35 protein-coding genes and 1 pseudogene are annotated in these 46,445 nt (G+C 60.5%); 28 read left to right on the forward strand and 8 right to left on the reverse strand.

What is annotated here, in order from left to right; all coding sequences use genetic code 11:
* From SOP85_RS24625 to SOP85_RS24640, 4 genes are all read right to left on the reverse strand, one after another.
* On the reverse strand, positions 1-2,634 hold a 2,634-nt coding region (locus SOP85_RS24625; protein ID WP_323628514.1), incomplete at its 3' end, for a DUF6531 domain-containing protein.
* A 5-nt stretch (positions 2,635-2,639) separates the two neighbouring features.
* Positions 2,640-3,107, reverse strand: a complete 468-nt coding sequence (locus SOP85_RS24630) for a DUF1795 domain-containing protein (protein WP_323628515.1) — start codon at positions 3,105-3,107, stop codon at positions 2,640-2,642.
* 36 nt (positions 3,108-3,143) lie between these two features.
* On the reverse strand, positions 3,144-3,731 hold the full coding sequence (locus tag SOP85_RS24635; RefSeq protein WP_323628516.1) for a hypothetical protein: 588 nt from the start codon (positions 3,729-3,731) through the stop codon (positions 3,144-3,146).
* Positions 3,732-3,743: 12 nt separating this feature from the next.
* Positions 3,744-5,597 carry a type VI secretion system Vgr family protein gene (locus tag SOP85_RS24640; RefSeq protein WP_323628517.1) on the reverse strand — a complete coding sequence of 618 codons (1,854 nt, stop codon included), beginning with the start codon at positions 5,595-5,597 and terminating at the stop codon, positions 3,744-3,746.
* 632 nt (positions 5,598-6,229) lie between these two features.
* Here SOP85_RS24640 and SOP85_RS24645 point away from each other — a divergent pair.
* The 7 genes from SOP85_RS24645 to SOP85_RS24675 all read left to right on the forward strand — a co-directional run bounded on the left by SOP85_RS24645 (position 6,230) and on the right by SOP85_RS24675 (position 11,664).
* The gene (locus SOP85_RS24645) at positions 6,230-7,561 is read left to right on the forward strand and encodes an HNH/ENDO VII family nuclease (RefSeq protein WP_323628518.1); all 1,332 of its coding nucleotides are present in this window, start codon (positions 6,230-6,232) and stop codon (positions 7,559-7,561) included.
* Positions 7,562-7,566: 5 nt separating this feature from the next.
* On the forward strand, positions 7,567-8,022 hold the full coding sequence (locus SOP85_RS24650) for an SMI1/KNR4 family protein (RefSeq protein ID WP_408596957.1): 456 nt from the start codon (positions 7,567-7,569) through the stop codon (positions 8,020-8,022).
* Positions 8,023-8,553: 531 nt separating this feature from the next.
* Positions 8,554-9,681, forward strand: coding sequence for an ADP-ribosylarginine hydrolase Tri1 (gene tri1 / locus SOP85_RS24655; RefSeq protein WP_323628521.1), 1,128 nt, complete (start codon positions 8,554-8,556; stop codon positions 9,679-9,681).
* A 42-nt stretch (positions 9,682-9,723) separates the two neighbouring features.
* Positions 9,724-9,987 (forward strand): hypothetical protein, encoded by a 264-nt coding sequence (locus tag SOP85_RS24660; RefSeq protein ID WP_274077521.1) that lies wholly within the window; start codon positions 9,724-9,726, stop codon positions 9,985-9,987.
* 68 nt (positions 9,988-10,055) lie between these two features.
* The gene (locus SOP85_RS24665) at positions 10,056-10,964 is read left to right on the forward strand and encodes an immunity protein Tsi6 family protein (RefSeq protein WP_323628522.1); all 909 of its coding nucleotides are present in this window, start codon (positions 10,056-10,058) and stop codon (positions 10,962-10,964) included.
* Positions 10,965-11,003: 39 nt separating this feature from the next.
* Positions 11,004-11,351, forward strand: coding sequence for a hypothetical protein (locus SOP85_RS24670; protein ID WP_274077522.1), 348 nt, complete (start codon positions 11,004-11,006; stop codon positions 11,349-11,351).
* 34 nt (positions 11,352-11,385) lie between these two features.
* Entirely contained in the window at positions 11,386-11,664 is a 279-nt protein-coding gene (locus tag SOP85_RS24675) for a DUF6966 domain-containing protein (protein ID WP_323608976.1), read from the forward strand.
* 35 nt (positions 11,665-11,699) lie between these two features.
* On the opposite strand, the pseudogene SOP85_RS24680 reads toward SOP85_RS24675, so the two are convergent.
* Positions 11,700-13,845, reverse strand: a pseudogene (locus tag SOP85_RS24680) (M48 family metalloprotease).
* Positions 13,846-14,540: 695 nt separating this feature from the next.
* On the opposite strand from SOP85_RS24680, the gene SOP85_RS24685 reads away from it, so the two are divergent.
* The 15 genes from SOP85_RS24685 to tssA all read left to right on the forward strand — a co-directional run bounded on the left by SOP85_RS24685 (position 14,541) and on the right by tssA (position 35,374).
* Positions 14,541-15,293, forward strand: a complete 753-nt coding sequence (locus SOP85_RS24685; RefSeq protein WP_323608974.1) for a hypothetical protein — start codon at positions 14,541-14,543, stop codon at positions 15,291-15,293.
* A gap of 68 nt (positions 15,294-15,361) precedes the next feature.
* Complete coding sequence (gene tssB, locus SOP85_RS24690) at positions 15,362-15,895, forward strand: type VI secretion system contractile sheath small subunit (RefSeq protein ID WP_046820303.1); 534 nt, start codon at positions 15,362-15,364, stop codon at positions 15,893-15,895.
* Between the two features lie 10 nt (positions 15,896-15,905).
* Complete coding sequence (gene tssC / locus SOP85_RS24695; protein ID WP_323628524.1) at positions 15,906-17,408, forward strand: type VI secretion system contractile sheath large subunit; 1,503 nt, start codon at positions 15,906-15,908, stop codon at positions 17,406-17,408.
* 25 nt (positions 17,409-17,433) lie between these two features.
* A complete protein-coding gene (gene tssE / locus SOP85_RS24700) occupies positions 17,434-17,916 on the forward strand; it encodes a type VI secretion system baseplate subunit TssE (protein ID WP_323628525.1) in 483 nt (160 codons plus the stop codon).
* Positions 17,916-19,748: a type VI secretion system baseplate subunit TssF gene (gene tssF / locus SOP85_RS24705; RefSeq protein ID WP_323628526.1), complete on the forward strand. Its 1,833-nt coding sequence runs from the start codon at positions 17,916-17,918 to the stop codon at positions 19,746-19,748. The genes tssE and tssF overlap by 1 nt, the downstream gene beginning before the upstream one ends.
* Positions 19,712-20,773 carry a type VI secretion system baseplate subunit TssG gene (gene tssG, locus SOP85_RS24710; RefSeq protein ID WP_323628527.1) on the forward strand — a complete coding sequence of 354 codons (1,062 nt, stop codon included), beginning with the start codon at positions 19,712-19,714 and terminating at the stop codon, positions 20,771-20,773. The genes tssF and tssG overlap by 37 nt, the downstream gene beginning before the upstream one ends.
* Positions 20,770-23,361 (forward strand): type VI secretion system ATPase TssH, encoded by a 2,592-nt coding sequence (gene tssH, locus SOP85_RS24715; protein ID WP_323628528.1) that lies wholly within the window; start codon positions 20,770-20,772, stop codon positions 23,359-23,361. The genes tssG and tssH overlap by 4 nt, the downstream gene beginning before the upstream one ends.
* A gap of 23 nt (positions 23,362-23,384) precedes the next feature.
* Positions 23,385-24,140, forward strand: coding sequence for a type VI secretion system lipoprotein TssJ (gene tssJ / locus SOP85_RS24720; RefSeq protein WP_274077530.1), 756 nt, complete (start codon positions 23,385-23,387; stop codon positions 24,138-24,140).
* Complete coding sequence (tssK, locus tag SOP85_RS24725; RefSeq protein ID WP_274077531.1) at positions 24,137-25,480, forward strand: type VI secretion system baseplate subunit TssK; 1,344 nt, start codon at positions 24,137-24,139, stop codon at positions 25,478-25,480. Before tssJ ends, tssK begins: the two co-directional genes overlap by 4 nt.
* Positions 25,477-26,190: a type IVB secretion system protein IcmH/DotU gene (icmH, locus tag SOP85_RS24730; RefSeq protein WP_323628529.1), complete on the forward strand. Its 714-nt coding sequence runs from the start codon at positions 25,477-25,479 to the stop codon at positions 26,188-26,190. Before tssK ends, icmH begins: the two co-directional genes overlap by 4 nt.
* 30 nt (positions 26,191-26,220) lie before the next feature.
* Positions 26,221-30,090, forward strand: coding sequence for a type VI secretion protein IcmF/TssM N-terminal domain-containing protein (locus SOP85_RS24735; protein ID WP_323628530.1), 3,870 nt, complete (start codon positions 26,221-26,223; stop codon positions 30,088-30,090).
* A 31-nt stretch (positions 30,091-30,121) separates the two neighbouring features.
* Positions 30,122-31,048, forward strand: a complete 927-nt coding sequence (tagF, locus tag SOP85_RS24740; protein WP_323628531.1) for a type VI secretion system-associated protein TagF — start codon at positions 30,122-30,124, stop codon at positions 31,046-31,048.
* Positions 31,045-33,519: a type VI secretion system membrane subunit TssM gene (gene tssM / locus SOP85_RS24745; protein ID WP_323628532.1), complete on the forward strand. Its 2,475-nt coding sequence runs from the start codon at positions 31,045-31,047 to the stop codon at positions 33,517-33,519. The genes tagF and tssM overlap by 4 nt, the downstream gene beginning before the upstream one ends.
* A 152-nt stretch (positions 33,520-33,671) precedes the next feature.
* Positions 33,672-34,190 (forward strand): Hcp family type VI secretion system effector, encoded by a 519-nt coding sequence (locus tag SOP85_RS24750; RefSeq protein ID WP_077183092.1) that lies wholly within the window; start codon positions 33,672-33,674, stop codon positions 34,188-34,190.
* A gap of 95 nt (positions 34,191-34,285) precedes the next feature.
* Positions 34,286-35,374 (forward strand): type VI secretion system protein TssA, encoded by a 1,089-nt coding sequence (tssA, locus tag SOP85_RS24755; RefSeq protein ID WP_323628534.1) that lies wholly within the window; start codon positions 34,286-34,288, stop codon positions 35,372-35,374.
* A 214-nt stretch (positions 35,375-35,588) separates the two neighbouring features.
* Here tssA and SOP85_RS24760 read toward each other — a convergent pair whose 3' ends face one another.
* The 3 genes from SOP85_RS24760 to SOP85_RS24770 are packed head-to-tail and all read right to left on the reverse strand — an operon-like array spanning position 35,589 to position 38,829.
* Positions 35,589-36,935 carry a glutamine synthetase family protein gene (locus tag SOP85_RS24760; protein WP_274077537.1) on the reverse strand — a complete coding sequence of 449 codons (1,347 nt, stop codon included), beginning with the start codon at positions 36,933-36,935 and terminating at the stop codon, positions 35,589-35,591.
* A gap of 24 nt (positions 36,936-36,959) precedes the next feature.
* Positions 36,960-37,514, reverse strand: coding sequence for a helix-turn-helix domain-containing protein (locus tag SOP85_RS24765; RefSeq protein ID WP_166620560.1), 555 nt, complete (start codon positions 37,512-37,514; stop codon positions 36,960-36,962).
* Positions 37,515-37,539: 25 nt separating this feature from the next.
* Positions 37,540-38,829 (reverse strand): NAD(P)/FAD-dependent oxidoreductase, encoded by a 1,290-nt coding sequence (locus tag SOP85_RS24770; protein WP_323628535.1) that lies wholly within the window; start codon positions 38,827-38,829, stop codon positions 37,540-37,542.
* 581 nt (positions 38,830-39,410) lie between these two features.
* Here SOP85_RS24770 and purU point away from each other — a divergent pair.
* From purU to SOP85_RS24800, 6 genes are read left to right on the forward strand one after another with little or no spacing between them, the layout of a single operon-like run.
* Positions 39,411-40,277 carry a formyltetrahydrofolate deformylase gene (gene purU, locus SOP85_RS24775; RefSeq protein WP_274077539.1) on the forward strand — a complete coding sequence of 289 codons (867 nt, stop codon included), beginning with the start codon at positions 39,411-39,413 and terminating at the stop codon, positions 40,275-40,277.
* A complete protein-coding gene (gene folD / locus SOP85_RS24780) occupies positions 40,274-41,170 on the forward strand; it encodes a bifunctional methylenetetrahydrofolate dehydrogenase/methenyltetrahydrofolate cyclohydrolase FolD (protein ID WP_274077540.1) in 897 nt (298 codons plus the stop codon). Before purU ends, folD begins: the two co-directional genes overlap by 4 nt.
* Positions 41,152-42,393, forward strand: a complete 1,242-nt coding sequence (locus tag SOP85_RS24785; RefSeq protein ID WP_323628537.1) for an FAD-dependent oxidoreductase — start codon at positions 41,152-41,154, stop codon at positions 42,391-42,393. Before folD ends, SOP85_RS24785 begins: the two co-directional genes overlap by 19 nt.
* 13 nt (positions 42,394-42,406) lie before the next feature.
* Positions 42,407-42,706 carry a sarcosine oxidase subunit delta gene (locus tag SOP85_RS24790; protein WP_274077542.1) on the forward strand — a complete coding sequence of 100 codons (300 nt, stop codon included), beginning with the start codon at positions 42,407-42,409 and terminating at the stop codon, positions 42,704-42,706.
* Entirely contained in the window at positions 42,703-45,600 is a 2,898-nt protein-coding gene (locus SOP85_RS24795) for a 2Fe-2S iron-sulfur cluster-binding protein (protein ID WP_323628538.1), read from the forward strand. Before SOP85_RS24790 ends, SOP85_RS24795 begins: the two co-directional genes overlap by 4 nt.
* A 3-nt stretch (positions 45,601-45,603) precedes the next feature.
* Positions 45,604-46,182 carry a sarcosine oxidase subunit gamma gene (locus tag SOP85_RS24800; RefSeq protein ID WP_323628539.1) on the forward strand — a complete coding sequence of 193 codons (579 nt, stop codon included), beginning with the start codon at positions 45,604-45,606 and terminating at the stop codon, positions 46,180-46,182.
* The last annotated feature ends 263 nt before the right edge of the window (positions 46,183-46,445 follow it).

Consider the following 46,445-nt stretch of genomic DNA (forward strand, 5'->3'; position numbering starts at 1 on the left):
TTCGTAGGACAAGGCGCCTTGCGCCGTGGTCTCCTGGATCAGGCGACCAAGCAGGTCGTAGGAAAATTCGAGGGTTTCATCACTGACACCCATCTGCTTACCCTGCGCGGTCGGCAGGCGCTGGATCGACAGCAGACGATCGCCGTCGTCGTACACATAATCCTGACGGGCATCGGCATTGAGTTTGGCCATTAGCCGACCAATGCTGTCGCGTTCGAATTCGGTGCGACGTTGTGGTCGCTCGCCGCGTTCACCGTAGCCGGTTTCGTCGACCTGGGTCAGATGCCCGCCCAGGTTGTAACTGAAACGCCGGGTCAGGTTGTCGATGCGCTTTTCTTCGATCAGACGGTCGGATGCATCGTAGGCGAACTGGTACGCCGCGTTGTTTTCGTTGATCAGCGCGGTCAGGCGAATCGCCGGGTCGTATTCGTAGCGGATGCGCTGGCCCTTGGCGTCCTGGCGACTGCTCGGCAGGCCCCGGGCGGTGCGCAGCAGTCGAGTGGTCTGGCCCTTGCCGTCGGTGTGCGTCAGCACCTGGCCGAGAGCGTTGTAGGTGAACGACTCGGCGCTGCCATCCGGATGATGGATGCGCAGCACTTCGCCGTCCGGCTTGCGCTCCAGCGTGGTGGTCTGGCCCAGCGCGTCGGTGACGGCGACCAGATGGTGGCGCTCGTCGAAGCGGTAGGTGGTGTTTTTACCGGAGCAATCCTGGAAGCGTTCGACCTGGGCCAGGGAGTTCCACCACAGGTATTTGGACTTGCCGGTTGCATCGATGATGGTGTGTGGCAGGCCGTCGTCGCCATTGAGGTATTCGGTGACATGCCCGAGGGCGTCTACTTCGGCGATGAGGTTGCCCATGTCGTCGTAGCGGGCTTGCCAGGTGCTGCCGTCGGGGTAGTCCACCTGCGTGACCAGCGGGGTCAGGTGGTGATAGCGGTATTTGATCGAACGCCCGAGCGGGTCGGTCTCTTCGAGCAGGCGCGAGTATTCGTCGTACTTGAGGGTGATCCTGTTGCCGTCAGGTAACGTCAGGCCGGTCATGTTGCCCTTGTCATCGATGTCGATGACGTAGTGCTCGCCACCGAAGTCGCGACTGGCGATCACGCGGTGATCGGTGTTGTAGTGAATCTCGGCTTCGCGCCCGAGCACGTCGGTGACTCGTGTGGTGCGCGCCTTGATGTCGTAGCGGAAGTGGAAACGTTCGCCATCGCTGGTCCAGTGCTCCACTACCCGGTGCTGGCCGTCGATGGATTCCCAGCGGTAGTTGCAGGTCAGGCCCAGGGCGTTGCTGTGGCTGGCCATTACCCCGTCGATGTAGCTGAAGCGGCGCACGGAATCGCCGTTGCGGTTGATCACCTCGGCGAGTTGGCCATTGTCGTCATAGCGATACTGCACCAGGGTTTCAACGGCTTCGTTGTCGACCACGCGCCTGACGTCGGTCAGGCGGCCCAGCGGGTTTTCGTAATGCAGGTGCACGCGCACGCCACCGGTGGCGCTGATGTCGGTGAGCGAACCCTGGGCGGTGCGGGTGAAATGCAGGAAGTGGCCCAGGGCGTTTTCGATGCGTTGCAGCGGCACGGGGTTGTTGTCGTCCGCGACTTCGCCGAAGTAGAAAAAGGTGTTGTCGAGGGTTTGCAGCAGGTAGTGGCCGCCTTCGGTGCAGACCAGATAGACCTGTTCATGGGGGTTGTAGATGCGCTCCCCCGGTTGCACGTCCACGAATGGAACGCTGCGCCCCTGATTGTCGGTGAGATAAACGAAGGCGCCACTGCGACGCAGGCTTTGCTCCCAGGGCAGGACCCAGCCCTTGCCGAGCACGCTGTCGACGCTCAGGTCGCTGGCATAAAACCGCGACCATTGGATCGGCATCAGGCCCGGCAAACTGAAGTCGGTTTCGTCGGTTATGACCTTGCGGCCGGTGGTGGCGTCGACGGGGTTGCCGATCAGGCCACCCACCGCTCGCTCGATGGCCGGCCCCACGACATAACGTGAGGCCACCTCACCGGCGACAAACCCGGCGGTGAATTTCAGTGCGCAAGGCATGATGGCTTTCATGCCGGCCTGGGTCCCGGCCTTGATCAATTGGGCGATACCACCCGCTGCGCCGGCGACCGCCATGAGGATGTCGACCGTGGTCCGCAACCAACCCGGGATCTCGTCGTCCACCGGCAGGTAGCGATGGGTACCGCCACCGATGAAGACATTGTCCGAACCGCTGGAGAGTGTCGCGCCGCAAGTCATCTTGTCGCCCTTGCGGGCGGCCGCCGTGCCGTTGATGAAGACGTTGGTCGAGCCTTCGGCGACCTTCACCGGGCCGGGATGCTTGTCGCAGGCTCCCGTGCTTTTTTCGACATGGGCGGCCTTGCGGCTATTGATGAACACGTTGGGCGACGCGGTGACGATGGTCCCCGCGGGTGAAGAAAACATACTGCCGATTTTCTCCCCGGCCGCGGTGAGCAGGCTACCTCCGACGCCTGCGACCAAACCCGCCAACAAAGCCACGCCAAACCCACAGGTGAACGTCGCGATCGCCACCGTGGCGACCAGCGCAATGCCTAGCGCTGCGCCGATGAGAAACCCACCCAGGGCGCTGGTGTGCGACAGTTCATCGCCAAACCTTGCGGCTTCAAACATGACCGTTACTCCTGTGTGCTGGAGTCGGTCTTGGTGCCGCCGGGCTGGCGAGGCTGAAAGCTGGCCAGCAGGTCATTCCAGTTCTGATTCTGCTCGCTGCTGAAATCAGCCTGGGCTGTGGTGGAAAAAATCAGCGCGCGTCCAGACTCGATCAGGAACGCCGCCTGGCGCTGATAGAAAGGTCGGCCATCGGTCATGTAATACGCATCGATCTGCACGCCGTCGATCGGTGCCGAGGTCGACAGCGCAACGGCCTTCTTGCCCAACAGCGTATAGCCGCGCAGCTTGGACGCGAGCATCTTGACCTGACGCTCGACGTAGGCCTTGAGCGCCTCACCGGGCAGCAATGTGTCTCGGGAAACGGTGATGCTCAACGGTGCCGGAATGCTTGCCCCCAGCACGAACATGTTCACCGTGCGGTCCTGGAACCCTTGCGGCAGCGCGATGCTGCCTTCCTGCAACTCATAATCCATTCTGGGTAACTTCCTTGAATCAAAAAAATGTGGCGTTCAGCGCACGGCAAGGCCGTCGAGCATGCCGTCAAAATCAACCAGCCAGAGACTGAGCGCGGGCCGGGCCGGATCGATCTCGCAAGCGATACTCAGCCACTGCCCATCGTCACGCCCGGCGACGGGCACCAGCGCACCCACCAGGCGCGCATGTCGATCGGCATGACCGCACTTGAAATGCAGATCCACCGATTTCGCTGCATTGCCGGCCACGCTGACATCGCGCTGACGGATGATGCGCACGTCCGGATGCTCCCGGCGAAACGCCTGCACCGAGGCCTCGAAAAGCTGCTCCAGCGTCTGTCCCTGCTGCACATCACGACGCTTGATCGTCAGGCTGATCGGCTCACCCTGGTGCTCGAGGGTGGTCTGGACCTCACGGAAATCGAAGCCCGCCGGAAAAGCCAGGTTGAAACCCCCGAAGGAGAAACTGCTGGGCGTGTCTTGCAGCGCCAACACAGGCTCGGGCTCGAGTTCCGGCTCGGGCTCAGGCTGCACGAGGAGCGCGTTCTGTTGAGCCAGGCGTTCGGCTTCCTCCCGCGCAATACGCTTTTCGGAAATGCGATCGTAGAGACTGACCCTGGTCATGACACCGTTACCTCAGTCATTGACCCTGACCTCGGAACCGGTGATCTGGGTCGTGCCGGTGCTGGTGGTGGTGATCGCCTTGCCTTTGATCTCGATGCCATCCGGCGTGAGGGTGATGCTGCTGTCCCCCACCTGGAGAATGATGTGCTGGTTGGCGCTGACCTGAATGAACTGGTTGTCGACCTGAATCGTCAGCGAGCCTTCCTGGATATTCATCACCGTGTCTTTCTTGATGGTTTCGGTGTGCGTGCCACCGACCGTGATCGTGCGGTTGCTGCCGACACTGTGGGTCTCGTCGACCTCGATCTCGGTGTCCATGTTGCGCTCGGCATGCATGATGATCTGCTCGGCGCCGGACTTGTCTTCGAAGCGGAAGAAGTTCGCCGTACCGCCGTCGCCCTTCATCGACCGCGTCAGGAACCCGCTCTGGGTCTTGTTTGCCGGCAACGACCACGGCGGGGTGTTCTGGCTGTTGTAGAGGCTGCCCATGACCAATGGGCGGTCGGGGTTGCCATCGAGGAACACCACCACGACTTCATCGCCCACACGGGGAATCTGGATGCTGCCGAAACCGCCGCTGGCGCCGGCCTGGGCAACGCGGACCCAGCAGGAGCTCTTGTCGTTGTGCTGGCCCTTGCGGTCCCAGTGGAACTGCACCTTCACGCGGCCGAGTTCGTCGGTGAATATTTCCTCCCCCGGCGGGCCGACGATGATCGCGGTTTGCGGGCCGGAGATGGTCGGTCGCGGGGTGGTGAGTTGAGGGCGGAAGACGATCTTTTTGCGCACGCAGGAGAAGGTGTTGTAGTAGCTCGCCTGCTGCCCGCTAAGGTAGTTGTTGTGGCCTTCGCTCTCGACGCTCATCAGCAGGAACTGACGATCATCGGCGGGGCCTTGATCGTGATCGTAATGCTGCAGCAGTTCGAAGGTGTAGCCGGGTTTCATCGCGCGGCAGTTGCTGGCGCCATGAAAACTCTTGCCCTTGAGTTCAAGCGCTTCGACCCGCAACCGCAGCAGCGCTTCACCTTCGTCGTAGGTGCCGTGGGTGTATTGGCCGGGGAAGTCGTAGATTTCAAACTCGTCGACATCGCCCTGCTTGTTCAGGCTCTTCATGGCGACCGGCAAGCGATTGGACGGCTGTCGATAATCGAAGGTCTGGACCGCGATTTTCCCCGATTGCAACTGGCGGTTGCCGCTCCATTGGGTAATGGAGTCGGCGGTCTCGGTGACCGATGCCGTGTGGAAGCGGATCTGCGGTTGTTCAGGCAACGGCACCAGCGTGCTGGAGTCGTCGCAGATGATCATGGTGTGGCCTTCGGCGGTGTGCTCGAAGTAGTAGAACATCCCCTCTTCTTCCAGCAGGCGCTGGACAAAATTGAAGTCCGATTCACGGTACTGGGTGATGTAGGTGTAATGCTTGAGCGGCTTGCTCAGGCGGAATTCGTGCCGGGAAAACGCGGTGCACAGGGCAAACACCTGGGTGACGACATCCTCGACTGTGCAACCCTGGAAAATGCGCGTGTCGAAGCGGTTCTTCAGCATGGAGAACCAGGGGTTCAGCGTCGCCGTATAGCGGGCCATGCCGCCGTCGCTGCCGATGCTGGCAAACCGCGTCAGGTAGCCTGCCAGGTAGCGAGGCGTGGCGTCTGCCAGTTCGATTTCCAGGACCACGTGCTGGCCCATCATCGACTTCAACTCGACGCCGGAGTCCTGGCACACCAGCAGCAATTCAAAGTTGTACGCGCGGGACAGACCTTCGGTCCCCTTGAAGGACTCAAGCAACAATTGCTGTTCGGGGTTGGCGAAGTTCTTGAACTTGAACAGGCGCCGATTCTGCGGGGAAAGCATTGCGGCAAGGTCCATCAACATGTGTATCTCCTTGAAAACAGTGGAAAGCTACCGCCCTCTCTCAACCACTGCGCACGAATCAGATAAAAGGGTCAAAACCCTGTTTGCCGCAACTATGAATTCCTGATTTTCATCGATTTTTTTAAACACCGAATGAAATCCCTTACACACCATTGTGCGTCAGGAACTGCGACCGCAAGGCAGTATGAAAGTGCCATTACCCGGCGAAATAATTGAGAAATTTGTCACACTTTTACGAATATCACAGGTACTCGAACGCGGGAAGGAGACACGCATGTCATGCGCCCTGTCAAGTCGCAGGCAGTGCATGCGGGCGCTTCCACGCGCTTTGAACTCAGCTCCGGATAATCCTGAAAAATAATTATCGCCACGCTGGCCAACCAGAAACGCCGATATATCAAGGACAAACGGGAAGTTAAGCGCTGTCAATTAGCGGCTAATGCCTTATTGCCATCATTGCCGAATGTAACGCGAATAACAAAAAATGGGATCCATGTTGAAACTTTCAACTCGCCCCGCAGTCGGAAGTGCGGCCCATTGCCATCACTCAGGCAATGCTGTGAAGTCGGATAATCGACAGTTTCACTGCAGCAACAAGGAAGCGCCTTTCCCCCAAGGACAGTGATGAGTAAATGGATCTTTTAGCCAACGTGCCCAGCTGGGCCGATGTCGAACGCAACCTCGACCAGAAATTCAGCGAGCTGAACCAGGGCGTCAACGACGGCCTGCAGAGCGTTCACGACAACTGGAACGGCTTCACCCGGCGTGTCAGCAATGGCGCGAGCCAGGCCTATGGCTACATGGGCGGTCATCGCATCGATGCGGTGCATCAGGCGATGACCCTCTCCTACCCGATCATCCAGATGGACCTCAAGCGCAAGTGGGCCTCGATTGAAATCGAGCAGATCCTGCCGGTGCTGCTGCAACTGGTCAAAGAAGTCTCGATGATTCTCGGCGGCAGCGTGGCGATCGGCACCGTGGCCGGCGGCGCAGCGGGGGCCTTCGCATTTGGCTTCGGCGCTGGCCCTGGAGCAATGGTGGGTGGCGGAATCGGGTTACAAGTCGGCAACCTGATTCTCATGGCCCTGGGCCTGTCCGCCATCGCCGAATATTTTTACCAGGGCCTGCCCGCCTGCCTCTCGACCTTGCAGGAAGGCATCGCCACGGCCTGGCACGCCGAAGAAGGCCTCAAGCCGTCCGGCCTCGACCCCAGCGGCGGCTCCGCTGCACTGGTACAGGAGCGCGTCGAACGCGCGGCACGACAACTGGCTCGCGGGCAGGAGCAGCTTGTACTCCTGCTGCTCACCGCCATCGTCACCTACCTGACCCGGGGCCAGATGAAAGCCGGTGTGATGAACAGCATGGAAAGCATCGCGACCCGCAGTGCGAAGCTTCAGGCGGAGATATCGAACAAGCAGTTGGCGGGTTGGTTGGCAAGGAATGAGCAGAAGTTGCTGGCTCGGGATGAGTTGCGGGTGAGGGAGCCGGCGCCTTTGGTCAAGGCTGAGCCAATAATGGATACTCCTTTTACCACTGCTCCAAAAACCAGCCAGATCCCTGAAAAAAAAGTCGATACATACCTCGGACAACTACGAAAATACTGGTCCAAGCCTCCCGTTGACTTTGAAGGCAACAAAGTGTTTCAGAGAGATGATCTGTTTGACCCAGATTTGATGACCACCTGGAGAGAGCGCGGAAAACTTGTGTCCGGTACCAATCTTGAGCGCATGGCAAGCGGACGAGCACCTATAGGCATCGATGGGAAATCAATCAACCTTCATCACATGATACAGACTCAAAACGGGGCAATAGCTGAGCTCACTCAAACATTCCATCAAAAATTTAGTTCTGTTATACATATAAACCCGAATACAATACCCTCTGGGATCGACAGATCTCTGTTTGATCGATGGAAAAGCGACTACTGGAACAATCGAGCACTAACCTACGCGAAAGGCAATTGAAAAACATGACACTCTCTCAGCTGGAAGACCTGATTAAAAAACATCCGGATATTGCTGCATTTGGATCCCCCGCTGACGCAGTGACTGATGATTGGTTAGTAAAGGCCGAGCAAAGAATATGCCATAAACTACCTACGTCCTACAAATGGTTCCTTCAGAACTATGCAGGGGGAGAAGTCGGATCGGAGGAAATATATAGCATCTATGGAATGGACTTCGACGACATCAATGGTGGCGATATAGTTTTTCAGCACATTAATGGCCTCAAACATAAATCAACAACCGCAAAAAAAGTAGTTATCAGCGAAACCGACTTTGGCGAGGTTTTTTTCTTCGATTACGACACATATAACGGCGAGGAATGTCAGATCTTCGTTAGAATCCCTTCAGGGGAAAATTTATTGTACGCGAACAATTTTTACGAGTATCTCGCCAAGAGAATTAAAGCGCACTTGCCATAAGAGCACCTTTCTTCGGAGCGCTCCGCCAAGTGAAAAATTATCGAACTCAGTCAACACAAGCACAGCATGGAGCTAACAACGCCACTTGAGCATGTCGAAAAAACGATCATGCTCACAACTGATAGGCGTTAGATGCCCACAGCTCTCGGTCTATACAACATTACTCACCTGAGTGAGTTGAGTGTACAAAAGCGCATGACAAACTCAAACCTGACAGAACTGCTGATTACGTTCAAAGAAATCTTTCACAGTGAGAGCTGCTAGAACTTTGATTCAGGAATAAACACGATAATCCGCCTACTGTCCGTTGACCCTTTACCGGACAGTAATGAATGGGCACAAGCGACTTCAATGTATAGAACAATGGCAGGCAGTAAATCAGGTTTCTCCGACGTCTACATTGATCGAGGTACCGCGGAGCAGCGAATCGCAGCTAACGCAAGACTAGATACAATTCGACAGATGTTGTGGGACGCATTTGAACGAGTCTGAACTCAGATACATCGTGACAGATCATTGCCTGGTGCCAAGATGTTAAAAAACCTTATTGATCTCAGAAGCTCAAACGAAGCGCTCACCCAATACACCGAGCGTTACGACCACCTGCTCCCGCCGCCCTCTCCTCAACTACGTCAGCGCATGGATCCTATATTGCAGCCGGACGCACCCAGATTTCCGGTCAGGAAGCCAGAGTGGCTGACCTCAAGGCCTTGCACCGTCACTCAGGAGCAGGCGCTGGACCGCGCAAAGGGCTGCCTGCTGGGGCTCGCGATTGGCGACGCCGTGGGTACAACGCTCGAGTTTCTGCCCCGTGATCGTGAACATGTCAGTGACATGGTTGGCGGTGGCCCTTTCAAGCTGAAACCGGGAGAGTGGACTGACGATACGAGCATGGCACTGGCTCTCGCAGACACCTACGTGGCAAACAAGGAATTCGATTTCCGCGACTACACGCAGAGGCTTTGTCGCTGGTATAAAAATGGCGAAAACAGCCATAACGGAAAGTGCTTTGACATTGGCAACGCCACTCGTACCGCGCTTGAAGGTCGATTGGCGCAGGGCGTCGACTGGTACGGCAACGATCATCCATCCACAGCCGGCAACGGGTCGATCATCAGGCTGGCACCGACCGCCATTTACCGTCGCCACTCCTTGTCCGGTACCTGGCGGGAAAGCGCGGCACAAAGTCGTTGCACTCACAGGGCAGCAGAAGCCGTAAATTGCTGCGAACTGCTCGGCGCTCAACTGCACCTGGCCCTCAATGGCGCGGACAAGGAGGAAGCCTTGTCGTCAATGGTTCGCGCGTTATATCCCCGCCCCTTGATCATCAACGCTGGCGAATACAAACAAAAAACCCGCGATCAGATCCGCTCCTCCGGCTATGTTATCGATACGCTGGAAGCCGCTCTGTGGGCGGTCTGGAACACCGACAACTTCAAGGATGCAATCCTGTTGGCGGCCAATCTGGCGGACGACGCCGACAGCGTGGCAGCTACCGCCGGCCAGATAGCCGGGGCACTGAACGGGGTGACGGGCATGCCTGAAGAATGGGTCAAAACGGTCGCCTGGTCAGAACACATTCAAGACCTGGCGCAAAAGCTATTCGAAAGCGCCCCACTCCATGACGAGATGGACGTAGTGATTTATGGGAATCGTTGAAACGACACGGATAAATACCCCAGCCACCAGATCAAGGACACGATGAAATTCAGTGACGTATTCACGTGCCGTGAACACATGTTTGCCTTAGGCGTCGAGGAGACTACAGGTCGCCTTTACCTGTCGATTCCGGTCAGCAACGGCATGGTCGACTACGAGGAGTATTACCAAATTGACCGGGCACGCTTCGATCTTTTCCAAACGGATCTTGATACAGCCCTGGCGTTTGCCATGAGATGTCGCCGCAGAGAGCTGGATGATCTGCTGATTGTGCAACCGGGGGCCAATAGAGGAACGGCTATCTAAGGCAAGCTCGTCACTTCGTCCCCGTGGACCGCTGCCCTCAAAATCAAAACCCTTGAACGGCTACCCCCATGTCAAAACTACTGCATCGTTTGAAAACCCTTTTCGGACAAAAGACCGCTCCTCCACCCGCCTCCACCGAGCAGGTTGTCGATGCAGCCCCCCAGACCGAAGTGGACAAGCCACTTTCCCGAGTGGAAAGGAACCTGTCCTGGCTACCGATCAATCGTGAGCCAGAAGTGTTTGTCCCGCTGATGCCCCCCGCCTGCCCGGACCTGACGCTTGTGGATGCCCTCCTGTTGCAGCGTTATCGGGTTTTCGTCATAGCGAATGACCCGGCCGACCGGACATCAGAGACTACGATAAACCGCGATTACGCCAGCCAACTGGCGAGTGACTTGTACGGCAAAGCGACAGATCTTGGTTATTGTCGAGGCACTGAGTCCTCGTTCGAGATCTATTGGCTCACGCAATGTGCGGCGATTGTTTCGCTGCTGTCCCATGGACCAGAATCAGAACAATTCCTGACCTATAGAAAACGCGTTGGTTATGATCGAGACTCTGCCCAGACCGGTGAGCAGGTTCGAATGTTTGATGAGTACGTAGCGTCGCGCAGCTATCAAACCGCTGGAGCCGGGAAGGACCGTCTTCTGAAAACGCCGACAACTGCCCTCGACTACATTGACAATGCGATCACCATCACCGCCCTGAGGTACAACGGCTGTCCAGAGTTCCAGATTTACTCAAGCTCGCTGATCCAATTGCAATTCATCAAAAACGTGTTGCTGGGCGTTGAAAAAGATAAAGCCCGGTTGCACCAATTGACCATCGGCGTTTGGGCCAGCAAAGAGTTTGAAGCCGACGATCCTGAACTTGCTGGCGTACTGGGGGATGCCTTCTACATAGGCATTCAGATCGCACGCGGCCTGAAGATTCAGCTGCCTAACGGGTTGCCACCGGAAAGTCTTCCTCGCACATGAAATTGCTGCGACTTCAGGGATAACGCTAGAGATAACGTCATGACCGAAACCTGGTACCACGTTGACAACGGCACCCTTTGGATAGCAGATCAATCCATTCACCTGCCTCACCCGGTCAAAGTCGCCTTGCAGCATGACGACAGGCTCGCGGTCCTGATCGAGTCCCCTTCAAATGTCATTTTCAACAAAAACATCCTTGCACTATCGAGGCATGGAAAGGTGGTTTGGTTCATCCAGGAAAGTCCCCACGGCACGCAAGCAGACAAGCCCTACATGAGTCTTCAGTGCGACAAAAACGGGGCGTTGATCGTTGGTAACTGGAATGGCCTCAGTTACTCGGTCGATTGGCACAATGGTTCCGTCAGCGTTGTGAACTTTGAGAAGTGATAAACCGAAAGCACGAAGGCTCAGGACTGTAGCCATGAAAGACCTCCACAATATCTCCTCGAACATCGCCCGAACGGCAGAACTGCTGAGGACATTCGGCCACCCGCAATGGGCGGACAGACTCGAGGAGTGCAGCCTTGCGCTGCCCCGGGATACGACGTACGCATTGTCTCGATTGATGTCGCTGTACGGCGGCATGGGCTCGATCAACGACGTTGTTCTGTATGAGAACGCAAAGCCCTTGCTGGACGAAAACAACGAACTGCAAGGGCTGCTATCAGATCTTCATCGGCTTTGCGCAGGGCGCCATTGAATCCGGCGCCCCACGCTTGCCAATGCTGAAAGCCTTCAGGCCTGCTCGAATCGCTGCTGCAGCAAGTGCCGTGCAGTGCCTGCATTCAGGTAGGTGCCAATCAGGTCCGCCAACTCCTGGTCCTTGAGTTTTTTGTCGTCGCGGCAGATTTGCAGCAAGTGCAGCTGGACCCAGCGCTTTTTCCTGTTGAGTTTCGCATCCGGCGAAAAGAACGAACGCGAGGCCAACTCAGGCATCGGGGCGTCGTCTTCCAGCAATAGATTCAAGTGCACCCCTTGGCCCACTTGCAGACCAAAATCGGCGACATGCTGTATCGGCAATGGCGCCTTGAAGTTGGCGAAAACGAAGTGCTCGGGCGTCAGCAACAACGCGGTCTTGTTCGCCCGCGTGAGCATGCGCAAGGAGAGCGGCAGCAGGAACGCCATGCAGATCAAGAGCAGAATGCCAACCAACTTCATTGTGGAATTCGCGTCCACGAAAACCTGCGGCAGCAGGTACGGCAAGACCAGCAGGCCCAGACCCAACAGCATGAAGAACGAGAAGCAACTCAAGGTAATCCACCCGCGCAATCGTGCGCCTTCATGCAGTCGGACTTCCTCCGTGGCATTGCCGGCATGGCTACGCAACTCCTGCACAATCGCCGCATCCTGCTCCACGTAATGGCCGAGAAAGTCCTCGGTAATGCGCGCACGCAATGCCTGGGGATCGGCGAAGTAGTTATCCATCGCGGCGCAGGCTTGTGCCGCGTTGATCGGACGGGTGCCGCGGCTGACGGCCTCTTCGACCGTGACTTGCAGGGACGCCAGCCGCTCGCGATTGGAGGGGTGAGTGTCCGACGGATGAGGCAGGCTGGTTGCCATTTCCTCCTCGTGCAGGGTCAGCGGCTGCACGGCCAGCTCCTGCACCAGGCTGCACGTGTTCGGCGCTGGGGTTGGTCGCGCGGGCTACATGGGTCGATACACCCTGCTGCAACAAGGGGTCGATGGCAGCGATGCGCACCAACGCCGACGCGATGGCGATATTCCCCGCCAACTGCGCGCCCGCCGCGTCCGCCGCCAGTTCCCGCACGCGGCTCCAATGGTTCACCGCGTGATCGAAACGCTCCATGAAATACTCACCGAGCATGAACGCCGGCCACAGCGTCGTGCGTTGCAGCACATCGCTTTGCAGCATGGTTTCGGCAATCACGCCGAGACTGCGGCCGATACCCTCGTAGATCGGTACGAAACGCAGGCTGTACTCGGTATCGGCACCGGCGAAGTGGGCCAGTTCGTGACCGATGACCGCGCCGGTTTCCGCCGAATCGAGCAGGCCCAGGTACAGCATCGGCACGTGCAGGGTGCGGCCCTTGAGCGCGGTGCCTGACGGCAGCAGGTTGACGTCGCTGGAGGTGACGTAAAAGCCTTCGGTCATGCCCAACACGATGTGCTCGGGTGCCAGCGCACCGAGTTGATCCGCCAGCTCGCGAACACGGGCCCACAGCGCAGGCGCCTGCTCCGGTGTGACAACTTGGCCGAGAACGCTCATCGGCGTGGACTGGAACATGTGCAGCATGACCGGCAGCTGTTTGCCCATCTGCCAGATCGAATACAGGAAACCGAGCATCAGCATCAGCACGACGAGCATCAGCTTGAATTCACCGGTGCTCATGTTCCCCATGTGCCACAGCCCCAGGCCTTCGAAACCGAGGATGGCCGCCACCGCTGCGCCCATGGCGACGATGTGCCCCACCAGCAGGTACGGCAACAGACGGCTCACCCGGCTGAAGGTGTGCAGCAATCGTTCACGGGAATGACTCGCGCGGGCGCCGGCCCAACGCAAACCCAGCAGCCCCAGCACGCCGACCAGCGAGGCCAGCAGGCCGAGGGCGATGGCGCCCTTGGCCAGGTTGTTCATCACGCCAGCCACCGGTTGCACGATGGTCAGTTCGTGTTCGGCCTGGGTAACCCGCGATAACGCCTCGTGGACACCCATGCGTTCGCCGTTGATATCGACCTTGGCCGAGCGTGAGAACGGCTTGGCAACCATCGCTTCGATTTCGACATGCATCTCGCTCAGTTCGGCCTTGATATCAGCGAACTCCTTGATGCTCTCGGTGCTGCGGTGTAACTCCCAGACACCAAACAAGCCAAGGAAAAGCGGCAGGAGAATCAGCACGGCAATGAGTTTCAACGTTCTCATGAGACAGGGCCTCAATAGTCGCGTCGCCTTGTATCCGTGGCGAGCATAAATTCCATTTAACGAAGGCCCGAAAGCCCTCACGCTAATGCACGGCCGACACATGAAAGTTGTGAGACGCAGTCGTACCTGGCGCGTTATACAGAAATAACGGCGATATGTAACTCCGTATTGCCCGAACACTCGTTCAACAGCGCAAGGTCGCCTTGTATATCCACGGATATCTCGGGATGCCATCACTTCGTGCCAGTAATATGACACTTATCCTTCAATTTTTTCCTTACCGGATAATCAAGCGGGCATTAGGTGAACCGGTTCACCTTTTTTCAATTTTTTTTAGTTAAAAATTGGATCCATTTTCTTACGGAAACCATTGAATCCATTGGGTTTCAGGCACTTGAGCCATGGACATCCGGCAAATAGTGGCAAGCAGACATCATTGCGGCAGGTCACAAAAAAAAGAAAAAATCCGCGCCTCGTAGGAACTTTCCTACACATCCCGTTGCCATACACGACGTTACTGGCAACTCGATATCCATATGCCAGCATCGCACTCCCAATGATTCCTGGCAGTGTGATTTCTTGATGTCAAACATCAGCGATCACAACTGTGAACTGGTCGAGAAATTAGTCACTGCGCCCGTACTCCCCTGTATATCCGGGTAGTCGTCGCGAAGTGTTCAAGGACGAAGTTACCGATGACTCAGACGTTTTTTGATGTTGAAGCATTGATCAAGCTGCGAAGCCAGACCCGGGCCATTTCTGACGCGCTCAAGGCGCAGGCTTCGGACTACCTGGCGACCCTGGCTTTGCTGATCCGTCCGCAGACGTTTTTCGGTGAATACCTGCAAGGTGCGCAGCGCAGCAGCGGTCGTGAGACCCAGCACCATTTCAAGGAACTCAAGGCGCTCTACGACCGCATCGGCTCGGCCGCTCCGTTCCAACTGGTCAACGAACTCGAAGTGCCCCTCAACCTGCTCAGTACCACCCCGCAACTGTTTGCGCTGGAGTACGACAAGGTGCTGTCCCAAAGCGGCCAGTCCATTCGCATCACCAGCCCTGTGCGCTGGGTGGTCGGGTTCAGTTCGTTCGACCTGGCCCGTTTTCGCACCGTCATCAACGACCCCAATCGCAGCAGCGCCGAGCTGTACCGCTTCGTGGTGCATTACCTGGTGCTGTTCTACTGCCTGAGCAAGTCCCCCGGCATCAGCCGCTTGCTTGAAGGCCTGCGTTTTCCCGTCACCTTCGAACGCTTGAAAGACTTCGGCGACCTGCCCTTCTGCGTCATCAGCTCGCCGGTGCGCTCGCAGTTGCCCGACGAGGCGGTGATCCGCAGCAGCACCCAGATCGCCGGCAACACCAGCTTCGAAGAATTGGTGGGACACGAAAACATCATGGAAATGAACGATGAAATTCGTCAGCGCCTGCTGCTGACGATCGAAGGAATGTAACGCGCTCGGCCACCCATTGAACCGACACGCAAACGACTTGCAGCGAATTGTTCGCACAGGAGATCACGATGGCGAAGAAGGAAAGTACCCAGCACAAACTCGACCGCGTTCGCGCGCCTCGGGTCCATATCACCTACGACGTGGATATCGGTGACGCTCAGGAAAAGAAAGAGCTGCCCTTTGTCGTCGGTGTGCTGGGCGATTTCTCCGGTAACCCGCTGGAGCCGCTGCCGAAGCTCAAGGACCGCAAGTTCATTTTCATCGACCGCGACAACTTCAACGGCGTGCTCAAGGGCATCAAGCCGCGCCTGACCTACCGCGTCGACAACACCCTGGCCAAGAACGGCACGCAACTGGGGGTCGAGCTCAACTTCAACGCCCTCGAAGACTTCGAACCGCAGAACGTGGTCAAGCAGGTCGAGCCGCTGCGCAAGCTGCTGGAAGTGCGCAACAAGCTGGCGGACCTGCGCAACAAGATGGGCGGCAACGACAAGCTCGAAGAACTGCTGATGGACGTGCTGCAGAACACCGAGAAGTTGAAAACCCTGGGCAAGGAATTCGGCCGTGAAGCCGCCGTGCCAGCCACCGACGACAAAGCGTAGGAGCCTGACGATGAACGACAAGCAAACCGTGACTCAACAGGACAGCTCGCTGGTTGAAGTGGAAAGCTTCACCGCGCAATCCTCGTTGCTCGACAGCATCATTTCGCAAAGCCGCGTGGCCCGTTCCGAGACCGAACGGACCCGCACCCGCGACCTGATCGGTGAATTGGTCAACCAGATCCTGGAAGGCGAAATGACGCCGAGCAAGGACCTGATCGCCGTGCTCGATGCGCGCATTGCCGAGATCGACGCGATGCTCTCCGAGCAGATGAACGAGATCATGCACGCCAGTGAATTCCAGCAGCTGGAAGCGTCCTGGCGCGGCCTGAAGTATCAGGTCGACCAGACCGAGACCAGCACCACGCTGAAGATTAACCTGCTCAATGCGTCGAAAAAAGACCTGGTGCGCGACCTCAAGGCCGCTTCCGAATTCGACCAGAGCGCGCTGTTCAAGAAGATCTACGAAGAAGAATACGGCACCTTCGGTGGTGCACCGTTCGGCATGCTGCTGGGTGACTACGAGTTCAACCGCAGCCCGGAAGACATGTACCTGCTCGAAGAGATTTCCCACGTCGCTGCGGCTGCCCATGCGCCGTTCATTTCGGCGGCTTCGCCTGAGCTGTTCGGCTGGGATTCGTTCACCGACATGTCCGGCCCACGGGACCTGGCGAAGATTTTCGACACCGTCGAATACGCCAAGTGGAAGTCGTTCCGCGCCAGCGAAGACTCGCGTTACGTCGGCCTGACCCTGCCCCACGTGCTCGGTCGCCTGCCTTACGGCCCGGATACCACGCCGGTCGAGGAATTCAACTTCGTCGAAAGCGTTGATGGCCGCGACCACAACAAGTACCTGTGGATGAACGCCGCCTACGCGTTGGGCACCCGGGTCACCGATGCGTTTTCCCGCTACGGCTGGTGCGTGGCGATCCGTGGCGTCGAGGGTGGCGGTCTGGTGGAAGGCCTGCCAACGCATACGTTCAAGACCGATGACGGTGAAATCGCCCTCAAGTGCCCGACCGAAATCGCCATCACCGATCGCCGCGAGAAAGAGCTGTCGGACCTGGGTTTCATTCCGCTGGTGCACTGCAAAGGCACCGACTACGCGGCGTTCTTCGGCACTCAGTCGACGCAGAAGCAGAAGCAGTACAACACCGACATTGCCAACGCCAACGCCCGGCTTTCCGCGCAGTTGCAGTACATCTTCGCCACCTCGCGCATCGCCCACTACATGAAGGCGATCATGCGCGACAAGATCGGCAGCTTCGCCTCGCGTAAGGACGTCGAGCTGTTCCTCAACAAGTGGCTGTCGAGCTACGTGTTGCTGGACGATACCGCCAGCCAGGAAGCCAAGGCCAAGTTCCCGTTGCGCGAAGCCCGCGCCGAAGTGTTCGAAGTGCCGGGCAAGCCGGGGGTGTACAAGGCCGTGACCTACCTGCGCCCGCACTACCAACTGGACGAACTGACCGCTTCGTTGCGCCTGGTTGCCGAACTGCCGCAATCGACTCGCGCCTGATCACCAACTTTGCCAGGGAGGCAACATGACCAGTCAACACAAGCTGTTGCCATCGCTGCTGGACCGATTGCTGGACGATCGTCCGCATCAGTCCATCGAAGCGTCATCGCAACGCTTGTGTTCGCTGGCCGATTACAAGGCCAGCATCGTTCGCGACCTGGAAGTCCTGGTCAACACTCGCCAGTCCCTGATCGCCAACGAGCTGGACGGTTTCGCCAACCTGAACGGCAGCATCCTCGACTATGGCATGCCGGACTTCACCAGTCGCAGTGTGCTTGATCCCAAGGATCGCCTGCTGATCCAGCGGCAACTGGAGAAGGCCATCACGGTCGGCGACCGGCGCTTTCGCAGCGTCAAGGTGCAACTGCTCGCCCAACAGACCGGCCAACGCATGCTGACCTTTCGCGTGGACGCGGTCCTGCGCCTGCAAGACGTCACCCGCCAGGTGTCCTTCGACGCGGTGCTGCAGGTCAATACCCAGGAATACAAAGTGCAGAACCTCAACTGATGCTCGACGATCTGCTGCCCTATTACGAAAAGGAACTGTCGCACCTGCGCTTTTTGGGCCAGGAGTTCGCCAGCCAGTATCCGAAAATCGCTTCGCGGTTGCTCATCGAGGGCGATAACTGTGAAGACCCGCACACTGAGCGCCTGATCGAAGCGTTCTCGTTCCTGTCGGCGCGGGTGCATAAAAAACTCGACGACGAGCTGCCGGAAATCGTCGAGTCGTTTCTCGAGGTGCTGTACCCGCATTACCTGCGCCCTACCCCGTCGATGTCGATCGTCGAGTTCAACCTGGGCAAGCAGGAGAAAGTCACCGAAGCGTTCCGTGTGCCCCGGCATACCGAACTCAGTGCCAATCCGATCGATGGCGTGGTGTGTAAATTCCGCACCTGCTACCCGGTCGAGCTGTGGCCGGTGGCGGTGCAACAGGCCTCGTTCATCGAGATGGAACGCTCGGCGTTCAACGGCCACAGCGCTGACCTGGTCGCACGCTTGCGCATCGGCCTGGTGGCCACTTCCGATGTGAAGTTCGGCAAGCTGGAACTGGACAGCCTGCGGTTCTTCCTCGACGGCGAAAGCACGCTGATGCTGCAACTGTACGAGCTGCTGTTCAACAACCTGGCCAAGGCCACGCTGACCTTCGACGATCAGGGCCGCAGCCGTGAGGTCGTGTTGCCGGCCAACGCGTTGAAAGCCGTCGGCTACAGCCTTGACGAAGGCCTGGTGGACTACTCCGAGCGTTCGTTCCTCGGCTATCGCCTGCTGCACGAATACTTCACCTTCCCCGACAAGTTCATGTTCTTCGACCTGTCGGGCTTTGCACGGATTCTGGCGGGCAAGGAGATCGAGAAAGTCGAGGTCAACTTCTACTTTTCCGACTACGACCTGAGCGACCGCCTCGCGCGCCTGACGCAGAACATCGGGCGCAATAACTTCAAGCTCAACTGCACGCCGATCATCAACCTGTTCCGCCAGCAGGCCGAGCCGATCAAGTTGACCCACGCCCAGCACGAGTACGCGGTGACGCCGGATGTGCGCCTGCAAGGCTCGGCCGAGGTGGTGTCCATCGACCGCGTACGACGGGTTCGCAAGGTCGGCGGTATCGATCAGGTCGGCACCTGTCATCCGTTTTTCGAACCCCGCGGCGATCAGGGCCCGGGGCAAAGTTTCTGGATGGCCCGGCGCCGTGCGGCACAGGGCGGCCAGCGCGATGGCTCGAACGTGTTTATCCGAATCGTGGATCGCGAGCTGGGCCTGATGGAGGCCAACAACGATGCGTTGAGCATCCGCCTGACCTGCAGCAACCGTGACCTGCCCCTGCTGTTGCCGTTCGGGGGTGAGCGCGGCGATTTCAATATCCCGGGCAACTCGGTGATCAAGGACATCCGCTGCCTGCGCAAGCCTACCGCCACCGCGCGCGTGCCCTTGGGCAACGGCGTGATCTGGCGGCTGATTTCGCACCTTTCGCTCAACCACATGTCGCTTGTGTCCCGTGGCCGCGAAGTGCTGCTGGAGCTGTTGTCGCTCTACAACTACCGCAATGTGTCGGCGATCCGCAAACAGATCAACGGCATCGTCTCGGTGAGCAGCGAGCCTGTGGTCGCGCGCATAGGCCACCCGCGCCCGAACTTCGTCCGTGGTGTTGGCATCACCCTCAACTTCGATGAAAGCCAATACACCGGCAGCGGTGTGTTTCTGTTCGGCATGGTGCTCGATCACTTCTTTGGTCAGTACTGCTCCATGAACAGCTTTACCCAATTAACCCTTCGCACCTTGCAGCGCGAAAAGAGAGTCGTCCAATGGCCACCGCGAACCGGCGATCAACCCCTGGTCTGATCGACCAGGCAAGGGCTGAGCCGCACCGATTCGAGTTTTTCCAGTTGGTGCGCTTGCTTCGCCTGCATTACAGCAGAACCGGGCGCATGGACCTGCAGACCCGACCGCACGAAGACCCTTTGCGTTTTCGCTCGCAGCTGTCGCTCAACTTCCCGGCCAGTGAAGTCAGCGATCTGCAGTTCGAGCGTGAAGGCAAGGTGTCCGTGGCCGGCCTGCCGCTGTCCGAGATGCAAGTGACCTTCATGGGGCTGGTCGGGCCGTCGGGCGTATTGCCGCGCCCGTACACCGAGCTGTTGATCGAGCGGCACATCCAGTACCGGGATGACGCGGCCCACGCGTTCCTCGACATCTTTTCGCACCGCATGACCACGCTGTTCTACGAGGCCTGGCAAAAGTACAAGTTCTACATCGAGTACGAACGCAACGGCACCTCGGATTTCGATCGCTACCTGCTCAACCTGGTGGGTTTCGGCCCCGAGGCGCAGAAGCAGAAATTCGACAGACAAGGCTCGCCCCTGCACCGGGAATTGTTCAGCTATTTCTCCGGACTGTTCGCGCAGAAACCGCGCAACGCGCTGAACCTGGAAGCGATGCTGTCTTTCTATTTTTCGCTGCCGTTCAAGGTCAAGCCGTTTGCCGGTCGCTGGCTGAAACTCGACGCCAGCCAGTGCACGCAGCTGGGGCGCAAGAACGCCGTGCTCGGGCAAAGCGCCGTCGCCGGTAACCGGGTCTGGGACTACCAGTCGTGCGTGCGCATCGAGTTGGGTCCACTGGAGCTGGCCGACTATCAACGCTTCAAGCCAGGCACCGAGGACTACCAAAAACTGGTGGAACTGGTGCGTTTCTATGTCGGTGCGGAACTCGACTTCCAGTTGGCACCCAAGCTCAAACCCAAGGCCGTACCGCTCGCCCGCCTGGGCACCGTTTCCCTGGGCCGGCTCGGCTGGCTCAAGCGACCGGGCGTCGATGTTGAACCTTCCCGCTGCGCCCTCTTCCACATTCCTTTTGATGGGGTCTCCCTGTGAACCTGAAGTCCCTGTTTGCCAAGCTCAACGACACCAGCCGTGCCGCCACCGAAAGCGCTGCGGCCCTGTGCCTGTCGGAACACCACTACGATGTCGAGATCGAGCACCTGTTGTTGCAGTTGCTCGACAGCCACGACAACGACCTGCCGGCCATCCTGCGTCATTACGACGTGGTGCCTGAGCGCTTGCAGGCGCAACTGGTCACGGCACTGGGGACGTTCAAGAAAGGCAATACGCGCACCCCGGCGCTGTCGCCGCACCTGACCCGCCTGATCGAACAGGCGTGGGTCCTGGCCTCCATCGAGTTCGGCCAGGCGCAGATCCGCACCGGCCATCTGTTGCAGGCCTTGCTCGATGACGACGAACTGCGCCGGGTGGTGATCGCGGGTGCGGCTGAGCTTGAGAAAATCAACGCCGACGATCTGCGCGTGAACCTCAACGCGTTGGTGGAAGGCAGCGCCGAATCGGCCCTGGCCAAACCGCCGAGTGATGTCGCCAGCACGGTCAAGGGCAATGGCAAGACACCGGCCCTGGACCAATACACCATCAACCTCACGCAAAGCGCTCGCGAAGGCCGGATCGACCCGGTGCTCGGTCGCGAGTTCGAAGTGCGGCAGATGGTCGACATCCTCACCCGCCGCCGCCAGAACAACCCGATCCTCACCGGTGAAGCCGGCGTCGGCAAGACCGCCGTGGTCGAAGGCCTGGCCCTGCGCATCATCCAGGGTGACGTGCCGTCGGTGCTCAAGGGCGTCGCCATCCACACCCTCGACCTGGGCTTGTTGCAGGCCGGTGCCGGGGTGAAGGGCGAGTTCGAAAACCGCCTCAAGTCGGTGATCGAAGAAACCAAGCGCAGCCTGCACCCGATCATCCTGTTCATCGACGAAGCGCACACCCTGATCGGTTCGGGCGGCCAGGCCGGGCAGAACGATGCCGCCAACCTGCTCAAGCCAGCCTTGGCCCGGGGCGAGCTGCGCACCATCGCGGCAACCACCTGGGCCGAGTACAAGAAATACTTCGAGAAGGATGCCGCCCTGGCCCGCCGCTTCCAGGTGGTGAAGGTCGAAGAGCCGGACGAAGACAAGGCGATCCACATGCTGCGCGGCTTGCTGGCCAAGATGCAGGAGCACCACAAGGTCACGGTGATGGACGAAGCGCTGGTGCAGGCCGTGCGCCTGTCCAATCGCTACATCACCGGACGCCAACTGCCGGACAAGGCCGTCAGCGTGCTGGACACCGCCTGCGCCCGGGTCGCCCTGGGGCAATCGGCGCAGCCGGGGCCGCTGGAAGACTGCAAGCGCCAGATCGACAACCTGCAGGCGGAAATCTCGGTACTGCAGCAGGAAGCCGCCAAAGGCAGCGACCATGCCCGTCGCCTGGCCACCCTGAACGCCGAGTTGCTGACCGAACAGCAGACCCGCGATGCCCTCGAGCAACAGTGGCAACGCGAGCTGCAACTGGTGGAACAGCTCGGCGCCCTCAGCCACCCGGTCAATCAGGCACCGGATGCACAAGAAATTGCCGCAGTGCGCGCTGAACTGGCCAGCGTCCAGGGTGAGCAACCCCTGGTGCATGCCCTGGTGGATGGCGGCACCATCGGCGAAGTGATTTCCGGCTGGACCGGCATCCCCCTGGGCAAGATGCTGCGCGACGAAATCGACACCGTGCAGCGCCTGCCTGCGCTGCTGGGCGAGCGGGTGCTCGGCCAGGACCACGCGCTGCAGGAAATCGGCAAGCGCATCAAGATTTCCCGCGCCCGCATGGAAGACCCGAACAAGCCCATCGGCGTGTTCCTGTTGCTCGGCCCGAGCGGCGTCGGCAAGACCGAAACCGCACTGGCCCTGGCCGACACCCTGTACGGCGGCGAGCGTAACCTGATCACCATCAACATGTCCGAGTACCAGGAAGCCCATACCGTCTCCAGCCTCAAGGGTTCGCCACCAGGTTACGTCGGTTATGGCGAGGGCGGCGTGCTGACCGAAGCCGTGCGACGCAAGCCCTACAGCGTGGTGCTGCTCGATGAAGCGGAAAAGGCCCACCCGGACGTGCTCGAACTGTTTTTCCAGGTATTCGACAAAGGCGTGCTGGACGACGGTGAAGGTCGCGAGATCAACTTCCGCAACACCGTGATCATCCTCACGTCCAACACCGGAACCGAGCGCATCATGCAGTGGTGCCTGAACGCCCAGCCGCAACCGCAGCCCGAAGAAATCGTTGAAGGCTTGCGTGACGAGCTGAACCAGGTGTTCAAGCCGGCCTTCCTCGGCCGCCTGACCATCGTCCCCTACTACCCGGTCCAGGACGCGATCCTGGAGCGCATCGTTTCGCTCAAGCTTGCGCGCATTCGCCAGCGTTTCGAGCGCAATCATCAGGCCGTCCTCGGTTATGACGAGGCGCTGGTAAAAGCCATTGCCTCGCGCTGCACCGAGGTCGACAGCGGCGCTCGCAACATCGACAACATTTTGTCCAAGACCCTGATGCCGGAACTGGCGCAGCGGGTCCTTGAGCGCATGGCGCAGGACAAACCGATCCAGAGTCTGAACATCGAGTTGGGCAGCGACGGCGATTTCGCCTATCGCCTGTGCTGACCGGGCATCTACAGGTAGTGGTCATGGACAAGAAAAATTCAGGGAAGCGTCTCGAAAAGACGGCGTTGGCCAAATGCCTGACGGCGGTGGCGATGATGGCGGTACTGAGCGCCTGCGGCGTCACCGACCGGGTCGGCAAACGTGTCGACGACACCTGGGCGGGCGACATGCTGTTCGACGACCAGGAGAAGGTCATCCTCACCTCCGACGGCGGCAACCAGCTCAATCCCGACGCGTCCGGCCAACCGCTTTCGGTGGTGCTGCGCGTGTACCAGCTGACCTCACTGGAGCGCTTTGCGTCGGTCGACGCCGACACACTGTGGGACGACCCGCAAAAAGCCCTCGGCAATACCCTGATCGAGAACCGCGAAATCACCCTGCTGCCGGGCATGGGCCAGGTCGACAAGTGGCCGCTGAACAAGGCCACCGGCTATGTCGGCGTCGCCGCGTTTTTCCGCACCGACGAGAACAGCCGCTGGAAGGTCGCGTTTGACGCCAACTCCCTGCGCAAGGACGGCATCTGGTTCTCCTCCGACGGTCTGCGGGTGCTGGTAGACAACAACAAGGTGTCCGCCGTCAGTGGCGTCGACGTCCTGGACAAACCCAAGACCCAGGAGCAACTGGCCAAAGCCGCCGCCCTACCCGACCAGCCGGCCGAGCCGACGCTGACCGAGCGCGTGCAGGACGTCGTGGTGCAGAAGGCCCAGGACCAGGCCAGTGCCTCTGCGCAAAAAGCCGTGGACTCGAAATTGAATTCATTTTTGGAAGGCGCTCAATGAGTAAGCAAAGCCGGGTGATGTGGTCCGAAGGCATGTTCCTTTTGCCCCAGCATTTCCAGTATCAGGATGAGTTCCACCAGCATCAGCTGGCGCAGGCGACCCTGCGCAACACACCCTTTCACTGGGGCGTGCAGTTGCTGGAAGTGGACGAGGAAGCCCTCGCCACCGGCTCCCTGCAGCTCAAGCGGTTGAAACTGGTGTTTCCCGACGGCAGCCTGTTCGACGCGCCGCAGCACGATCCGCTGCCGGCCGCCCGCGACCTGAAGGACCTGCTCAAGGGTAACGACCTGAAGGTCTACGCCGCGCTGAAACTGCCGGAGCCCTTCGGCCTGAACTACGTCGAAGACGGCCAGGAGCAGAAGACCGGGCGACGTTTTCGCAAGCAGTTCGACACCTTGCCGGACCTCAACGAAGGCGACCTGGAAAACGAAATCACCAGCCTGCGCCTGAACGTGGTGATGCTGATCGACGGCGACAACCTCGATGGCTACACCTGGTGCCCGATCGCCCGGTTGTCACGCAACAACATCGGCGGCTTCAACCTCGACGGGCATTTCGTGCACCCGACGTTGCACCTGGGCACCCATGACACCCTGATCGGCCTGGGCAAGCGTTTGCTCGGCGCCCTGCAATCCAAGAGCAAGGCGCTGTCGGGTCGGCGTCGCGAGCGCGCGGACCAGATCGCTGAGTTTGGCTCGAGCGACGTGACCCTGTTCTGGCTGTTGAACACGGTGAACCGTGCCCACCCGGCCCTGGCGCACCTGCTCGCGCACCCGCGCCTGCACCCCGAGCGCCTGTATCTGTTCCTGGCTGAACTCGCCGGCGGCTTGCTGACGTTCTCGCTGGACACCCAGCTCAACGACATTCCCGAGTACGACCACCACGACCCGGCGGCGTCGCTGGTCAGGCTCGACGAAATGATTCGCGTGCTGCTCGACAACGTGGTGCCGAACCAGTGTGTGGTGATCAACCTGACCCAGACCAAACCCTCCTACTGGCAAGGGCAACTGCACGATCCACGGCTGGCGGAGGCGGATTTCTACATTTCCGTGCACGCCGACATGCCGGGCGCGAGCCTGCTGGAACTGGTGCCACGGGCGTTCAAGGTCGGCTCGCCGGAAGACATCGAAGTGGTGGTCAACAGCGCCATGCCGGGCGTCACCCTCAATCATTCGACCCGCCTGCCCAATGCGATTCCGGTGCGACTGGACAATCACTACTTCTCCATCGAGCCCCATGGCCGGGTGTATGAGCGAATGATGAGTGCCCAGGCCATCTCTTTCTATGCGCCCAGCGCGTTCACCAACCTCAAGCTTGAACTGATGGCGGTACTCAAATGACCGAAGCCGTAATGCAAGGCGCCGTTGCCGCCGCCCGTGAAAAACCGACGCTCAAGGACCTGGTGCAGGACTTCATCAGCATGGCGCTGATCGTGCGCAAGGGTCGCCAGGTGACGTCGGTCAGCGCCTTCGAGGCGAGCGTCGACAGCTTCTTCAAGGCGCTGGAGCTCGATGCCCGTGGCGCCAACTACAGCGTGGAACAGGTCAAGGACACCCAGTACGCCCTGTGTGCGTTCCTCGATGAAAGCGTGTTGCGCTCCGGGGACAACGAACTGCGGCGGCACTTTGAACTGCAACCCTTGCAGTTCCGCTATTTCGGCGTGCACCTGGCCGGTGAGGGCTTCTTCGAAAAGATCGATGCGCTGCGTGGTGACGTGAAACAGAACCTCGATGTGCTCGAGGTCTACCACCTGTGCCTGGCCCTGGGTTTCGAAGGCAAGTTCAGCCTCGGGCAAAAGGACCAGCTGCGCTACCTGGCCAATACCCTCGGCCAGGACATCGCACGTTTTCGCAAGACCCCCAAGGCCCTCTCGCCTGACTGGGCGTTGCCCGACCAGGTTTCGCAGATGCTGCGCCATGAGGTTCCCCTGTGGCTCTACCTGGCGCTGATTGCGCTGGTCTGCGCGGGTGTCTACCTGACGCTGGACTGGCTGCTGGGCAAAGACGTAGCCGCGTTGTCCGAACAAATCAGCCAGCTGTTCAGTGCCTGAGCACAGGTCAGGTAACCGAGTCAGGAAGACATGAAGACATTATTGCGTTCGTTGAAAAGTTTTTGGTTCCTCGTCCCCGTCCTGTGGCTGGCGAGCCTGGCGGTTTGCTGGTTCGTGGCCCCGCACGTGAGTTGGCTGCGCGGTTATGCGCTGGAGGCGATGGCACTGATCAGCGCCTTCTACCTGCTGATCATTGTGCTGCGTCAGTACAAGCGCATCCGCGCCGAGCACAACCTTGAGAACCTGGTGCAGATCGAAGTCGATCGTTCGCTCAAATCCTCGGGTGAGTTCCGCGATCAGCACGTGCTGCGCGAACGCCTCAAGCACGCCATCGCGATGTTGCGCACCGATCGTTCGGCCGGTGGCGGCGGCTCGTCGGCGCTTTACGATCTGCCGTGGTACCTGGTCATCGGCATGTCCGCGGCCGGCAAGACTTCGTTGCTGACCCGCTCGGGCCTGTCCGCCAGCATTGCCAGCAGCGCCAACGACACCGAAAGCGGCACCCAGCATTGCGATTGGTATTTCAGCCCCGAGGCCGTGATGATCGATACGGCCGGCCGTTACCTGCGAGACGACCCGTCGGCCAGTGAGTTCGCCGCCTTCCTGCGGCTGCTGAAAAAGCAGCGCAGCAAGGCCGCGGTCAACGGCCTGGTGCTGGTGGTGAGCCTGCCTGAACTGCTGGCGTGCAGCACGGCCGAGCGCAACGAACTCGCCGCACAACTGGTGTCGCGCATCGAGGAATACAATGATTGCCTGGACGCCAATCCACCGATCTACCTGATGCTGAGCAAGACCGATCAACTGCCCGGCTTCAGCCAGGCCTTTGAAGGCCTGGATTTGAACGAACGCCAGCAACCGCTGGGCATGACCTTCGGTTTGTCCGAGATCCGCAACCAGGGCCTGCGCCCGGTGCTGGATGCCAAGTTGGCCAACCTCCACGGTCATATACGTCGCCACGTCGACGCCCAGATGATTGCCCTGGGTGCCGATGCCGACAGTGCGCTGCTGAACTTTCCGAACTATTTCGCCGAGCTGTCGGGGGTGCTGGAGCAGTTCCTCCAGCACTTCGCCGAAACCCGTCGCGGCGGTGCGCCACTGTTGCTGCGCGGGCTGTATTTCACCAGCGCCCTGCAGACCGACCAGCAACTGAGCCAGGTGTATGAAGACGACCTGGCCGAGTCGTTCGCCCTGCAAGCGGAGCCTGAGCAACCGCAGCAAAGCAGCGGCAGGAAAATCAGCGACCGCAGCTACTTCATCACTGACACGTTCCGTCGGGTGATCTTCCCCGATCGCGACCTGACCCTCTATCAGTCGCGCCTGGGCAAGAACAACTCCGCCAGCCCTGCCCTGCTGGGCCTGGCGGTACTGGCCGGGGTTGCGTTCATTGGCTGGCAAGCCCTGTCGTACCAGAACAACCGTCAGTGGCTGGCTGCATTGCGCGAGCAACTGACCGAACTGCAACAGTCCCCTGACCGCGCCGGGTTACTCGCCTCGGGCCAGGGCCTGGAGCTGCTGCGCGAGCAACTCACAGCCATCGAAAAGCACCGTGCCAACGGCGTGCCGCTGCAGTTGAGCGCCGGTCTCTATCGTGGTGACGACATCTACCTCGTTGCGCAGACCGCTTACTTGCAGCAACTGCGCACCCAGGCGCTGGAACCCGTCACCTTGCAATTGCAATTGCAGATGCGTGCCTTCAATGAGTTCGCCCGGACCATGGATGCGCAAAACAGCTTTGCGCCCGCGCCAAACAAGGCCGACTCAACCAAAGCCCGCGCGGGCCAGAAACTGCCGACCCGCTTGAACAACCTGCCGCGCAGTAGCGCTGATGTCGCCAGCCGCCTGACCGGTGCCGCCAAGGGTGCCGCGAACAAGGTACGGGGCGAAGCGCTGACGGCGCTGCGCAACCCTGCCACCGCGAGCGATGCCGCGGATCTGTCGGCTACCACCGGCGGGCTGTCGTTGTCCGAAGAAATGCTCGGCCGTCTGGATGAGCGCCAAGTCGCCTCCATCATCGAGTCCTATAACGCGCTGAAGCTCTACCTGATGCTCACGCAACCGGGCACCCACCCGGACCCGGAATTCGTCGGTGCTGCATTGCCGGTGGCCTGGGCCAATACCGCCAGTGCCGACCATCCTGTCAGCATTGAGGTGATTGAGGACAACTCGCCGGTCTACGTGCAGTTGCTCAAGAATGGCCAGGCACCCGCCTTGTCGCGTAACGAGCAGCTCATCAGCGAAACCCGCAACAGCCTGAAGTCCTTCATGATTTCCAGCTCGCTGGTGGACCGCGAATACCTGCGCCTGCAACTGGAATCCAGCCGTCAGTTCCCGGCCATCGGCCTGAGCGACCTGGTGCCGCTGCCCGGCCGTCAGCTGCTGTATGGCAGCGAAGCGGTCCCGGCGATCTTCACCCGCCAGGGCTGGGAGCAGTTCGTCAAGCCAGAGCTGATCAAGCTGGTGTCGGGCAACCTGCAAAACGAAACGGACTGGGTGCTCGATGGCGAAGGCGGCGACAGCATCGTGCAGAAAGCCAACTTCATCCGCGAGTTCATGACGCGCTACAAGCGCGACTACACCCAGGCCTGGTACGGCTTTGTCGACAGCGTTGGCGTTCGTCACTTCACCGACATGGCCAATGCTACCCAGCAACTGTCGCTGCTCAGCGACGTGCAGAACTCGCCGGTGAAAACCCTCCTGGTGGCGGTCAACGACAACACCCAATGGGACGTCCCTGCCCCCCGCGAAACCATGCCAGCAGGCAGCAAGCCCGATGACGGGTTCTGGAGCAGCGTCAGCGGGATCTTCGATGGCAAGAACACAGCGCGCGGTGCGCTGGTATCGCCTCTGCCGGCGGTCGACGACGGCAGCCTGGCGAAGCGCTTCGAACCGGTATCGCGGGTGTTCGCCGTGCAAAACGCCGAAGGCGCCGACAGCACGATCATGGACCGCTACCTCGCGGCCTTGCGCAAACTCAAGGTGCGGATGAACAACATCCAGCGCTCCCAGGACGTTGGCAAGAGCAGCAAGCAGCTGATCAGTGAAACCCTCGAAGGCCAGCCGAGCGAAGTGACCAGCGTGCGCAACTACGTCGAGACCACCGTCGACACCAGCCAGGGCAGCCTGTCCGATTCGCTGCAGGGCCTGTTCAGCCTGCCGATCCAGTTTGCCTGGGAAACCCTGCGCGACCCGGCCGGCCAACAGATTGCCAAAGCCTGGGCGCAGCAGATCGCCAAGCCCTGGGAGCAGGTCATGGCGCACCGTTATCCGATCGCGCCAGGTAGCCGCAATGAAGCCTCGGTCAAGGATCTGCAGCGTTTCGTCGACCCGGAATCCGGGCTGCTGCCGAACTTCAAGCGCAACGAGATCGGCAATCTGTCCGGTGGCGAAGGCCTGGGGATGAGCAGCGACAGCAAGGCCACGCCGCTGGTCAACCCGAACATGGTCAACAGCATCGACAAGGCCAGTTCGTTGGGCCAGGTGATCGCCAGCCTGTCGGACCGCGAGAACGGCTTCGAGATCATGCTCGAACCTTCCGCCAACCTGACCGACATCATCTTCACCCTCGACGGCCAGGAGCAGCACTACCGAAACGGCAGGACCAGTTGGAGCCGTTTCTCGTGGCCGGGCACCACTAACACGCCGGGCGCACGCCTGGATGTGGTGACCCTGAGCGGCGAGCGCATCACGGTGTTCGACTACCCGGGCCGTTGGGGCCTGCTGCGCATGAACGACAGCGCCCGGGTCAGCGACCTGGACGGTATCCAGCAACGCTTCAGCTGGAACACCGGCAGTGGCCCGGTCAGCCTCGCCGTGCGCAACTACGGCGGCGTCAAGCTGACCGACCTGGCCAACGTCAAGGCCTTGAGTGCACTCAATGGCGCAGAGGCTCGCCCGCTGTGAGCCGCCAGAACCTGAACCCGGGAAGCGGCCAATGATCGGCTGCTTCGGCAAGGTCCCCGCGAGCCCGGACTTCGTCAGCCTGCAAGGTGCGGGCGACGACGTCTGCGAGTTCGACGGCTGGCTGCAAGGCGCACTGGCCGCCCTGCAGCATCGCGAAGACTGGCGCGAGCTGTTCGACGCCTTGCCGCTGTGCTTTTTCAGCTACCGCGCACGCAGCGGCAACTGGTTGCTGGGCGGGCTGATCAGCTCCCGGGATTCAAGTGGGCGACGCTATCCGTTTTTCATTTTCCAGACCCTCAAGGCCAGCGAAGCCGAGCCGCTGGTCAATCCGTTCACCCTGGGCGAATTGTTCTGCGGGCAGATCAGGCCGCTGCTGCACATGGCCGTCCAGGGCGAAAGCACTTCGGCGCTGTTCGAGCGCATCAAGGCCCTGCGCCCGCTGCAAGGCCAGGACTTCGAATTGTTCCGACGCGTGCATGACAAATTCCTGGTGAATTTCAACCTGCGCGATATCAGTACCGCGCTGGAAGGCGCCTACCCGGAGTTCGTCACCAACGCCGTGCTGACCCGGCTGCTGGCCCTGAAAAAGCACCTCGACCAGGCAACGCCGATCGGCATCGCCCTGCCCTTGCCGGCGGAAAGGGGCTTGAAAAACCCCACCGCCGATCTGTGGGTCACCTGGCTGACGCACATGACCCCGGAGCGCGCCGTGCCGCAAATCAACCTCTTGGCGGACGATTTCATGCGCCCCCGGTTGATCTGTTTTGCCTCACGCAGTACCTGCGATGCCTATCGCCTGCTGACCGGTATCGGTGAGCGCTCGCAGAGCTATGACGTGCTGGCCTCATTCGATGCCTTTGACGAGCACCACCGCCAACACACCTTTGCCGAAATCGACCGCCCGTTGGGTGACGTTATCGACCGTTTTGTCGATGCCCTGGATTCGAAGCCCGTATGAACAAGATCAAGTATTACTTCTTGCGCTATCAACCCTACATCCTGGGGGTGTGCTTTTTCCTCACGATCTTCGTGGTGTGGGGCATCGGGCGTGCGTTCGACTTCAGTTCACTCAACAGCCTGCTGACCGGCATCGGCGTGTTCCTGCTGCTGTCCGCCGGTTATGTGCTGCTGCTCTATCGGGGCGTGTCCCGGCATCACAACCTCGAAGGGCTGCTGCGCGAGGATGCCGATCAGGCCGTGTTGAACGCGAGCCCGGCGGATCGCGAGGAAGTCAGCCTGTTGCGCGAGCGGTTGTTGCAGAGCATCGAGCGCTTGCACAGCAACAAGCCAAGGGGCAGCAATCCAAAGGATGCGCTGTATGCCCTGCCCTGGTACCTGGTGGTCGGCCAGCCGGCGGCAGGCAAGAGCACCATGCTTTACCAGTCGGGCCTCAATTTCCCTTACGCCGAGCGCGAAGGTGTGCGAGTCGCAGGCCTGGGTGGCACGCGCAATTGCGACTGGTTCTTCAGCTCCGAGGCCGTCCTGCTGGACACCGCCGGGCGCTACATGAACAACCAGGAAGAGGCCGGCAAATGGCGCGCGTTCCTGCAGCTGCTGCGCCAGCACCGTCAGCGCCGGCCACTCAACGGCCTGATCGTCACCGTCAGCATCCACGACATCCTGCAGACCTCGCTGGAAGATCAGGAGCGCATCGCCAAGCGCCTGCGCGAACGCATCCAGGAAACCCATGCCCTGCTGGAAGTGCGCCTGCCGGTCTACCTGGTGTTCACCAAGTGCGACCTGGTGCCGGGTTTCACCCCCTTCTATCGCCAACTGGACGAAACCGCCCGCGGCGAAGTGATGGGCAAGACCTTCTCCCACAAAGGTTACGAGCAGGCCGACTGGGGCCAGCGCTTCGGCGCGGCGATGGATGAACTGGTCAGCTATTGGCAACAGGTGGCGAGCCAGCAACTGGTCACGCAGGATATCCAGATCACCCGGCAGGATTCGGCGGTGTATCGCTTCCCGCTGGAACTGGCGGCCCTCAAACCAAGGCTGCAACTGTTCGTCGATGCCCTGTTGCGCGCCAACCCTTATCAAAATGCTGAACTGCTGCGCGGCTTCTATTTCACCAGCGCCCTCGATGCCGAGCAGCCGGAATCGGGCGGGCACGCGCGGCAGGTGACCGAACGCTTCTCGCTGGAAGGTGAGCGGGAGTTCGCCAACGGCAACGCGCAACCGCGCCCGCTGTTCATCAACAGTCTGTTCCGCAAAGTCATCATTCCCGACCAGCACCTGGTGGCGCTGTACACCACCAACCACCGCGAACGTCGGCGCAAAGCGACCTGGATCGGCGCTGCCGCACTGGTCGCGGTGCTGCTGTGCAGCCTGTTGGGCTGGTCGTATGTGAACAACCGGAACACCTTGCACAGCCTCTCGGCAGAACTGACCCGGGCGACCGCCGATGACCGCTCCGCCACCGGGCAATACACCGCCTGGCAAACCCTCGATCGCCTGCGTTTCTGGACCGCGCATTACTACGCCCAGCACCACGACGAAGGTGTGCCACTGCGCATGCGCCTGGGGCTTTATCAAGGCCACAAGGTAGAACCACTGGTGCGCAGCCGCTACTTCGACCGGCTGGAAAGCGTGATGCTCAAGCCCACGGCCGACAACCTGACCCGCTCGTTGTACTTGCTGACCACCCTCAAGGTCTATCAGCGCAATGCCAAGGAATTGATGCCGGTGACCGGCGTGGACAGCGTCGAACCCAAGGCGCTGCCCAATGACAACCGGGCGCAGTCCATTGCGCAGTTCGGCAAGGCGACACTGGACACCTACGTCATGCTCTCGCGTGCCCAGCGTGAAAAGGCCGACCCGGCATTCCTGAAAGCGAAGATCCCGGACTACTGGTACCCGGCGATTGCCCGCCAGGTCGGCAACGCCGGTGTCGCCGCCGCGGACTATGAGTTCGCCAGCCGCCAGATCAACTTCTACAGCGACCAGATCCACGAGCCGGACGTGCCGCGAATCCTCGACAACGCGTTCCTGGTCTCCAGCTCGCGCAACTACATCAACAGCCTGCTGACCCAGTCGTTGCGCTCGATCGAAACCATCACGCTGGAGTCGGACACCTTGTTCGCCTTTGGCCGAGCCGACTTCCAGAGCCTGAAGAATGAAGGTCAAGGCCAGCTCAGTGCGATCGCCGGCAAGCTTCTGAGCACCCCCAACGTCGGGAAAATCATCATCGCCGGGCACGCCGATCAACTCGGCGATCCCCAGGGCAACCTGCAGGTTTCCCGGCAGCGGGCACAAACCATCAAGACCTATCTGGTGGGCAAAGGCGTACCGGGCGAACTGGTCGAGGCCGTCGGCGAAGGCAGCACCAGGCCCCTGGTCAAGTGCGACATGCAACAGCCAAGGGCCCAGCTGATCCGCTGCCTGGAGCCTAACCGACGGGTAGAAATCGAAGTGCGGGCACTCAACTGAAACGCCGCACTCAATGAAGAAATACCGCTGCCCGGGTCGAAACCGGGTTGGCGCAACAAGCCTCTGTTGATCGATTCAAAGAGGTTAAAGCGAAGGGCTGTGATCTGTTTGCAGGTGACATCCTTTTTAATGAAGGTAAGGAGAAAGTAAAAATGGCATTTGACGCATACATCCAGATCGACGGCATTCCAGGCGAAGTACTGGACGACAAGCACAAGGATTGGATCGAGGTGCTGGGCTACGAGTACGGCGCCACCCAGGCGACCTCCGCGACTGCCAGCTCTTCGGGCGGTGCTTCGTCGGAGCGTGTGGCATTGAGCGACTTCAGCATCCGCAAAGCCGTGGACAAGGCTTCCGCCAAGCTGTTCGAAGCCTGCTGCAAAGGCACGCACATCGCCAAGATCCAGTTGAACGTCAACCGCGCCGGTGGCGACAAGGTGACCTACCTGACCATCAACCTGGAAGAAGTCGTGGTGTCTTCCGTCAAGGCGGTCGCTGGCGGTAGCCAGGGCGGCGAAGACAAAGCGGTGGGCGACCTGCCGATCGAAGAAATCAGCTTCAACTTCGCTCGCATCAAGACCACCTACACCCAGCAGAGCCGTGCCGACGGCCAGGGCGGCGGTAACGTCACCGGTGGTTGGGATCGCACTGCCAACAAGGTTTTCGCGTAAACCCCGGGCAATAACGGACCGCGAGAGCGGTCCGGTTTCAGCACTGCGCCCGCGAAAGCGGGCACGGTGTTCTTTCATTCCGATCCGAGTTGCCTATGTCTGAATTTCTCAACGACCTTTCGCTGGCCGAACTGACAGCGCCCATCAACGGCGGGAGCGGCGAAGACCTGAGCTTTTCCACCCTGTTCGATCAGGTGAAAGAAGCGCGGCGAGCAGACCCCGATTATCTGACCCAGGGTGACTGGCAAACCGACCTCAAGTCTTCGGACTGGGACCTGACCCTCACCCTGGCTGCCCAGGGCCTGGCTCGACAGAGCAAGGACCTGATGCTCGTCGCCTGGCTCAGTGAAGCCCTGGCGCACAAGCACCATTTCACCGGCATCACCTTTGGCCTGACCCTGGCCGAACGCCTGCTGGACAATTTCTGGACCGGCCTCTTCCCTTCCCTCGAGGATGGGGTAGATGAACGCGCGGCCCGCCTGGCGTGGATGAAAACCACCCTGGCGGATGTGGTGGGTGGGCTGCCCATCACCCAGGGCCAAGCGTACGGCCTGCTGCGCTATGACGAATCCCGGCACGTCGAAAACCTCGCGTTGCAGAACCCCCAGGCCATGCGTGCAGCCCTCGACGAAGGCAAGATCAACGCCGAGGTGTTCCAGCGTTCGGTGGTGCTGACCGATTCCGATCACCTGCGCCACAAAGCCGCTGAAATCGCCGCCAGCCTCAATGCCTGCGAGCAACTGCAGAGCACCGCCGACAGGCTGTTCGGCCAGGATGCGCCGAGTTTTGCCGGGCTCCACGACGTGTTGTCCCGCACCGGCCAACTGGCCGAGAAACTGCTCAAGGATCGCGGTATCGACCTACACCCGGCCCCTGTCGCGCCCACACCGGTCGTCGGCGATAGCGCTGGCGCACAACCTGAAGGTGCAGCAATGACCCAGACACAGCAAGACATTCCCGTCACGCCGCTGCGCACCACACCGCAAACCCGCGACGAGGCATTCACCCTGCTGGCGGGTATCGCGCAGTACTTCAAGCAGACCGAGCCCCAGAGCCCTGTCCCCTACCTGATCGAACGCGCGATCAAATGGGGCAACATGCCGCTGGAGGGCTGGCTGAGCGATGTGATCAAGGACAGCAATGTGGTGGACAACATCCGCGATGTGCTGGGGACGAAGTCTTGATGCCAGACCGAAAAACTGCAGGCAAAAAAAATCCCGGGCAGCTGATGGACGCCCGGGACTTAAAAATGCATAAACCGTGGTGGTGAACGCGGGGCGCATATTACGCAATGTTTCGCCCTGTAACAAGATATTTTCGTTAACCGGTCAGTTACTAAACTCTCTAAGCCGTTATATATCCTGATATTTTTTACGGTTAACCTCGAAACAACCTTAACTACAGGAACCAGCGGTACTCGCGGGCACTGATGTCATTCAGGAATGCCAGGTGGTCCTGGCGCTTGTTCTCGCAATACACATGGACGAATTCCGCGCCCAAACCTTCACGCAATTTTTGATGGCTTTGCATGGACTGCACCGCTTCGAGCATTTCCAGCGGGAAGTCGATCCCACTGTTGCGATCTTCGTTGAGCGGGGCGATCGGTTCGCGAGCTTGTTCGAGGCCTTGTTCCATTCCCACCAGGATCGCGGCGAGCACCAGATACGGGTTGGCGTCGGCGCCGGCGAGGCGATGTTCGACCCGCAGGTTTCTCGCGTCCGACTCCGGCACCCGCAGGCACGCGTCCCGATCCTCGAAACCCCAACTGGCGCGCGAAGCGACGTTCACCGTGGCGCTCAAGCGTCGCATTGCGTTGTGGTTCGGCGCGAAGATCGGCATGCAGTGCGGCAACACATCCAGGCAACCGGCTACCGCATGGCGCAACGCTTGTTGCCCGTTCGCCGCCAGCAGGTTGTTGCCCGCCTCGTCGTACAGGCTCACGTGCACATGCATGCCGCTGCCGGGGTGCTGCAAGTAAGGCTTGGCCATGAAGCTGGCGCGATAGTCGTGCTTGAGGGCCACGCCTCGCGTGCTGCGGCAGAACAAGGCGGCCCAGTCGGCGGCGCGCAGGCCATCGTCGAGATGACCGAAATTGATTTCGAACTGGCCAGGGCCGAGTTCGGCGGTGATCACCGTGGCATCGATGCCTTGGGCGCGCGCGGTCTCGACCATTTCATCGAGCACCGGGGCAAAGCGCGATAGGCGTTCGATGTGCATGTTCGGCTGGTCATCGGCATCGCCGGTCAGCGGGTCGCGGGCAAACTGCGGCAAGCCATCGCGCAATTGGCTGTCGAACAGATAGAACTCCAGCTCGAACGCCACCACCGGAAAAATGCCTTTGCGAGCGAGTCGCTGAAGTACCTGCGCCAACACTTCGCGCGGCTCGAAGACGATCGGTTTTTCCGTGCCGTCGGAGGTGATCAGCATCTGCCCCAAGGGTTGCTTCTCCCAGCTCACCAGCTTGAGCGTGCCCGGCACCAGGCGCCGCAGCGCATCCGGATCGCCGTCGTTGAAGCAGTAGTCGCCGATCTTGAACAGCCCGCCCTGGGTGCCGAGCAGCACGCAGTTCTGCGGCAACTTGAGGGCACTGCCGGCGGCGACTTTCTCGAGCATTTCGATCGGGTAGCGCTTGCCGTAGAAATGCCCGGGAATGTCCAGGGAAATCAGGTCGACGTAGCGCACCTCGGGGTAGCGCTGACGAAACCCACGCACTTCGGCCAGCAGATCAGAGCACACAGCATCCATCGTTTTGTTCCTTGCTTGTTTTTATCAGGTGTAGACCCAGAGCACGCGGGTCAGTTGGGCCGAGAGGTTGCCGTAGCGGCAGTGGGCATGGCTGGCCAGTTGAAAGCTGTCGCCGGTGCGTAGGGTCACCGGGTCGTTGTCATCCAGCCACAGCGTCAGCTCCCCTTCCAGGACGTAACCGCCCTGCTCCGAGCTGTCCTTCATGTGCCGGTCGCCGCTGCTCGCACCGGGTTCCAGCTGGCTTTCAAGCATGGAAAAGGACGCGCGCATTTTTGGCGAGACCAGGATGTCGGTGATGCCATCGGCGTAGTACAGGGTGCGGCGCTCATCCGGCCGGGTCACCCAGGGCAGCGCCATGGGTTTGGGCAGGCTGTAGAAATAGGTGGTCGGCACGCCGAGCGTCTCGCTGATGGCGGTCAAGTCCGCCACCGTCGGGCGGGACAAGCCGCGCTCGACCTGGGATAGAAACCCCACGGAGCGGCCGATCTTGTCGGCCAGGTCCTTCAAGGTGTACTTCTTGTGCTTGCGCAGGTCCTGGATCAGGATCGCCAGCGCCGAAATCTCTTCTTGCATGTCCATCTAAAGGCTTCCAGAAGTGGCCGATTCAAATGCTGTCGCGCAGCCGGTACCAGGCTTTGCCGATGGCTTCCAAGGGTGCTGCCATGTATTTTCCGCCGGGAAAGCTGCCATTGGTCAAACCTTGGTACAACGCCAACTCATCCGGCTGGCCGAGAATGGCGTCGGAAACCGCCCGGGCTCCGGCAAGGGTCGGCAGCACGCCGTGCCCGGAGTAGCCCTGCAACCAGTACAGCTCGCCGCGTCGACCGATGTCGGGCGTGCGCTTGAGCGTCAGGTCAATGTGCCCACCCCAGGCGAACTCCAGTTCAATGCCCTTCAATTGGGGGAACACCCTTTCCAGGCACGGCCGGGTGGCACCGGCAATGTCCTTGGGCATGCCCCCCAGATAGGTGCAGCCGCCGCCGAACAGCAGCCGGTCGTCCGGCGTGCGGCGGAAATAATCGAGCACGAACTGGTTGTCGGTGACGCAGACATTGCCCGGTAGCAGCGCGGTGGCCTGGGCCTCGGACATCGGCGCCGTGGCCACCTGATAGGTGCCCACGGGCAATACGCAACTCGCTAGCTGCGGGTCGAGTCGGTCCAGGTAGGCATTGCAGGCCAATACCAGGACATCGGCGCGGATGCGACCGCGGTCGGTGGTGACCACGTAGCTGTTTTCGTCCTCGCGATATTTCAACGCCTTGCTTTGTTCATGAATCACGCCGCCCGCCTTCTCGATCGCGGCGGCCAGCCCCAATGCCAGCTTCAAGGGGTTGAGGTGCCCGCCTTCGGGGTCGTACAAGCCGGCCTGATAGCGCTCGCTGGCCACCCACTCGGGCAACTGGGCGCGCTCGATGAAGCGCAAACCGTCATGCCCCCATTTGTGGCTGGCTTCGTGTTGCCATTCGGTCAAGAGGCTGACCCGGCGTGGCATCACGGAAGTCCATAGATGGCCGGGGCGGTAGTCGCAATCGAAGCCATGGCGTACGGGTAATTGGCGCAACTCTTTTGCTGCCCAGCGCATGCCGTCCCACAAGCGCCGTGCGCGTTCATGTCCCAGCGCGGCTTCCAGCGGTGGCATGTCACAGGACCATCCGAGAATGGCCTGGCCGCCGTTACGTCCGGAAGCGGCCCAGGCGACGCGGCTGGCTTCCAGCAAGGTCACGCGTTTGCCGGCCAGGGCCAGGCGTAGCGCCGTGTGCAAGCCGCTGAAGCCGGCGCCGATGATCAGCACATCGGTGTTTTGCTCGCCTTCCAATGCCGCTCGATTGACCAGGCGGTCGGCGCAGGTGTGGGCGTAGTAGCTGGCGACATGCTGGGTGGATTGCTGAAACATTTACCGGCTCCATGAAATTTTATAGTTTTAATTTCATGAAAAAATACAGGTTTAATTTCATGGTTGCAAGGTTGGTATCTTCGTTGGGGCTGACTTGGCGGCCTGACAGATGCCCCCTCTCCCACGGCCGCCCCCGATCCACTGTAGGAGCTGGCTTGCCAGCGATGGTCGTCAACGATGCCGCGGGGAGCCTGACACCCCGCGTCATCGTTGACCTCCATCGCGAGCAAGCTTGCTCATACAGGTAAGGGTGAAACCATAGTTGGCCGTTACCGCAGGAATGGATCTGTACACAGTCAATAAAATCCAGATGGGCTGTAAGGCCGCCATCGCCAGCATGCCGGCTCCTGCAAACTAGCGCCTACAGGCATTTCAACAACACGTTGCTCAGCCAATAAATTTCCCACCAGTTAAAAAACTTTCACAAAACCTGTGGACGCGGCCCCAGCATTCCCCTTATAAAGCCACCAACAGGAATATTTTATTCCCACCAAGAAAATTCGCTCAAGGAATGAGCCTCGCTATCCTCTGACATTTTTTCGCTATGCGATGAGCTGCCGCCATCATCCCGAGGACGTGTCATGCAACACGAGAAAAACCATTTCATCATCAAGATCACCTGTCCCGCGGTGTCCGGCATTGTCGCGGCCGTCACCACTTACCTCGCGGACAACGGTTGCTACATCGGGGAGATGGCGCAATTCGACGACGATTTCAGCGGCCGCTTTTTCATGCGCGCGGTGTTCCGTTTCAACGATGGCCACGCCGGGGATATCCAGCAGATAAAGGACGGTTTCAGCGACGTCGCCCAGGCCTTCGACATGGACTGGGAACTGCATGACACCCGCGAGCCCATGCGCGTGCTGCTGATGGTCAGCAAGTTCGACCATTGCCTGACCGACCTGCTCTACCGTTACCACAAGGGCGAGATGGACATGACCATCACCGCCATCGTCTCCAACCACCTCGACCTGCGGCCAATGGCCGAGCGCGAGGGCATTCGTTTCATCTACCTGCCGGTCACCAAGGACACCAAGGCCCGCCAGGAAGCCGAGCTGATGAAGGTGGTCGACGACACCGGCACCGAGCTGGTGGTGCTGGCGCGCTACATGCAAATTCTCTCCGACGACCTGTGCAAGCAACTCTCCGGGCGGGCGATCAACATTCACCATTCGTTCCTGCCCGGCTTCAAGGGTGCCAAGCCCTATCATCAGGCCTACCAGCGCGGAGTGAAGTTGATCGGCGCCACCGCCCACTACGTCACCAGCGATCTCGATGAGGGGCCGATCATCGAGCAGGAAGTGCAGCGGGTCGATCATGTCTACCTGCCGGACGACCTCGTGGCCACCGGCCGTGACACCGAGACCGTCGCCCTGTCCAAGGCGGTCAAGTACCACCTGGAACACCGGGTTTTCCTCAACCAGGACCGAACGGTGATCTTCCGGTGAACAGCCCTCGACTGATTGACGGCAAAGCCGCCGCCGCCCGGGTGTTGATCGAGGTCCGCAAGGACGTCGACGGCCTGCGCGCGCGAGACATCCAGCCAGCCCTGGCGGTAATCCTGGTCGGCAGCGACCCGGCCAGCCAGGTCTATGTGCGCAACAAGATCCTGCGCGCCGAAGAGGTCGGCATTCGCTCCCTGGAACATCGCCTGCCCGCCGACACCAGCACCGAACAACTGCTCGACCTGATCGCCCGCCTGAATGCAGATCACGCGATCCACGGCATTCTCCTGCAACTGCCCTTGCCTGCCCATGTCGATGAACTGCGGGCACTGCAAGCCATCGATCCAGGCAAGGACGTCGACGGTTTCCACAGTGAAAACGTCGGTGGTCTCAGCCAGGGCCGTCCGGTGCTTGCGCCCTGCACGCCCAGCGGCTGCCTGTACCTGCTGGAACAGACCTGCGGCGATCTGCGCGGCAAGCACGCGGTGGTAATCGGCCGTTCGAACATCGTCGGCAAGCCCATGGTCGCGCTGTTGCTCAAGGCCGACTGCTCGGTGACCGTGCTCCACTCGCGCAGCCCGGACCCACAAGCCCTGTGCCGCCAGGCCGACATCGTCATCGCCGCCGTGGGTCGTCCGCGCCTGATCGACGCCAGTTGGCTCAAGCCTGGCGCGGTGGTGATCGACGTCGGCATCAATCGCATCGACGACGCCGGTCGCAGCCGCCTGGTCGGCGATGTCGACTTCGACAGTGCCCTGCTCCAGGTCGCCGCCATCACCCCGGTACCCGGGGGTGTCGGGCCGATGACCATTGCCTTCCTGATGAAAAACACCGTGACCGCGGCCCTTATGCAACATCACAGCCAATCGGAGGCCGTATGCCCTTCAATCTCTTGAAGTACGGGTTGAGTTCCGAGTACCCGGTCGAAGTGGACCTGCCGCCACCCCGTGAACTCAAATCCAGCTATGACGTGGTGATCATCGGTGCCGGCGGCCATGGCCTGGCCACCGCTTATTACCTGTCCAGGTACCACGGCATCAACAACATCGCGGTGCTGGAAAAGTCCTATCTGGGCGGTGGCAATACCGCGCGGAACACGGCGGTGATCCGCTCCAACTACCTCACCAGCGAAGGCGTGCGTTTCTATGCCGAGTCGGTGCGGATGTTCCAGGGCCTTTCCAACGAATTCGATTTCAACATCATGTACTCCGAGCGCGGCCAGCTGACCCTGGCCCACACCGATGCCACCGTGCGTTCGTTCCGCCAGCGCGCCGAGGTCAACAAGCACTTCGGCGGGCGTACTGAAATGATCGACCGCCAGCAGATCCGCGAACTGCTGCCCAGCCTCAACCTCGACCCCGGCCACCTGCCGGTGATCGCCGGCCTCTGGCACATCGACGGCGCCACCGCGCGCCACGACGCCGTGGCCTGGGGCTACGCCAAGCAGGCAGCCAAGCGTGGTGTGGAAATCCACCAGCTCACCGAAGTGCAGGACCTGATCATCGAGAACGGTGCGATCACCGCCGTGAAGACCAACCGCGGCACCATCAAGTGCGGCTGCGCGGTGCAGGCGATCGCCGGGCACAGCTCCTTGCTGATGGCCAAGGCCGGGATTCGTTCGCCGATCCAGACCTTTCCGCTGCAAGCCATGGTCACCCAGCCGTTCAAGCCCTTTCTCGATCCGCTGGTGAGCTCCTCGGCGCTGCACTGCTACGTGCAACAGACCAGCCGCGGCGAAGTGGTGTTCGGCGGTGGCTCCGATCCCTACCCGCTGTTCAATACCCGTTCGACGCTGGACCTCAAGGAAAGCCTGCTGGCCCACGCCATCGAGATGTTCCCGTTCCTGGCCAACGCCAAGCTGATGCGCCAGTGGGCCGGGATCACCGACATGACCCCGGACTACAGCCCGATCATGGGCCTGTCGCCAGTGAAAAATTACTACCTGGACGCCGGTTGGGGCACTTGGGGTTTCAAGGCAACGCCCATCTGCGGCAAGACCATGGCCGAACTGGTGGCCAGCGGCGGCAAGGTCCCGGAGCTGATCAAGCCCTTCGGCCTGGAGCGCTTCTCGACCTTCCGGCAAGTCAACGAAATGGGCGCCACGGCGGCCAGTCACTGAGGGAGAGCGGACCATGAAAATCATCAATTGCCCGCTCAACGGGCCACGCAATATCAGCGAGTTCACCTATGGCGGTGAATTCAAACCCATGCCGGATCCAGTGACCTGCAGCGATGCCGAGTGGGCCGACTACGTGTTCAACACCGACAACCTCGCCGGCGTGGTACGCGAATGGTGGATGCACACGCCATCGAGCTACTGGTTTCTCGCGGAACGTCACACCGTGACCGACGAAATCCTGCGCACTTTCGACCCCAAAGAACTTTTCACCGCCCGCGTCGACTTCAACGCCGCCCAGGAGATCGCCGGATGAACCGCCTACCCGCCCCGATGGGCCTGCTGATCGACCGTGACCAGCCGCTCGATTTCAGCTTCGATGGCCAACCCTACCAGGGCCTGCAAGGCGACAGCATCGCCAGCGCCCTGCTCGCCAACGGCCGTTTCCTGATTTCCCGTTCGTTCAAATACCATCGCCCGCGTGGCCCGCTGACCATGGCCGGGCAGGACGCCAACAGCCTGGTGCAACTGCCCCAGGAACCCAACGTCCTGGCCGATGCCCACGCGCTGGCGGCCGGTTTGCAGGTGACGGCGCAGAACGTCAACGGCTCGCTGGACAACGACCGCGATGCGTACCTGGGCAAGTTCTCGAAATTCATGCCGGTGGGCTTCTACTATCGCTCGTTCTACAAGCCCAAGGGCATGTGGAAAGTCTGGGAGCCGATCATTCGCAAGAAGGCCGGCCTGGGCGTACTGGACCTGAAGTTCCAGCCCGAATACTACGACAAGGCCTATCTGTTCACGGACGTTGCGGTGATCGGCGCCGGTCCCGCCGGGCTGCACGCCGCACTGACCGCGGCCAATGCCGGGGCCAAGGTGCTGCTCATCGAGCAACAGCCGGTCCTCGGTGGGTCGCTGACCTATGCGCGCTTCGACATCGCGGGTACACGCGCCGACGCCTTGCGCCGCGAACTGCTGACGGCGGTGCAGCAGCATGCGAATATCCGCATCCTCACCGAGGCGACCTGCAACGCCTGGTTCACCGACAACTATCTGCCGGTGATCCAGGGTAAACGGATGTACAAGGTGCGCGCCCGCCAGTGCCTGGTGTGCAGCGGTGCGTTCGACCAGCCGGTGGTGTTTCGCAACAACGACTTGCCCGGGGTGATGCTGACCAGCGCCGCACAGCGCCTGATGAAGCTCTACGCGGTCAAGCCGGGCAAGCGCGCCGTGGTGCTGACGGGCAACGATGACGGTTACCTCGCCGCCCTGGATTTGTTCGATCAGGGCGTGGAAGTCGCCGCAGTGGTCGACCTGCGCCATGGCCCGGGCGATGAAGCCCTACTCGCTGCACTGGCGCAACGCAAGATTCCCTGCCAGCGCAACAGCACCGTGTATGAAGCCCTGCACGAAAAAGGCCTGCGCCATGTCAACGGCGTCGACGTGCGCCAGATCACCGCCCAGGGCCAGGTCGCCGAGAGCGGGCAACGCCTGGCCTGCGACTTACTGTGCATGTCCGCCGGCTACATGCCGGTTTATCAACTGCTGTGCCAGGCCGGTGGCAAGCTGGCCTACGACGATCAGCGCGCCGAATTCACCCTCAGCGGGCTACCGCAAAACCTCGCGGTCGCAGGCTCGGTCAATGGCCGTCACCGCCTCGACAACGTGATCGCCGACGGCGTCAATGCCGGTGCCGACGCCGTCGCTGCGCTGGGCATTGCGGTCGGTGTGCATCGGACGCTCTTGAGCAGCGAGGTGCGGGTCAACTTCAACTGGCCGATCTTCCCGCACCCCAAGGGCAAGGACTTCGTCGATTTTGACGAGGACCTGCAAGTGGCGGACATCGTCAATGCCACGCGCATCGGCTATCGCGACGTGCAACTGGTCAAGCGTTATTCCACCGTGGGCATGGGCCCCTCGCAAGGCCGTCACTCGGCGCTGCCGACCGCGCGCCTGGTCGCCTGGGCGACCCAGCGCAACATCAGCGAAACCGGGGTGACTACCGCGCGCCCACCCTTTGTCGCGGAAAAACTGGCCCACGTCGCCGGTCGCGCCTTCGATCCGTATCGGCAAACCCCGATGCATGCCCGGCACCTGCAAGCCGGGGCGAAGATGATGCCGGCAGGCATCTGGCAGCGCCCGGCCTACTACGGCCATGCCAAGGACCGCGAGGCCTGCATGCAGGCCGAAGCCCTGCATGTGCGCAACAAGGTCGGCATCATCGACGTCTCGACCCTGGGCGGCCTGGATGTGCGCGGCCCGGACGCCGCCGAGCTGCTCAACCGCATGTACACCTTTGCCTTCCTCAAGCAGCCGATCGGTCGATCCCGTTATGCGCTGATGACCAATGAACACGGGGTGGTGATCGACGACGGCGTCTGCGCGCGGTTCGCCGAAAACCACTTCTACGTCACCGCCACCACCAGCGGTGTGGATCGCATCTACCAGCAGATGCTCAAGTGGAACGCGCAATGGCGCCTGGACGTGGATGTCGCCAACGTCACGGCTGCGATCTGCGCGGTCAATGTCGCCGGCCCCGACTCGCGCAAAGTGCTGGAAAAAGTTTGCACAGACCTCAACCTGAGCGCTGCGGCGTTCCCCTACCTCGGCGTGCGCCAGGGCACCGTGGCCGGCATCAAGGCGCGGTTGTTGCGCGTCGGTTTTGTCGGCGAACTGGGTTATGAAATCCACGTACCGGCGCGCCATGGGCTCAAGCTGTGGGACGCACTGATGGAGGCCGGCAAGGCCCATGACATCCGCCCTTTCGGCGTGGAGACCCAGCGTTTGCTGCGCCTGGAAAAAGGCCACGTGATCATCAGCCAGGACACCGATGGCATGACTCATCCGGGGGAAATCGACATGGGCTGGGCGGTCAGTCGCAACAAGCCGTTCTTCGTCGGACGGCGCTCGGTGGACATCCTTGAAGCCCAGCCGCAAACCCGCAAACTGGTGGGCTTCACCTTGCCCAGGGACAGCCTGCAACCGCTTGAAGGCCACCTGGTGCTCAACGGCCCGGACATCAGCGGCAACGTCACGTCCTGCGAGTACTCGGCGAGCCTGGGCAAGATCATCGGCCTGGCCTACGCCGGCATCGACCAGAGCACACCCGGGCAACGCATCCCGATCCGCGTCGAAGGTGGCCGCGTGGTGCAGGCCGAAGTCGTGTCGCTACCCTTTTTCGATCCCGCCAACCTGCGCCAGGAGCTTTGAGCCATGACCAGCCTGACACAACAACACAGCGCCGGTCAGCCGGCCCTCGCCCTCCTGTCCAGCTGTGCGCTGACCGACTTTACCGACCTGCCCCGGGTCGGCTTTCGCGGCGCCGGCAGCGCGCACTATTTGCAGAGTCGGGACTTCGTGCTGCCGGAAGCGCCCAACCGTGCTGTCAACCAGGTTGATGGCAGCTGGGTGGTGCGTTTGTCCCAGACCGAATACCTGCTGCTGGGCAGTGCCCAGGACCTGGGTGAACGCATTGCCGACGAAGAAGCCAGGTGGGAGTTGGACCATCAAGCCAACTACCTGCTGCCGCGCCAGGACAGCCATGCCTGGTTTCAGCTCAGTGGCGAGTATTTGTCCGAGGTCATGGCCAAACTTTGCGGCGTGGATCTGAGCGCGCAGGTGTTCGGGCCCGGTGCCGTGGCGCAGACATCGGCTGCGCGCATTAACGTGATTGTGATCAACGCCACGGCTGCGCAACAGCCGAGGTTTTATATCCTCTGTGACCGGGCATCGAAGGCTTACTTTCAGGAGGCATTGCTGGATGCGATGCAGGAGTTTTCGGGCATGGCATAAAAGATTAATACATACGCTCACGATCAGGCCGGCCGGGCGGCGGGCCCCTGTGGAAGCGAGCCTGCTCGCGAAAAACCTGAGAGCACCGCGGGGTGTCAGGCTTCACGCGTCAGCGTTGACCTCCATCGCTGGCAAGCCAGCTCCTACAGTGTGATTGGGGCCGTACACAGCTTTCCTGTGCGCTGTGGAACCTGTAGGAGCTGGCTTGCCAGCGAAGAGGCCGGCGCATCCAACAGCTCTGGTGACTGACACACCGCCTTCGC

The sequence above is a fragment of the Pseudomonas sp. YuFO20 genome (assembly GCF_035064975.1).
Classification (GTDB): Bacteria; Pseudomonadota; Gammaproteobacteria; order Pseudomonadales; family Pseudomonadaceae; genus Aquipseudomonas; species Aquipseudomonas putida_AE.

What these genes read in the sequence shown, in the direction of transcription:
- SOP85_RS24630 (WP_323628515.1), bottom strand. Translation starts at nt 3,107, where the DNA reads ATGGATTATGAGTTGCAGGAAGGCAGCATCGCGCTGCCGCAAGGGTTC.
- SOP85_RS24635 (WP_323628516.1), bottom strand. Translation starts at nt 3,731, where the DNA reads ATGACCAGGGTCAGTCTCTACGATCGCATTTCCGAAAAGCGTATTGCG.
- SOP85_RS24640 (WP_323628517.1), bottom strand. Translation starts at nt 5,597, where the DNA reads ATGTTGATGGACCTTGCCGCAATGCTTTCCCCGCAGAATCGGCGCCTG.
- SOP85_RS24645 (WP_323628518.1), top strand. Translation starts at nt 6,230, where the DNA reads ATGGATCTTTTAGCCAACGTGCCCAGCTGGGCCGATGTCGAACGCAAC.
- SOP85_RS24650 (WP_408596957.1), top strand. Translation starts at nt 7,567, where the DNA reads ATGACACTCTCTCAGCTGGAAGACCTGATTAAAAAACATCCGGATATT.
- tri1 (WP_323628521.1), top strand. Translation starts at nt 8,554, where the DNA reads ATGTTAAAAAACCTTATTGATCTCAGAAGCTCAAACGAAGCGCTCACC.
- SOP85_RS24660 (WP_274077521.1), top strand. Translation starts at nt 9,724, where the DNA reads ATGAAATTCAGTGACGTATTCACGTGCCGTGAACACATGTTTGCCTTA.
- SOP85_RS24665 (WP_323628522.1), top strand. Translation starts at nt 10,056, where the DNA reads ATGTCAAAACTACTGCATCGTTTGAAAACCCTTTTCGGACAAAAGACC.
- SOP85_RS24670 (WP_274077522.1), top strand. Translation starts at nt 11,004, where the DNA reads ATGACCGAAACCTGGTACCACGTTGACAACGGCACCCTTTGGATAGCA.
- SOP85_RS24675 (WP_323608976.1), top strand. Translation starts at nt 11,386, where the DNA reads ATGAAAGACCTCCACAATATCTCCTCGAACATCGCCCGAACGGCAGAA.
- SOP85_RS24685 (WP_323608974.1), top strand. Translation starts at nt 14,541, where the DNA reads ATGACTCAGACGTTTTTTGATGTTGAAGCATTGATCAAGCTGCGAAGC.
- tssB (WP_046820303.1), top strand. Translation starts at nt 15,362, where the DNA reads ATGGCGAAGAAGGAAAGTACCCAGCACAAACTCGACCGCGTTCGCGCG.
- tssC (WP_323628524.1), top strand. Translation starts at nt 15,906, where the DNA reads ATGAACGACAAGCAAACCGTGACTCAACAGGACAGCTCGCTGGTTGAA.
- tssE (WP_323628525.1), top strand. Translation starts at nt 17,434, where the DNA reads ATGACCAGTCAACACAAGCTGTTGCCATCGCTGCTGGACCGATTGCTG.
- tssF (WP_323628526.1), top strand. Translation starts at nt 17,916, where the DNA reads ATGCTCGACGATCTGCTGCCCTATTACGAAAAGGAACTGTCGCACCTG.
- tssG (WP_323628527.1), top strand. Translation starts at nt 19,712, where the DNA reads ATGGCCACCGCGAACCGGCGATCAACCCCTGGTCTGATCGACCAGGCA.
- tssJ (WP_274077530.1), top strand. Translation starts at nt 23,385, where the DNA reads ATGGACAAGAAAAATTCAGGGAAGCGTCTCGAAAAGACGGCGTTGGCC.
- tssK (WP_274077531.1), top strand. Translation starts at nt 24,137, where the DNA reads ATGAGTAAGCAAAGCCGGGTGATGTGGTCCGAAGGCATGTTCCTTTTG.
- icmH (WP_323628529.1), top strand. Translation starts at nt 25,477, where the DNA reads ATGACCGAAGCCGTAATGCAAGGCGCCGTTGCCGCCGCCCGTGAAAAA.
- SOP85_RS24735 (WP_323628530.1), top strand. Translation starts at nt 26,221, where the DNA reads ATGAAGACATTATTGCGTTCGTTGAAAAGTTTTTGGTTCCTCGTCCCC.
- tagF (WP_323628531.1), top strand. Translation starts at nt 30,122, where the DNA reads ATGATCGGCTGCTTCGGCAAGGTCCCCGCGAGCCCGGACTTCGTCAGC.
- tssM (WP_323628532.1), top strand. Translation starts at nt 31,045, where the DNA reads ATGAACAAGATCAAGTATTACTTCTTGCGCTATCAACCCTACATCCTG.
- SOP85_RS24750 (WP_077183092.1), top strand. Translation starts at nt 33,672, where the DNA reads ATGGCATTTGACGCATACATCCAGATCGACGGCATTCCAGGCGAAGTA.
- tssA (WP_323628534.1), top strand. Translation starts at nt 34,286, where the DNA reads ATGTCTGAATTTCTCAACGACCTTTCGCTGGCCGAACTGACAGCGCCC.
- SOP85_RS24760 (WP_274077537.1), bottom strand. Translation starts at nt 36,935, where the DNA reads ATGGATGCTGTGTGCTCTGATCTGCTGGCCGAAGTGCGTGGGTTTCGT.
- SOP85_RS24765 (WP_166620560.1), bottom strand. Translation starts at nt 37,514, where the DNA reads ATGGACATGCAAGAAGAGATTTCGGCGCTGGCGATCCTGATCCAGGAC.
- SOP85_RS24770 (WP_323628535.1), bottom strand. Translation starts at nt 38,829, where the DNA reads ATGTTTCAGCAATCCACCCAGCATGTCGCCAGCTACTACGCCCACACC.
- purU (WP_274077539.1), top strand. Translation starts at nt 39,411, where the DNA reads ATGCAACACGAGAAAAACCATTTCATCATCAAGATCACCTGTCCCGCG.
- SOP85_RS24785 (WP_323628537.1), top strand. Translation starts at nt 41,152, where the DNA reads ATGCCCTTCAATCTCTTGAAGTACGGGTTGAGTTCCGAGTACCCGGTC.
- SOP85_RS24790 (WP_274077542.1), top strand. Translation starts at nt 42,407, where the DNA reads ATGAAAATCATCAATTGCCCGCTCAACGGGCCACGCAATATCAGCGAG.
- SOP85_RS24795 (WP_323628538.1), top strand. Translation starts at nt 42,703, where the DNA reads ATGAACCGCCTACCCGCCCCGATGGGCCTGCTGATCGACCGTGACCAG.
- SOP85_RS24800 (WP_323628539.1), top strand. Translation starts at nt 45,604, where the DNA reads ATGACCAGCCTGACACAACAACACAGCGCCGGTCAGCCGGCCCTCGCC.